This is a genomic window from Rhizobium sp. CBN3, assembly GCF_030518245.1.
In the GTDB taxonomy this organism is placed as follows: Bacteria; Pseudomonadota; Alphaproteobacteria; order Rhizobiales; family Rhizobiaceae; genus Rhizobium; species Rhizobium aethiopicum_A.
In genome coordinates this window covers 166,618-213,148 of sequence record NZ_JAULSE010000012.1, presented here as the reverse complement: position 1 = coordinate 213,148, position 46,531 = coordinate 166,618, and the positions used below count along the sequence as shown (strand labels likewise).

At 61.9% G+C, this 46,531-nt stretch carries 33 protein-coding genes and 1 tRNA gene; 11 read left to right on the top strand and 23 right to left on the bottom strand.

Translation table 11 applies throughout. The annotated features are described in order from the left end of the window. The 3 genes from QWJ46_RS19680 to QWJ46_RS19670 all read right to left on the bottom strand — a co-directional run. A partial coding sequence (locus QWJ46_RS19680; RefSeq protein ID WP_302753061.1) for a M10 family metallopeptidase occupies positions 1-2,136 on the bottom strand: 2,136 nt, incomplete at its 3' end. A gap of 766 nt (positions 2,137-2,902) precedes the next feature. Then, positions 2,903-2,979 (bottom strand) — tRNA-His (locus QWJ46_RS19675). A gap of 130 nt (positions 2,980-3,109) precedes the next feature. Beyond that, a complete protein-coding gene (locus QWJ46_RS19670) occupies positions 3,110-3,559 on the bottom strand; it encodes a phasin (RefSeq protein ID WP_302753059.1) in 450 nt (149 codons plus the stop codon). 213 nt (positions 3,560-3,772) lie between these two features. Here QWJ46_RS19670 and QWJ46_RS19665 point away from each other — a divergent pair, with 213 nt between their 5' ends. Then, positions 3,773-7,570, top strand: coding sequence for a PAS domain-containing sensor histidine kinase (locus QWJ46_RS19665; protein WP_302753057.1), 3,798 nt, complete (start codon positions 3,773-3,775; stop codon positions 7,568-7,570). A 255-nt stretch (positions 7,571-7,825) separates the two neighbouring features. Here QWJ46_RS19665 and QWJ46_RS19660 read toward each other — a convergent pair whose 3' ends face one another. Continuing rightward, positions 7,826-9,778 carry an acetoacetate--CoA ligase gene (locus tag QWJ46_RS19660; protein WP_302753055.1) on the bottom strand — a complete coding sequence of 651 codons (1,953 nt, stop codon included), beginning with the start codon at positions 9,776-9,778 and terminating at the stop codon, positions 7,826-7,828. Positions 9,779-10,025: 247 nt separating this feature from the next. On the opposite strand from QWJ46_RS19660, the gene QWJ46_RS19655 reads away from it, so the two are divergent. Continuing rightward, positions 10,026-11,918 (top strand): AsmA family protein, encoded by a 1,893-nt coding sequence (locus tag QWJ46_RS19655; RefSeq protein WP_302753053.1) that lies wholly within the window; start codon positions 10,026-10,028, stop codon positions 11,916-11,918. A gap of 29 nt (positions 11,919-11,947) precedes the next feature. Here QWJ46_RS19655 and QWJ46_RS19650 read toward each other — a convergent pair whose 3' ends face one another. The 5 genes from QWJ46_RS19650 to QWJ46_RS19630 form a co-directional block, all read right to left on the bottom strand. Beyond that, positions 11,948-12,766 (bottom strand): ABC transporter permease, encoded by an 819-nt coding sequence (locus QWJ46_RS19650; RefSeq protein ID WP_184459781.1) that lies wholly within the window; start codon positions 12,764-12,766, stop codon positions 11,948-11,950. A 3-nt stretch (positions 12,767-12,769) separates the two neighbouring features. Further along, on the bottom strand, positions 12,770-13,681 hold the full coding sequence (locus QWJ46_RS19645; protein ID WP_302753052.1) for an ABC transporter permease subunit: 912 nt from the start codon (positions 13,679-13,681) through the stop codon (positions 12,770-12,772). A 4-nt stretch (positions 13,682-13,685) separates the two neighbouring features. Next, positions 13,686-14,828, bottom strand: a complete 1,143-nt coding sequence (locus QWJ46_RS19640; protein ID WP_302753071.1) for an ABC transporter ATP-binding protein — start codon at positions 14,826-14,828, stop codon at positions 13,686-13,688. Between the two features lie 90 nt (positions 14,829-14,918). After that, positions 14,919-16,016 carry a polyamine ABC transporter substrate-binding protein gene (locus tag QWJ46_RS19635; RefSeq protein ID WP_302753051.1) on the bottom strand — a complete coding sequence of 366 codons (1,098 nt, stop codon included), beginning with the start codon at positions 16,014-16,016 and terminating at the stop codon, positions 14,919-14,921. A 126-nt stretch (positions 16,017-16,142) separates the two neighbouring features. Next, positions 16,143-17,552 carry a short-chain fatty acyl-CoA regulator family protein gene (locus tag QWJ46_RS19630; protein ID WP_302753050.1) on the bottom strand — a complete coding sequence of 470 codons (1,410 nt, stop codon included), beginning with the start codon at positions 17,550-17,552 and terminating at the stop codon, positions 16,143-16,145. A 191-nt stretch (positions 17,553-17,743) separates the two neighbouring features. Here QWJ46_RS19630 and aceA point away from each other — a divergent pair, with 191 nt between their 5' ends. Next, complete coding sequence (gene aceA / locus QWJ46_RS19625) at positions 17,744-19,033, top strand: isocitrate lyase (protein WP_302753049.1); 1,290 nt, start codon at positions 17,744-17,746, stop codon at positions 19,031-19,033. A gap of 19 nt (positions 19,034-19,052) precedes the next feature. Continuing rightward, positions 19,053-19,289 (top strand): hypothetical protein, encoded by a 237-nt coding sequence (locus tag QWJ46_RS19620; protein WP_064800722.1) that lies wholly within the window; start codon positions 19,053-19,055, stop codon positions 19,287-19,289. A 105-nt stretch (positions 19,290-19,394) separates the two neighbouring features. Here the strand turns inward: QWJ46_RS19620 and QWJ46_RS19615 are convergent, their stop codons facing one another. Further along, positions 19,395-20,264 carry a LysR family transcriptional regulator gene (locus QWJ46_RS19615; protein ID WP_302753047.1) on the bottom strand — a complete coding sequence of 290 codons (870 nt, stop codon included), beginning with the start codon at positions 20,262-20,264 and terminating at the stop codon, positions 19,395-19,397. A gap of 90 nt (positions 20,265-20,354) precedes the next feature. Between QWJ46_RS19615 and QWJ46_RS19610 the strand changes: the two genes are divergently transcribed. Beyond that, positions 20,355-20,609: a hypothetical protein gene (locus QWJ46_RS19610; protein ID WP_302753046.1), complete on the top strand. Its 255-nt coding sequence runs from the start codon at positions 20,355-20,357 to the stop codon at positions 20,607-20,609. Here QWJ46_RS19610 and QWJ46_RS19605 read toward each other — a convergent pair. The 4 genes from QWJ46_RS19605 to QWJ46_RS19590 all read right to left on the bottom strand — a co-directional run bounded on the left by QWJ46_RS19605 (position 20,582) and on the right by QWJ46_RS19590 (position 26,975). Further along, a complete protein-coding gene (locus tag QWJ46_RS19605) occupies positions 20,582-22,429 on the bottom strand; it encodes a methyl-accepting chemotaxis protein (protein ID WP_302753045.1) in 1,848 nt (615 codons plus the stop codon). The genes QWJ46_RS19610 and QWJ46_RS19605 overlap by 28 nt on opposite strands. A gap of 230 nt (positions 22,430-22,659) precedes the next feature. Further along, positions 22,660-25,191, bottom strand: a complete 2,532-nt coding sequence (locus QWJ46_RS19600; RefSeq protein WP_302753044.1) for a methyl-accepting chemotaxis protein — start codon at positions 25,189-25,191, stop codon at positions 22,660-22,662. A gap of 313 nt (positions 25,192-25,504) precedes the next feature. Next, the gene (locus QWJ46_RS19595; RefSeq protein WP_184457349.1) at positions 25,505-25,648 is read right to left on the bottom strand and encodes a hypothetical protein; all 144 of its coding nucleotides are present in this window, start codon (positions 25,646-25,648) and stop codon (positions 25,505-25,507) included. Positions 25,649-25,793: 145 nt separating this feature from the next. Then, the gene (locus QWJ46_RS19590; protein WP_184457345.1) at positions 25,794-26,975 is read right to left on the bottom strand and encodes an NAD(P)/FAD-dependent oxidoreductase; all 1,182 of its coding nucleotides are present in this window, start codon (positions 26,973-26,975) and stop codon (positions 25,794-25,796) included. 125 nt (positions 26,976-27,100) lie between these two features. On the opposite strand from QWJ46_RS19590, the gene QWJ46_RS19585 reads away from it, so the two are divergent. From QWJ46_RS19585 to edd, 5 genes are all read left to right on the top strand, one after another. Further along, positions 27,101-28,537 carry a glutamine synthetase family protein gene (locus tag QWJ46_RS19585; protein ID WP_302753042.1) on the top strand — a complete coding sequence of 479 codons (1,437 nt, stop codon included), beginning with the start codon at positions 27,101-27,103 and terminating at the stop codon, positions 28,535-28,537. Positions 28,538-28,543: 6 nt separating this feature from the next. Further along, entirely contained in the window at positions 28,544-29,839 is a 1,296-nt protein-coding gene (locus tag QWJ46_RS19580) for an FAD-binding oxidoreductase (RefSeq protein WP_302753041.1), read from the top strand. Between the two features lie 134 nt (positions 29,840-29,973). Then, positions 29,974-31,449, top strand: a complete 1,476-nt coding sequence (gene zwf / locus QWJ46_RS19575; protein WP_184457340.1) for a glucose-6-phosphate dehydrogenase — start codon at positions 29,974-29,976, stop codon at positions 31,447-31,449. Positions 31,450-31,459: 10 nt separating this feature from the next. Continuing rightward, on the top strand, positions 31,460-32,158 hold the full coding sequence (gene pgl, locus QWJ46_RS19570; RefSeq protein ID WP_302753039.1) for a 6-phosphogluconolactonase: 699 nt from the start codon (positions 31,460-31,462) through the stop codon (positions 32,156-32,158). Between the two features lie 95 nt (positions 32,159-32,253). Next, positions 32,254-34,074: a phosphogluconate dehydratase gene (gene edd, locus QWJ46_RS19565; RefSeq protein WP_302753037.1), complete on the top strand. Its 1,821-nt coding sequence runs from the start codon at positions 32,254-32,256 to the stop codon at positions 34,072-34,074. An 85-nt stretch (positions 34,075-34,159) separates the two neighbouring features. Here the strand turns inward: edd and QWJ46_RS19560 are convergent, their stop codons facing one another. From QWJ46_RS19560 to QWJ46_RS19535, 6 genes are all read right to left on the bottom strand, one after another. Further along, on the bottom strand, positions 34,160-34,513 hold the full coding sequence (locus tag QWJ46_RS19560; RefSeq protein WP_020920408.1) for a hypothetical protein: 354 nt from the start codon (positions 34,511-34,513) through the stop codon (positions 34,160-34,162). 175 nt (positions 34,514-34,688) lie between these two features. Then, positions 34,689-35,777 carry an ABC transporter ATP-binding protein gene (locus tag QWJ46_RS19555; RefSeq protein WP_302753036.1) on the bottom strand — a complete coding sequence of 363 codons (1,089 nt, stop codon included), beginning with the start codon at positions 35,775-35,777 and terminating at the stop codon, positions 34,689-34,691. 21 nt (positions 35,778-35,798) lie between these two features. Beyond that, positions 35,799-37,451: an alpha-glucosidase gene (locus QWJ46_RS19550; protein ID WP_184457332.1), complete on the bottom strand. Its 1,653-nt coding sequence runs from the start codon at positions 37,449-37,451 to the stop codon at positions 35,799-35,801. 33 nt (positions 37,452-37,484) lie between these two features. Next, positions 37,485-38,648, bottom strand: coding sequence for a carbohydrate ABC transporter permease (locus QWJ46_RS19545; protein WP_184457330.1), 1,164 nt, complete (start codon positions 38,646-38,648; stop codon positions 37,485-37,487). Position 38,649: 1 nt separating this feature from the next. Next, positions 38,650-39,663 carry a carbohydrate ABC transporter permease gene (locus QWJ46_RS19540; protein ID WP_302753034.1) on the bottom strand — a complete coding sequence of 338 codons (1,014 nt, stop codon included), beginning with the start codon at positions 39,661-39,663 and terminating at the stop codon, positions 38,650-38,652. Positions 39,664-39,848: 185 nt separating this feature from the next. Next, on the bottom strand, positions 39,849-41,210 hold the full coding sequence (locus QWJ46_RS19535) for an ABC transporter substrate-binding protein (RefSeq protein ID WP_184457326.1): 1,362 nt from the start codon (positions 41,208-41,210) through the stop codon (positions 39,849-39,851). Between the two features lie 297 nt (positions 41,211-41,507). On the opposite strand from QWJ46_RS19535, the gene QWJ46_RS19530 reads away from it, so the two are divergent. Further along, positions 41,508-42,536, top strand: coding sequence for a LacI family DNA-binding transcriptional regulator (locus QWJ46_RS19530; RefSeq protein WP_302753032.1), 1,029 nt, complete (start codon positions 41,508-41,510; stop codon positions 42,534-42,536). Here QWJ46_RS19530 and folD read toward each other — a convergent pair whose 3' ends face one another. The 3 genes from folD to QWJ46_RS19515 all read right to left on the bottom strand — a co-directional run bounded on the left by folD (position 42,537) and on the right by QWJ46_RS19515 (position 46,332). After that, a complete protein-coding gene (gene folD, locus QWJ46_RS19525; RefSeq protein ID WP_302753031.1) occupies positions 42,537-43,436 on the bottom strand; it encodes a bifunctional methylenetetrahydrofolate dehydrogenase/methenyltetrahydrofolate cyclohydrolase FolD in 900 nt (299 codons plus the stop codon). It lies immediately after the preceding gene. 120 nt (positions 43,437-43,556) lie between these two features. Beyond that, positions 43,557-45,320 carry a succinoglycan biosynthesis protein exop gene (locus QWJ46_RS19520; protein ID WP_302753030.1) on the bottom strand — a complete coding sequence of 588 codons (1,764 nt, stop codon included), beginning with the start codon at positions 45,318-45,320 and terminating at the stop codon, positions 43,557-43,559. Between the two features lie 172 nt (positions 45,321-45,492). Beyond that, a complete protein-coding gene (locus tag QWJ46_RS19515) occupies positions 45,493-46,332 on the bottom strand; it encodes a WecB/TagA/CpsF family glycosyltransferase (protein ID WP_302753029.1) in 840 nt (279 codons plus the stop codon). Between the last annotated feature and the right edge of the window lie 199 nt (positions 46,333-46,531).

Here is a 46,531-nt window from a genome sequence, read left to right as displayed (position 1 = left end):
GACCACATAAATGTCGTTGCCGGCGCCGCCGTTCAGCGTGTCGTTGCCGATTCCGCCGTCAAGCGTGTCGTTGCCGGCGCCGCCGGTGATCGTGTTGACGAGCGTATTGCCGGTGCCGATGAAGCTGGCGGATCCGGTATATTGCAGGTTCTCGACATTGGTGCCGAGCGTATAGCTTGAAAGCGCCGTCTTGATCAGATCGGTGCCTGCATTCAGCCCTTCGGTGACCACGTCGCCAAGGTTATCGACAATATAGGTGTCGTTGCCCGCTCCGCCGATCAAGCTGTCCGCACCGGCCTTCCCGTCCAGGATGTCGGCACCTGCCCCGCCATTGATCGTGTTGGTGAAGCTATTGCCTGTCCCGATAAAAGTTCCCGTGCCGATATAGGTGAGGTTCTCAACATCGGTCCCAAGCGTATAGCTTGCCAAGGTCGTGCGAACCGTGTCGGTCCCTGCATTGGCCCCTTCGGTGACCACGTCGAAAGCATTGTCGACGATATAGGTGTCGTCGCCCGCACCGCCGATCAAGGTGTCCGCACCGACCCCACCATTCAACGTGTCGTTGCCAGCGCCGCCGGTGATCGTGTTGGCGAGCGCGTTGCCGGTGCCGGTGAAGCTGGCGGATCCCGTATAGGTCAGATTCTCGACGTTGTTGCTGAGGGTATAGCTTGAAATCGCCGTCTGGACTGTGTCCGTGCCCTTGTTCGCGCTCTCAATCACCAAATCGAGACTAGCGTCGACCACATAGAGGTCGTTGCCGGCACCGCCGATCAGCGTGTCGTTGCCGGCGCCGCCATCCAGCGTGTCGTTGCCGGAGCCGCCGGTGATCGTGTTGGCGAGGCCGCTTCCAGTGCCGGTAAAAGCGCCGGTGCCGATGAAGGTCAGGTTTTCGACATTGGCAATATTGGTCAAGGCATAAGAAGAAAGTGCCGTCTTGATCAGATCGGTCCCTTCATTCAGCCCTTCGGTGACCACGTCGGCTAGGACATCAACAATATAGGTGTCGTTGCCCGTTCCGCCGATCAATGTGTCGTTGCCGGAAAGGCCGTTAAGGGTGTCATTGCCGGCGTTGCCCCAGAGGGTATTGTCCGCCTCGTTGCCTGTGATCGAATCATTGCCGGAGCCGGCCTTAACGTTCTCAATCAACGACGCCGTATTGCCTTCATGAAGAAGGGCGTTGAAAATGTTGCCGCGGGCATAGCCGTTATTCGGACCTCCACCCAGGTAGGACAACTGTCCTTGAGAAAAAACCGAGTACCCGCCTGCTCGCAAGTCGATCTTGAGGGCGGTGGTATAAGCGCTCAAATCATAAGTATCGATACCGCCGCCATCCCAGATCGTAGCGAAGATGCGGTTGGCAGCGGGCGTGATGGCTGCGACGCCGTTGACATAGGTGATGCCCTGGTTCGGGTTCCACTTATAGACTGTATCGCCGCTATTCGTGGTGTAGTCGGCACCATACATTTCCTGCAGGGCGGCGATGTCGAGCATCATGAAGGTTTGTGGCGCGCCATCATGCTCGTACTTGGCCCCGCTCTCATTATCTCCAATAAATGTGTGGTAGGTCATGATCGTGTATTCAAGCGAGTCGTAGGCACTCGGAACGACCGTTACCCCTTGGTGAGCATGTTTCAGTCCGAGAGCGTGACCCAGCTCGTGCGCCAAGGTTTGGCCCGCATAGTTGCCGAACCTGGGGAAGCGATAATCATCTTCGGTGCCAGCATATCCCGTCCCGAACCAGATATCCCCACCCCGCCCGTCAACAGCTGGTAAATAGGCCCCTGCCGTATCCAGATAGGGGTCCGAGGTTTGAGCGAACCGCACGGTTGCTGTACCCGCGCTTCCGGCCTCGAAGTTGGCGTTCGTGAACCCCTCGACGGAAAAGCCGTCATTTGCCGCACTCCCGTAGGACTGCTCCATAAAGAACAAGGCGAGAGACTTCTGCTGCGATGATATTGGAGTGAAGGAATAGTATTTTTCATAGTATATATCGAAGCCATCATCGGCATACGACGACGAGGTCGTGGGAAACGCATAGGTTATCGTTCCGTCCCAGGCAGTGCCGCTGAAGAGCCCGTCAACTTTCTGATCCCCAGTCGAAATGACGCTCTTCGTCGAAGTAATGAGGTCCGTCATAAAATCCCCGTTTGCCTATTCCATTTCGGCCGCGCCTAACGCCGATTTCCTCTGCTTCATTTGGGGAGGAAATTCAACTAAAAGCTTTATTTCTGTTCAAGAAGGTTTGTGATCTTGGCGACCAGCGCTTATGAAGCGCTTTTTCCGCAACCTCTAACAAAGGCAAGAAGACATATTCCAGGATCCTGCGCTCTGCCGTCCGAACCTTCGCAATTGCTCGCATGACGGCACTTAAATTGAAGTTACGGTCATCTGCTGAAATTTAGTAAGTCTCCAGACTCATCGGGAAAACGAGGTCCGGATTTTTCGGCACCCCCGAACGTTGTCTCCGCCTGTCTTGCCGCGGGTCGGCTTCGCGGTTCCGATCTTTCGCAATTTTACTTGCGTGAGCGGATCGTTCCCTATCGAGTGGCGGATGTCGCAATTGCGGAGCTCGCTGCTATTGTATGCCGCACATGTAGCTCACCCCGCGGTATGGCACCATACGGACGGGTTGTGCTTCTCAAATGTTCGAGCTTGTGTGGCAAATAAGCAGCAAACTCGCTGTCGGAAGCGTAGGTTTCTTCAGGGCAACCCTCAAAGCCACGGGATGCTGCTTGTCAGAAGGCACGCCTCGTCTGCCGTTCGATGGGTGAAAGTCCGCGCTCTTCGCAAGACAATCAGCCTCGGCCAGGATCATTTACAGATACAGTCAAACGTCTGGACGTTTCGGTCGAAATAAGGCAGCCAGAACGATCTGTCTGATAGGGAGCTAACGTGGGGGAGATGGTACGGTTGGGGGGTCTCGAACCTCCGACCTCAGGTGCCACAAACCTGCGCTCTAACCAACTGAGCTACAACCGCATAAATCACGTTTGACGCGACGGGGGTCACATACGAGGACTTGACGATGAATTCAAGCCCCATTCCTCGTCAATATACAAAAAGGCTGGACGCGAGGTCCAGCCTTTTGTTTCCGGCAGGTCAAACCCGATCAGGCGACCTTGAAGGATGCAATGGCCTTTTCGGCGGCTTCCTTGGAGGGCTTTGCGAGCTTTTCGGCAACCTGCTTGGTGGTTTCCTGCATCGACTTCGCCTGATCGACGGCGAGTTCGGCCTGCTTGCGCAGGAACGAGGTCTGCAGCTCGACGAATTCGGCGACGGACTTGACGCCGAGCAGTGCTTCCATGTGCGAGAGCGAGGTTTCGGCGTTGACGCGCAGTACGTCGATCGCCTTCAGGCCGATCTCGACGGTGCCGGCCTGGGCCGTCTGGACGGTGGCTTCGAGCGTCTTGCCGGCTTCTTCGCCAGCGGTCTTCAGCTTGGCATAGGCGTCTTTCGACTGCTGGGCGCCCTTTTCAGCGAATTCGCGGAAGGATTCAGCCAGCTTGGAGGGATCGAAAGAAGCGATTGAAAAAACGTCATCGGTCTTTATGGTAGCCATGGGTCGCATTCCTTTGGGCTAAGGCAGTTGCTGCCTGTGATCATCGAATGACGTCTATATAGAACATATAATTGTGCATTGCAACATAAATTGTGCGACGCACAAGTCGTTAACCCTTTCGGCTGAAAGCACCCCGCTGTTCTGGACCGGCATGCGACCTGCAGTTATTAATAAGCCGTTAATTTAGAAGGCCGACAGCGACAAGGTTTGATCATGCCCGCAGTCCAATACCCGTTCATCGATATCGCCGTGCATGCGCGGGTGCGGGAACGCTTTTCACGCGGCGAGGCAATGGTGCTGTTTTCGGCCGATCTTGCCCGACTGCTCTGGGCAAACGGCGCAGGTGCGGAGCTTTTCGGCCATTCGGCGGTCTACGACCTGCTCGACCAGGGAGCCGATCGCACCGACATCACCTTTCGGCAGCTGGAAACGGCGGCGCGTCAGCTCGCCGATGTCGGCGACAGCCGCAGCCTGATGATCCGCGTCGCCAAGGGCTTTCAGCGCGTGCAGGTGCAGGCGGCGGCCGAACTGATCCGGCTTTCATCGGGCGAGAAAGCCATTCTGTTTTCCGTGCCGGTGTCAGCAAGGCCGCTGACGGCGGGCGCTGCGGCGGCCCAGATGCTGCAGGGACTCGATGATCCCGACACGCATATGGCCGTAATCGGCGCCAATGGCGAGGTCATCGCGGCCTCGCCGGGCTTTGCCTCGCTCGCCATATCAGGCGAGACCGCAAAGGCCTTGATCAACCTTGCCGGCGCGCACCCCGACCGCCTGGTAAAGCGCCCGGTCGCCACCGGCAGGGGCTATCTTCCGGCCGCGGTCGGCAGGCTCAGCGACGAGCCGGCGCTCAATTTGCTTTTTGCCGTGGAAACCGCGATCGGTCATCTCGATCCGACCGACGCGCCCGTGCTCGACGCAGTCGATGCACCGCCGCAGGCGGCTGACGCGCCGGCGGGGGAAGAGGGCACGTCGTCATCCGAACTTCCTCCGCAAGGGGCGGCTGCGGCGACCGGCTTCGGCGCGATCGTCGATGCGGTCTCGGGGATCGAAGAGGTCGAGGAGACGCTGGAGGAGATCGCCGACGACCGGGAACATCCGGCCGAGGCAATTGCCACAACAGCAGAGGCGGCGGTTGCCGACGAGAATCCGGCCGCAGACGAAGCCCCGGAGAACGATGACGGCGCGACCGAGAGCCGCATGGATGAGGTCGACCAGCCCCCGGCGCCCCCCGTCGACGACGCAAGCAATTCCGCCGACGAGACAGCGGAAGCGACCGTGATGGCGGAGACACCCGCTGAAGCCGGCCAAATGCCGGTCGATGAAGCGCCGGAAGCCGTCCGCAAAGAGCCAGCCATCGCAACCACCGCAGCTATTGATGCGCCCCCTGCCCCGTCGCTTGCGCCCGAGCCCGGTTTTGTCTTCAGGCCGAACAGCCGCGCCACCCGCTTCGTCTGGAAGATCGATGCGGAAGGCCGGTTCAACGAAGTCAGCCACGAATTTGCCGAGGCCGTCGGTCCGCATGCATCGGCCATCACCGGAGCCGCCTTCAGCGATATCGCCGCTCTCTTCAATCTCGATCCCGACGGCAGGATTTCCGAGGCCCTTGCGCGCCGCGACACGTGGTCCGGCAAGACGATCCTCTGGCCTGTCGAAGGCACCAGCCTGGTCGTTCCGGTCGATCTCGCCGCACTGCCGACCTATACCCGCAACCGCGACTTCGACGGGTTCCGCGGCTTCGGCGTCGTCAGGCTTTCCGATGCGCAGGAGGATCCGCTGGCGCTCGGCCTGACGCTCGGCCCGAACGGCGTCGGCCATGATGCGGCAGGCCTCGGTCCCGCGGCCGACGCTGTCACCGAACCGGCACACGACATCGACGCCGCGCCCGAAGCGGCCCCGGCGGAAACGATCGCGGTGGACGCGATCGAGGACCACCCGCAGACCGAAGAGACGCCTTTCGAAGCGACCGGAGAAGAGGCCGGCTTCGCGCCGCCCGCCCGGGAGAGCGCCGCCGAAGAGATCCAGGAGAGCACCGGTGAAGCGCCGGCGGCCGATGCCGCAGACGAACCCCCGGCGCTTCGCATCGTGGAAACGCCCAATCGCCGTTCCACCGACAAGGTCGTGCAGCTTCACAGCACAGGCGCCGCATTGACGGCCGCCGAACAGGCGAACTTCCGCGAAATCGCCAAGCGCCTGGAAGCCTTCGGTGCCCGCAGGGAAGAGCCCGACGCCCCGCCGACGGGCACTACTGCTACGGAATCAGCATCCTTCGAAGAAAGAGCGGAAGCCATCACCGGCGAAACGCCCGCCGCCGATACGGCCGACGCCGCTTCGGTCGAGCAGACGGCGCCGCAGGAGGCAATCTTCGAGAACGCGGTCGACCCGCTGCGCGAAGACGCCGCTGAAGAACCCGACGCCATCGCCGAGGACGAGGCGACGGAAGGGCTTGAGGAGACGGTCAGCCAGATCGAGGTTCTCACAAGTTTCATCCCGCCGCGCGTGAAGATGGTTGACGGGCTTTCGGCCGGTACGGTCGACCAATTGCCCGTCGCGGTGCTTATCCATGTCGGCGATGCGCTGATCCATGCAAATCCCGAATTCATGCGGCTGACGGGCTACCACTCGCTCGACGCGCTGCGTGAGGTCGGCGGTATCGAAGCCCTGCTGCAGCGCCGCGAACTTGAGGAAAAGGCAGCCGGTTCCGGCACCATGATGCTCGTCAAGGCCGACGACACGCTGACGCCGGTGACTGCGCGGCTGCAATCGGTGCGCTGGCAAGATACCAATGCTCTGATGCTGGCGTTGATGCCGGTGGAAGGCAAGGAAGATGGCCGCGGCGACGGCAATCGGGCCGAAGCGCGTCCGGAGCGGATGGTCGAGAAGGTCGCCAAGCTTCAGGTCGAGGTCGAGGAATTGCGCTCGATCTTGGAAACGGCGACCGACGGCGTCGTCGTCATCGGCATCGAGGGCGATATCCGTTCGATGAACCGGTCGGCGAGCGCGCTGTTCAATTACGACGAGCAGGAGACGCGCGGCAAACCCTTCGTCATGCTGTTTGCCCATGAGAGCCAGAAAGCCGTCCTCGACTATCTGAACGGCCTTGCTGGCCACGGCGTGGCAAGCGTGCTGAACGACGGGCGCGAAGTGATCGGCCGCGAAGCCGGCGGCGGCTTCGTGCCGCTGTTCATGACGATGGGCCGGCTCACTTCCTCGAACGGCTATTGTGCCGTCATCCGCGATATCACCCAGTGGAAACGCACCGAGGATGAGCTGCGCAACGCCAAGGGCGCGGCCGAAACCGCCAACGCCCACAAGACCGATTTCCTCGCGCGCGTCAGCCATGAAATCCGCACCCCGCTCAACGCCATCATCGGCTTTTCCGACATGATGGCCGGCGAACGCTTCGGTCCGATCGGCCATCCCCGTTACATCGAATATGCCAACGATATCGGCCGCTCCGGCCGGCATGTCCTCGATATCGTCAACGATCTCCTCGACATTTCGAAGATCGAGGCGGGCGAGATGGATCTCGACTTCGCCGCCGTTGGCCTCAACGAGGCGGTCTCGGAGGCCGTCGCCCTCGTCCAGCCGCAGGCAAACGGCCAGCGCGTCATCATCCGCACGGCGCTGTCGCATTCGGTGCCCGAGGTCGTAGCGGATCTGCGCTCGATCAAGCAGATCGCGCTCAACATCCTGTCGAACGCCATCCGCTTTACCCCGTCGGGCGGACAGATCGTCGTTTCCACCTCCTACGAGGCGAATGGCAGCGTGGTGTTGAGGGTCCGCGATACCGGCATCGGCATGACGCGCGCCGAACTCGACCATGCGATGAAGCCGTTCCGCCAGGTCTCCTCGACACAGTCACGCCATCGCGGCGACGGCACTGGGCTCGGCCTGCCGCTGACCAAGGCGATGGTGGATGCCAACCGGGCGACATTCTCGATCAATTCGGCGCCGAACGAAGGCACGCTCGTCGAGATCACCTTCCCGTCGCAGCGCGTGCTTGCTGGTTGATCTCTATCGACGGGGCGGAGCCACCAGAACGCTGCGCGGCAGCAAAAAAAAGGCAGCCAGAGGCTGCCTTCAAATGGGTGCTGTTCAACAAGAGCTCAGTCGATCAACGTCATGTTTCGTAAGCCCGGAGGCTTCAGGCCGCCTCGTTCATGTGCGGCCCCCAAGTTGTTTCACCTTTGACAAAGGTTTCTTAACGAAAGGTTTCGAGGACAAGGGATTGCTGAATGGTGAAAGCTTGTGGTTTACGATTGCTTATCAGTCCCTCAGTTCGCTCAAATCAGCGAAGAGCCGCAGCGCTTCGGGATTGGCGAGCGCCTCCTGGTTTTTCACCGGCCTGCCGTGCACGACCTCGCGCACCGCAAGCTCGACGATCTTGCCGGATTTGGTGCGGGGTATATCGGCTACCGCGATGATCTTTGCCGGCACGTGGCGCGGCGAGGCGCCGGTGCGAATACGCGTCTTGATCGCCTTGATGAGATCCTCGGTCAGCGTCACACCAGGCGCAAGGCGGACGAAGAGGATGACACGCACATCGTCATCCCACTCCTGGCCGATGCACAGCGCCTCGGCCACCTCGTCCATCTGTTCCACCTGATTGTAGATCTCGGCCGTGCCGATGCGCACACCGCCGGGGTTGAGCGTCGCATCCGAACGGCCATGGATGACGAGACCGCCATGCTCGGTCCATTCGGCAAAATCGCCGTGGCACCAGACATTGTCGAATCGGTCGAAATAGGCGGCGCGATATTTGGCGCCGTCAGGATCGTTCCAGAACATGACAGGCATGGAGGGGAAGGCCTTGGTGCAGACGAGTTCGCCCTTCTCGCCGCGCACCGGCTTGCCGTCGTCGTCCCAGACGTCGACCGCAAGACCGAGACCAGGACCCTGGATCTCGCCGCGCCAGACCGGCTGCAGCGGATTGCCGAGCACGAAACAGGAAACGATATCGGTGCCGCCGGAGATCGAGGCGAGTTGAACGTCCTCCTTGATACCCTCATAGACGAAGGTGAAACCCTCGGGTGACAGCGGCGAACCGGTGGAGGTCATCAGCCGGAGGCTGGAGAGATCGTGGCTTTTGCGCGGCGTCAGCCCGCCCTTGCGCACCGCATCGATATATTTTGCCGAGGTGCCGAAAATCGCGAATTTTTCCGCCTCGGCATAGTCGAACAACACATTGCCGTCAGGTGCAAAGGGCGAGCCGTCGAACAGGCAGAGCGTGGCGCCGCTGGCGAGCCCGCTGACCAGCCAGTTCCACATCATCCAGCCGCAGGTGGTGAAGTAGAAGAGCTTCTCGCCCGCCTGCAGGCCGCAATGCAGCCGGTGCTCCTTGAGATGCTGCAGCAGCGTGCCGCCGGCCGAATGCACGATGCATTTGGGCACACCGGTCGTGCCCGAGGAAAAGAGGATGTAGAGCGGATGGCCGAAGGCAAGCGGCGTAAAGGCGATCTCCTTGGCCTCATAGGGCGCAATGAAGGCTTCCAGCGTCGAAGCCCCGGGTGTTTTGTTCGCCACCGCCTCGGCATCGCCGGCATAGTGGACGACGATCGTGGGGACAGCGAGGCTTTTCGCCACCGCGGCAACCTTGGGGCCGACATCCTGCAGCTTGCCGGAATACCAATAGGCGTCGCAGGCGATGAAAAGCCGGGGGCCGATCTGGCCGAAGCGATCGAGCACGCCCTGCTCGCCGAAATCGGGAGAGCAGGATGACCAAATGGCGCCGATCGAGGCAGCGGCGAGCATGGCGGCGACGGTCTCCGGCATGTTTGGCATCATGGCGGCGATGCGGTCGCCCTTGCCGATGCCGCCTGCCCTGAAGGCCTGCTGCAGCCTCGAGACCAGCGCGCGCAGCCGATCCCACGACCAACGGTCTTCGGCCTTGTCCTCGCCGCGGAAGATGATGGCGTCGGCCTCGCCGCGGCCGGGCAGCAGGTTTTCGGCAAAATTCAGCGTCGTGTCGGGAAAGAAGCGGGCGCCGAGCATGCTGTCGCCGTCGACGAGCACCTCTGCGCCGCGCTCTCCCTTCACGCCGCAGAAATCCCAAACCGTCGACCAGAATTTCTCCCGCTCGGCGACCGACCATGCATGCAGATCGTCGAAACCCGAAAGCGAAAGCCCGAACTCGGCGTCGCAGCGCTCGATGAAGGCATGGATCGGGCTTTTTGCGACCGCCTCGGCCGAGGGCACCCAAAGTGGCTTATTGTCCTGCATTCATTCCTCCTCCCCAATGCCGTCTTTATATCATGCTGCATTGCATTATAAAGTGCGCAACGGTCCGATCCCAAACCTAAACTGCTGGCATAAACCGGATTCATGCGACGCGGTTCGGCTCTTCGTTTTATGATGTCACTGTCCCGGAACCGCTGCACGCTTCCGGGCGACATGCATTGGATTTGCATAGGCCGGATATTTCATATATCGGGCGAAATCAGCGCTTAACCGGTAATCGGCGGAAATCATGGCTACGTCTAGACATCGCAGGTGGCGCAGGAAGATCGGGCCCGTTTCGCGCTGGCTTCCGGCCTTTGCCCGCATGTCGACACTGCTTCTGCTCATTGCGCTTGCACTGTTCGTGGCCCTCAGGGTCGCGGCGCCCTATCTCATCACGACGGGTTTCGTGCGCTCCGGCATCGAGGATGCGCTGTCGAAATGGACGGGCTACCATGCCGAGATCAAGGGCACTCCGGTTCTCGAATTCTGGCCGACGCCGCGCATCACGCTGAACCAGGTCACCATCCGCCAGCCGCGCGAAAGCGGCGACAAGCTGCTTGGCAGCATTGAAAGCCTGTCGGCCGATTTCAGCCTCATCGATGCGCTGAGAGGCCGGACGAGTTTCCACGAATTCCGTCTGCTGCGGCCCAACCTGGCGCTGACGCGTGACGAGAACGGCCTGATCGACTGGAGTTACGCCGGCCAGCTTGCGCGCGCGATCAGCGGTGTGCGCTACGAAAACGGGGCTGAGGTGCTCGACCCCGCTCTCGATGCCGAGATCGGTGCGGTGACCGTCGAGGACGGCACGCTTGCCGTCACCGACGTCAAGAGCGCCAAGACTTACAATTTCGACAGCGTCACGGCCGACATCGGCTGGCCACGGCTCTCGGGCGCGATCTCGGCTGTCGTGATCGCGCGTATCAACGGCGTGGATCTGAAGGTGGATTTCGCCTCGCGCCAGCCGCTGCTTGCCTTTGCCGGCAAGAGCGCCGAGACGCGGACATCGCTGACGTCAAACCTGCTGACGGCCCGTTTTCAGGGGATCGCCAGCATCACCAGCCTTTCGTCGCTTTCCGGCAATATCGCCGTCAGCATTCCCGATGTGCCGGCGTTTCTGACATGGTCGGGCAGATCGCTCCCTGGCGTCGGCACGCTGAAGAGCGCCTCGCTGGAATCCGACATCATGTCGTCGGGCAGCGGGCTGCGTTTCAACGATCTCAGCCTGTCGCTGAACGAGGCGAGCGCTACCGGCGTGATGGACCTTTCGACTAGGGCCGGCAGACGGCCGAAAATCGGCGGAACGCTCGCCTTCGACCAGATGAACCTGAAGCCGTTCCTCGACGCTTTCGCGCTGAGACTGGCGGCCGGCGAGGCGGAGGAAATCTCCACCGGCATCGGCGAACCGCTGCAGTTGCTCGATGTCGACGTCAGGCTTTCGGCGCGGCGCGCCGAGATGGGCCGCTTCGAGCTTTCCGATGTCGGCGCCAGCATGATCGTCACCGGCGGCGAGGCGAAATTCGATATCGGCGACAGCGGCTTCGAAGGCGGCGAAATGACGGCGCATCTGGAGGCGACGCGGCGTGACTTCGACGGCGGCGGCAAACTGCAGCTGTCGATCCGCGATGCCGACTTCGCCGGCCTTGCCGAGCGTCTGCAGCTCAAAGGGCCGCTGCCGCTTGCGACGGGATCGCTCGATCTCGACCTGCAGTCGTCGAAGGCGATCTGGACGGCCGGTCTTGCCGACGTCACCGGCAAACTGCATTTCTGGACGAGGGAAGGCACGATTCCCGGCGTCGACACCGGCGCGCTCAGGACGCAGGCCGCCGAAAAGCCGTTCTTTCCGCTGAGTGCCGCAGCTGGCGGCGCCTTCGCCTTCAACCAATTGGACCTTCAAGCCGATTTCGCCAACGGCTCTGCCGAAATCCATGACGCCCATGTCGTCGGGCCGACGCAGACGCTGGCGCTTTCCGGCGTGATTACCTATCAGTCGAACGGGCTGGCGCTTTCCGGTTCGCTGGAGGCGACCGATCCGGCCAAGGCGGCAGAGCTGCCGCTTCTGCCGTTCTTCGTCGGCGGCTCTTGGCCGAACCCGGTGATCTCGCCGGTTCCGCTTTTTGGCGGCACGCCCCACGCCCAATAAAGAGCCCTGCGTCCAATAGGGCATGCCGCTCAGGCGCCGGCGGCAGCCGCCCGCTCGTCGCGCTCGCGCTGCACTTCTCGCCGCTTGGTGATCACGGATGCACAGATAACACCGACCGCGACGATGGCGATCAGGATCGTGCAGATCGCGTTGATCTCGGGCGTCACCCCAAGGCGCACCTGGCTATAGATCTTCATCGGCAGCGTGGTTGCGCCGGGGCCGGAGGTAAAGCTTGCAATCACGAGGTCGTCGAGCGACAGCGTGAAAGCCAAGATCCAACCCGAAAACACCGCGGGCGAGATGATCGGCAGCGTGATCTCGAAGAAGGTCCGCACCGGCGGCGCCCCCAGATCCTGGGCGGCTTCCTCGATCGACTGATCGAAACTCAAGAGCCGTGATTGCACGACGACGGCGACGAAGCACATGGTCAGCGTCGTATGCGCCAGCGTGATCGTCCAGAAGCCTCGGTCGAAGCCTATCGCCACAAAGAGCAGCAGCAGCGACAGACCGGTGATGACTTCGGGCATGACGAGCGGCGCATAGACCATGCCGGAAAAAAGCATGCGGCCGCGGAAGCGGGTATAGCGCACCAGCGTCAGCGCCGCCATCGTGCCGAGGATGGTCGCGAAGGTGGCCGACAGCAGACCGACACGGATCGTCACCCAGGCGGCATCGAGCAGGGCCTGGTTCGAGAGCAGCGACACATACCATTTGGTGGAGAAGCCGCCCCAGACGGTCACGAGTTTCGATTCGTTGAAGGAAAAGACCACCAGCAGCACGATCGGCAGATAAAGGAAGGCAAAGCCGAGCACGACGGAGATGACATTGAAACGGGTCCATCTCAGCATGGCTTATTTCCCCCGCTCTTCGGCCTTGGCCTGCGCATTCTGGAAGAAGACGATCGGGATCACCAGGATCATCAGCAGGATGGTTGCGACCGCCGAGGAGACCGGCCAGTCTCTGTTGGCGTTGAATTCGTTCCAGAGCGTCTTGCCGATCATCAGCGTCTGCGAACCGCCGAGAAGATCCGGAATGACGAACTCGCCAACGGCAGGGATGAAGACCAGCATGCAGCCGGCAATCACGCCGGGGATCGACAGCGGGAAGGTGACGCGCCAGAAGGCCCGGATCGGCGTGCAGCCGAGATCCTGCGCTGCCTCGATCAGCGTGCCGTCCATCTTTTCGAGCGCCGAATAGAGCGGCAGCACCATGAAGGGCAGATAGGAATAGATGATGCCGATGTAGACGGCGGTGGTGGTATTAAGAATGATCAACGGGCTGTCGATCACATGCAGCGACAGGAGAAGCTGGTTCAGCAGCCCTTCGGGTTTCAGGATGGCGATCCAGGCGTAGACGCGGATCAGGAAGCTCGTCCAGAACGGCAGGATGACGAGCATCAAAAGCGTCGGGCGGATGCGCCGCGGGGCCTGCGCCATGCCATAGGCGATCGGATAGGCGATCAGCAGCATCAGGAAGGTCGAGACCGCCGCAATGATGACGCTCGAGAGATAAGCGTTGAAGTAGAGCGGGTCGTCTATGAGGTAGCTATAATTGTCGAAGGAGAAAGTCGCGACCTTGCTCCAGAAACCACTCCAGCCATCGGCAAAGGAGAAGACCGGATCATAGGGCGGAATGGCGATCGCCGTCGTCGACAGGGAAATGCGAAAGACGATGAAGAACGGCGCCAGAAAGAAGAGCAGCAGCCAGGCATAGGGGATGATGATGACGAGGCGGTTGTAAAGGCGCGATGCCAGCGTTTCCATGATCTCAATCCTTCAGCAGCACGCCGCCATTCTCATCGAAGGAGACCCAGACCTCCTGATCATAGGTGAAAGGGTCTTCGACGGAACGCTGCGCGTTGAGGGAAGAGGCTCTGACGAATTTGCCGCCCGGCAGCTTAATGTGGAAGACGGTCATGTCGCCGAGATAGGCGATATCCCAGATCTCGCCCTTGGCGGCATTGACCGAGGCGTTCGCGGGGGCCGTGCGCGTCACGCGAATCTTTTCCGGGCGGATAGCAAAACCGACCGTGGTGCCGGTCGCCGGCGCCTCCGTGGCGCCAGTCCGGATCGTCAGGCCGCTTTCGACTGATATCTCGACCGCCCCGCTTCCTGACGTCGTCACCTTGCCGTCGAAGATATTCACGTCGCCGATGAAGTCCGCGACGAAGCGGCAATTCGGCGCCTCGTAGATTTCGCCCGGCGTTGCCACCTGCACGACCTGGCCGTGGCTCATGACCGCGATGCGGTCGGCCATGGTCATGGCCTCTTCCTGATCATGGGTGACCACAACGAAGGTGAGGCCGAGCGTCTGCTGCAGGTCCATCAGTTCGAACTGGGTTTCCTCGCGCAGCTTCTTGTCGAGCGCGCCGAGCGGTTCATCGAGCAGCAGCACTTTCGGGCGTTTGGCGAGCGAGCGGGCGAGCGCGACGCGCTGGCGCTGGCCGCCGGAGAGCTGGTTCGGTTTGCGTGAGGCAAACTGCTCGAGCTTTACGAGCTTCAGCATCTGCGTCACACGCTCGACCATTTCGTCCTTCGGCATGCCGTCCTGCTTGAGGCCGAAGGCGATATTCTTCTCGACGGTCATATGCGGAAAAAGCGCGTAGGACTGGAACATCATATTGACCGGCCGCTTGTAGGGCGGCGTGCCGGCGAGGTCGGTGCCATCGAGGATGATTTCGCCCGAGCTCGGCTGCTCGAAGCCGGCGAGCATGCGTAGAAGCGTCGACTTGCCGCAGCCGGAGGCGCCGAGCAGAGCAAAGAACTCGCGATGATAAATGTTCAGTGACAGATCATCGACAGCGGTGAAATTGCCGAAACGCTTGGTGATGTTCTTGAAGGCTATGAAAGGTTTTGCAGAAGGATCGGTCCAGGGTGCGAAGGCGCGGCGGATATTGCCCAAAGATTTCATCATATTCCCCGAGAATAAGTTTTCAGCCGGCCTCCACCCCGGGCCGGTAATTGAAAGGCCCGGACGTTTCCGTCCGGGCCTGGCACCAACCTACTGGCCGGTCACGACCTTCGTCCAGATCCGCGTCGCCGTGCGTTGGGTCTTCGGATCCCACGGCTTGACCGTGAACAGGTTCTTCATCACCTCGTCGGTCGGATAGACGGCCGGATCTTCCAGCACTTCCTTGCTGACGAACTGCTGCGAGGCCTTGTTGCCGTTGGCATAGAAGGTGTGGTCGCTCGCCTTGGCGATGACCTCGGGCTTCATCAGGTAGTTCAGGAATTCGTGCGCCTCGGCCACATGCTTGGCATCGGCCGGGATTGCCATCATGTCGAACCACATCTGGGCGCCCTGCACGGGGATCGAATAGTTGACCTCGACGCCGTTCTTGGCCTCGGCCGCGCGGTCGCGGGCCTGCAGCATGTCGCCGGAATAGCCGAAGGCGATGCAGATATCGCCATTGGCAAGGGCGTTGATATATTCGGAGGAGTGGAACTTGCGGATATAGGGGCGCACCGCCGTCAGCAATTCCTCGACCTTCTTGAAATCTTCGGGCTTGGTCGAGTTCGGATCGAGGCCGAGATAACGCAGCGCCGTGGTCATCACGTCCTTCGGCGTGTCGAGCACGTAGATGCCGCAATCCTTGAACTTCTCGGCCACCTTCGGGTCGAAGATCACTTCGAGACCTGGCTTGGCATCAGGCCCGAGGATTTCTGCGACCTTCTTGACGTTATAGCCGATCCCGTCGGTACCCCACATGTAGTCGACAGCGTATTGGTTGCCCGGATCGTAGGCAGCGGTGCGCTCCTGGATCACATCCCACATGTTGGAAAGGTTCGGCAGCCTGGATTTGTCGAGTTTCTGGAAGACGCCCGCCTGGATCTGACGCTGCAGGAAGTCGGCCGTGGGAACGACGACGTCATAACCGGTGCCGCCGGCAAGCAGCTTGGTTTCGACGGTCTCATTGGAATCGAAAGTGTCGTAGACGACCTTGATGCCGGTTTCCTTGGTGAAATCGGCAAGGATGCTGTCGTCGATATAATCCGACCAGTTGTAGACGTTAACGACGCGTTCCTGCGCAACGGCCGGCGCGGCGGCGAGAAGCGCGGCAATGGCTGCGGCCGTCACGGTTGCGATGGTTGACCTCATGATTTCTCCTGTTTGTTCGAAGAGCCCGCATCCCGCGAACATCTTTTCCCTCTGGTTTTGTCCGCAGACTAAGAAGGAATTTCTAAGCCCACAAGCGCAAAAACTGCGCCTTCAATCATTTCACAATCACTGGAAGTCGAAGGCGCTGAGACCCGCCACCATCTCGTCGAGCCCGAGCGGCCGCGTTACCGGCGGCTCGGCGCGGGAAAGGCAGCCGCGCCGCTCGCAAAGACGACAGGCCGGGCCGATCGCAACCGGATCGAGCGCCGCCGCCTGCCCGTAGACCACGCCGTCTGCAAGGGCGGCATCGCAGCCGACCAGAATCGCGGTGCGTCTGATCCTTTCGCCGAACTCGACGCTCGGCCCCTCCAGGGTGCGCGCGACGGTCAGGAAGGATGCGCCATCCGGCATGACCACCGTCTCGGCGAGAATCTGGCCCGGCTGCAGGAAGGCGGCGTGGATATTGAGCTTCGGACAGCCGCCGCCGAAACGGGCCTGCGGAAAGCCCTGGGCGCCGGCTCGCCGCAGCCGGTGGCCGGCCGCATCGATCTCGACCAGGAAGAAGGGGATGGCTGCCGCCCCGGGTCGCTGCAGCATCGTCAGACGCATTGCCGCATGCCCGAAGGAGACGCCGAAACGCGCGCGAAGAATATCAATGTCGTAGCGCGTCGCCTTGGCCGCCGACAGGAAGGCCTCGTAGGGCATTGCCAGCGCCAGGGCCGCAATGCGGGCAAGCTCGAAGCGGGCGATGCGGCGCGCCTCGGCGGAAGAAAGCTGGAGATCGTCGAGCTCGGCATCGATGGCCGGCAGCAAGGCAAGGTTCGCGACCTCGACTGAGATTTCGTGCGCACGATCGGCCGGCGACAGCCGTTCCGAAATGAAAAGCCGCATCGAATGACGATCGAAACGGCGGCGCAGATCCGGCATGACGTGCACGGGCAAGACGCGCACCGCAATGCCGCGTTCGGCGCGCAGCCAGTCTTTCAGCCCCGCCGCAAGATCGAGGCCGCCGGGCATCGTCGCAGCAAAGGCTTCCGCCGCGGTCTCGATCCGTCCGAAATAACCCGATCGGCGCTCCAGCGTCTCGCGCAGTTCGTCCAGCGGCAGCCGGCCGGCGGCAACGGGCGCATGCCCTTCGGCCGCCATCAGCGCCGTCAGATCGGACAGGCGAGCGGCCTGTTCCCGGTAAGCGCGATAGAGCTTGATCATGCCGCTCGCGGCATTCGGCGCCGCTTCGGCCACCTCCACCAATTCCTGGTCGCCGGGCAATTCACCTGAAAGCAGCGGGTCGGCGAAGACCTCCTTCAGCTGCCCGAGGCTGCCGCCGGTCTGTCCCCGCAACTCCTCCAGATCGATCCGGTAGACGGCCGCAAGCTTCAGAAGCAGTTGCACCGTCAACGGCCGCTGGTTGCGCTCGATGAGGTTCAGGTAGGAAGGCGAAATCTCCAGCGCCTCGGCCATGGCGGTCTGCGTCAGCGCCAGCGCATTGCGGATGCGCCGCAGTTTAGGGCCTGCGAAGATCTTCCGTTCCGCCATGTCACACCTTTGACAAAGACCAAGGGCGTTTAATTTACAAAATTTTACAAATTCACAGCGCCCCTCTGTCAATCCTCATCATCTTAACCTCTTTTCGGTCCTAAAATCAAAGGTTTTCCTCGCCATACCGGCGCAAATTGTCAATCTTGTCATTCATCCACCCAATGACGATTTTCAGTGAGGAGAGCCGCATGACCGATTTTTACAAGCTTGTCCGAAATGCACCAGCAGGCCGCTTCGACGGTATCGAACGGCCCTATTCCGCCGCTGACGTGGAGCGGCTGAGAGGCTCGGTGGCGCTCAGCCATACGCTCGCCGAAATGGGGGCGGATCGCTTGTGGCAGCTCATTCATCAGGAAGACTTCGTCAATGCGCTCGGCGCTCTCTCCGGCAACCAGGCGATGCAGATGGTGCGCGCCGGGCTGAAGGCGATCTATCTCTCCGGCTGGCAGGTGGCGGCCGACGCCAATACCGCATCGTCGATGTATCCCGACCAGTCGCTTTATCCCGCCAATGCCGGGCCGGAACTCGCCAAGCGCATCAATCGCACGCTGCAGCGCGCCGATCAGATCGAGACCGCAGAGGGCAACGGCCTTTCCGTCGAGACCTGGTTTGCACCGATCGTTGCCGATGCGGAAGCCGGTTTCGGTGGGCCGCTCAACGCCTTCGAGATCATGAAGGCCTATATCGAGGCGGGTGCGGCAGGCGTCCATTTCGAGGACCAACTCGCTTCGGAGAAGAAATGCGGCCATCTCGGCGGCAAGGTGCTGATCCCGACGGCCGCCCATATCCGCAATCTCGACGCCGCCCGGCTTGCTGCCGACGTCATGGGCGTGGCGACCCTGGTCATCGCCCGCACCGATGCGGAAGCAGCAAAACTGCTGACGTCTGACATCGATGAGCGCGACCAGCCCTTCGTCGACTATGATGCCGGGCGCACAGTCGAAGGCTTCTATCAGGTCAGAAACGGCATCGAGCCCTGCATCGCTCGTGCCGTCGCCTATGCGCCGCATTGCGACCTGATCTGGTGCGAGACCTCGAAGCCGGATCTGGAGCAGGCGCGCCGTTTTGCCGAGGGTGTGCACAGGGTCCATCCGGGCAAGCTGCTTGCCTATAATTGCTCGCCATCGTTCAACTGGAAGAAGAACCTCGACGAGGCGACGATCGCCAAGTTCCAGCGCGAGCTCGGCGCGATGGGCTACAAGTTCCAGTTCATCACGCTCGCCGGCTTCCACCAGCTGAACTATGGCATGTACGAGCTGGCGAGCGGCTACAAGCAGCGGCAGATGTCGGCCTATTCCGAGCTGCAGCAGGCCGAATTCGCCGCAGAGGCGAACGGCTATACCGCCACCAAGCATCAACGCGAGGTCGGCACCGGCTATTTCGACGCCGTGTCGCTCGCCATCACCGGCGGCCGGTCTTCGACCACGGCGATGCACGATTCAACCGAACATGCGCAGTTCAAGCCGGCTGCGGAATAACCAAAAGGAGGATAAGATCATGGCATCCATCGCACGCGTTCGCGAACGGGCCGAAGAGCAGGCATCGAGCATGAGCGAGGATCAGCAGACGACGATCCGAATGCTCGCCAACGACCTGCATCGGCTGAACCAATCCGTCATGAAGGCCGTCGAGGCCGGCGTTTCGGTCGAACTGGTGCGCTCGGCCCGTCACCACGGCGGCGACGGCAACTGGGGCGACCTGTTGATCCCGGTCGTCGTCACCAACCGGCACTGACGAAATAGGCGGCAGCCCGGGCACGTCGCTCGGATTGCGCTCGATCACAGCGTCCGCGCCGCGAAAGAATGCGCGCGGGCGCCTCTCAGTCTTCCGCCGTCGGCCTCAGCCACGGCTCGGGCGCTTGCCGGCGAAGAGATCGGCATAGCTGCGGATGAGCTTGGTCATACGGTCGGCGACTGTCCGGATCTCCGGGCGATGGCGGTCCTCGGCATTCATGACGATCCATTGGCGGTGGCGTAGTTCCGGCAATTCGCCGCCCTGGCGCTGCAAATCGGGATGGAGATCGCCGACGAAACAAGGAAGCACTGTCTTGCCGGCGCCGGCGCGCACCAGATCCGGCAGCGAACGCGGACGGTTGACGGTGGCGATGATTCCGGCCGCAGCGTGACTATGCGGCCAGCGCAGATAGGCCGAGATCGCCTCCTCCTCGCCGACCGCTATCCAGCGCTCGTCCGGCTCGGTGGCGTTGCGCCTGCTATAGACCGCATAGGCCACCTCCCCGAGCTGGCGGGCGGCAAGATTGCCCTCCTCCGGCTCGAAGGCGCGAATGCCGATATCGCTCTCGCGATAGGCAAGGCTTGCCCGCGCCTCGCCGATGGTAAGCGAAATGGCGAAGGCATCGCCCGGCATGCGGATTGCGGCGAAATTCTCCGTCAACAGCCAGGCGACCCAGGTGCCGGCGGTGATCCTGACGGTCGTGCCGCCCTCACCCAATTGCCGCCAGGCTTCGACCTTGCGGGCGGCGGCTTCCATCTCTTGAAGGTGATCGAGCAGCGCCTGGCCATCCCGCGTCAGCCGATAACCTGTCTGGCTGCGGGAAAACAGGGTGCGGCCGACCTCCTGTTCGAGATCGAGCATGCGCCGGCCGATGGTCGCGGGGCTAAGACCGCTTGCGGAACTCGCCCCCGTCAGGCCGCCAAGGCGGGCCACCTGCAGGAAAAGCTGATAGGAATCCCAATTCGCGTTTTTCATCAGTGAAAAACATAGCGTGGATTTCTCTGTTTATGAAGAGAAATTCGATGCTTAAATCAAGAGATGTCTTTGAGTAGGAAAGGACATCCCATGATCGACATGATCACCATCGCAGGCGTGCATGGATTTCGCCACCATCGCCCGCCGAGCAACAGCAAGGCGGATGAGGATCGATTCTATGACGAGTTCGGAGACAGCGGCACCATTCGCTTCGCCGCCTGGCTGACCTCGCTCGACCTCATGCTCAAGCGCGCAGTGTCAAAAGGAAGGCGCCGCAAAGCTGCGGCGCAGTCTTGCGGCAGTCGCGGCCGGGTTCCTCAGGCGACTTTCCTTGCGCCGCGGTGAGCGGCGGCGGACTCGGCGCCGATGCGGAAGCGTTCGATCAGCGCCATCAGCGTATCGGCCTCGCCGGCAAGCAGGCGGCTTGCCTGCGTGGTCTCGGCAACCATCGACGCGTTCTTCTGGGTCATCTGATCCATGGCGTTGACGGAGCCGTTGACCTCCTGCAGCGCGGCTGACTGATCGCGGCTCGCGGTGGCGATGGTCTCGACATGACCGCTGATCGCGATGATCTCCTGGCTGATCGAGGCAAGAACGCTGCCGGTCTTCTGGACCAACTCGGAGCCCGCCGTCACCTCACGGCTCGACGTCTCGATCAGCGACTTGATCTCGCGCGCCGCATCGGCCGAGCGCTGGGCGAGCTCGCGGACCTCCTGGGCGACGACGGCAAAGCCCTTGCCGGCCTCGCCGGCCCGCGCCGCCTCGATGCCGGCATTCAGCGCCAGAAGATTGGTCTGGAAGGCTATGTCGTCGATCACCTCGATAATCTGCTCGATACGCTGCGAGGCTCCTTCAATACGCTCCATAGCGGCGACGGCATCGCCGACCACGGTGCCGGAATTGTCGGCCGTCTTCTTGGTCGCGGCGACGACGCTGTTGGCTTCGCGGGCACGCTCGGCGGAGGAGCGAACCGTCACGGTAATCTCCTCAACCGCGGCGGCGGTCTCCTCCAGGCTCGCCGCCTGCGCCTCGGTGCGCTTCGAAAGCTCGCTGGCCGAGGCCGAAACGGCGCCGCTGTTGCGCTGGATCGTCGAGGCGCTGTCGCGGATGCCGGAGAGCGTATCCTGGAGCCGCAGCAGCGATGCGTTGAAATCGACGCGCAATTGCTCCAACCGGCCGATAAAGGGCGTGCCGATCGTTTGCGAGACATCACCCTGGGACAGGCGCCCGAGGCCGGCTGCAAGCTGGCTGACGGCAAAATCGATCTGGCTGTCGAGCGAGCGTTTGTCGGCGTCGTTGCGGGCGCGTTCGGCGTCACTCAAGGCACGCTGTTCGGCCGCCTGCGCTTCCAGATCGCGCCTGGCGCGGGCGCTGTCGCGGAAGAGCGCTAGGGCCCGGCCGATTTCACCGAACTCATTCTGCTTCTCGGCGCATGGAATATCTCCCTCGAGATTACCCGAGGAGATCGAGTGAATGCTCGCGGTCAGCGCCTGCAGAGGTCGCACCGACAGGCGGATCGTATAATAGGCGAGAACACCGACGAGCAGCATGACAATGAAGCCGACGCCGAGAACCAGCATCTGCAACTCATTCAGGCGTTCGTAATAGACTTCCATCGGGATGCCGATGAAGAGAAGGCCGACATTGGCGTTCGATGCGCTCTTGATCGGGAAATAACCTGTCATGAAGTTGCGGCCGAAAAGTTGCGCCGGACCATAATAGGCCTCGCCCTTGGCGAGAACCGGCTGGGCGGGATGATCGGCTGCGAGCTTGGTGCCGACCGCACGCTCACCGTTTTCCTTCTTGAGATTGGTCGAGATGCGGACATAGTCGCCGCCCTGCTTCTGGAAGATCGTCGCAACGCCGGCGATGGATTGCGCCGTGCGGTCGACCAGCGAATGGTCGGCAAGGGCCGGAATGGCGTCTTCCGTGACGGCTCCAAGCTGATTGTCCTTCAGCTCGATCTTTGCCGCCGGATCGGCAGCGCCGTAGAGGACGGCCATCGCGCGGGTCGCGTCTCTGGCGTCGGAGACGGCCCCGTCCATCACATGGCGGCTCAGATTGTAATAGGTCACGCCGACGATGGCGGCCGTGCTGATCGCCAGCAGAAACAGCGTGATCGCAACGATCTGGCGGATGATAGATGTAGAGAAAAGGCGCAGCATCGAAACCCCCGGCGGCAACGAGGCTAAATTAGAGGAAAAGCGTTAAGGAAAATTTTCCGTAAATCTGGGGTGGCCGAGATATTCACCCCCCGGTTTCGCCGGTATTTCGAACCGGCCTGACGCGAGCGTCTCTAAGTCCTCGAGCCGGCCAATGCGGCCGATCGGGGCTCGAGGGAAATACAAACGGCCCCGGGTACCCGGGGCCGTTCGAATGGATAGACCGTGTCTGATCAAGCGGCGCGGTGGACCTGGGCTTCGGCCGCCTCGCCGTGGATCTTGAACTGCTGGATGAGGTGGCGCAGCGCGTCGGCCTCGTCGGCCAGTTCGCGGCTGGCAGCGGTCGTCTCCTCGACCATGGCGGCGTTCTTCTGCGTCATCTGGTCCATCTGATTGACCGTCGAGTTGACGCTCTGCAGCGCGTTGGACTGGTCGTGGCTGGCGCGGGCGATCATCTCGACATGCTGGCTGATCGTGACGATCTGGGCGCTGATCTTCGCAAGCACCGTGCCGGTTTCCTGGACGAATTGCGAGCCGGAGCTGACCTCGTTGGTCGACTTGTTGATCAGACCCTTGATCTCCTGCGCGGCGGCGGCGGAGCGCTGGGCAAGTTCGCGGACTTCCATGGCGACGACCGCAAAGCCCTTGCCGGCCTCGCCGGCGCGCGCCGCTTCGATGCCGGCGTTGAGCGCCAGCAAATTGGTCTGGAAGGCAATCTCGTCGATGACGCCGATGATCTGCTCGATCTGACGCGAGGCTTCCTCGATGCGGCCCATGGCGTCGATCGCATTGCTGACGACGACGGCGGAATCGTCGGCGCTGCGCTTGGCCTGGCGGACGATCTGGTCGGCATCCTTGGCGCGTTCGGCCGACGAGCGGACCGTGACGGTGATCTGATCGACGGCAGCCGCGGTCTCTTCGAGCGAGGCGGCCTGCTGTTCCGTGCGCTTAGAGAGATCCTCGGCCGACCGGGCCATCTGATTGCCGTTGCCCTGGATCAACTCGACGTTGTCGCGGATCTGGCTCATCGTCGCCTGCAGGCGCAGCATCGAACCGTTGAAATCCTGACGCAGCTGTTCGAGACGGCCGATGAAGGGCGTTTCGATCGTCGTCGAGATATCGCCCTGCGACATGCGCTCGAGGCCGGCCGCAAGCGCGTTGACCGCGAATTCGATCTGGCGGTCCATCTCGCGCTTTTCGGCATCGTTGCGCTGGCGCTCGTGTTCGGCGGCAGCGCGCTCCTCGTCGCTCTGTTCCTCGATGCGGATCTTCGAGATGGCATTTTCCTTGAAGATGCCGAGTGCCCGGGCCATGTCGCCGATTTCGTCGTAGCGCTGCTCGCCAGAGATGCTGGTATCCAGCGCGCCTTCAGCGATGCGGCGCATGGCGCCGGTGATCTGACTGATCGGCCGCTGCAGCGTCAGCACCAGGGCGATGCCGCCGAGGATCGACAGAAGGATGCCGAGGCCGGTGGTCATGACGGAGATGCTGTTTGCCTGGGTGCGCTCGGTGCCGGCCGTCTGCTTCTGCAGTTCGGCGAAATCGGTGAGCTTCTTCCAGATCTCGTCGAGTTCCTGTCGCGCCGCGGCATAGGCCGTCACGCGCTCGCCGATCGTATCGACAATCTTCGAACCGCCGCCGGCAATGGCGTCGAGCGCCGGCTTGATCGCGTCCGATATGCCTTCGGCAAAGCCCATGCCCTTGGCGCTGGTGGTCAGCACCTCCATGTCCTTGCCGAGCGTGCCGGTCTGCTGCTGCAGACGGACGAGATTTTCCTTGCTTGAATTGGCGAGGAAATCGGAAAGGACGATCTGCAGCGCATAGACGGAATTTTCGAGACGCCGCGTATCCTGAAGGACCGAATTGGTCTGGGCGATGCGGCCTTCGAGTTCGGCGAAGCGCTGTGTCGCCTCACGCATCTTCTGCGTCGCGGTCAGCTGCGTATAGGTCGAGGTCTGGCGGAAGCGCGACACGAGACGACCGAGCTCGGTGATGTTTTCCTCCGTCGGACTGGGCATCTCGGCGATCTGCTTGATGCTGTCGATGGTCGCAGCCAGCGAGTCGATGACGTTCTTCTGGTTGGTCGGAACCGAAATGGCGATCAGCCGCTGGGATTTCATGATCTCCGGCAGCTGTTCCTTGATGTAGGCGATCTTTTCCTCAGGCGTCTGCGGCTTGCTGTAACCGCTGGCGACGCCGCCGAGGAAATCGCCGCCCTTCAGCAGACGGTCGGCCGTGCGCAGGGTAATGGTGGCGGCACCTTCGTCGCGCTGAAGCGCAGTCTGCAGTTCATCGGCCTGATAGGAGACCGTGAAGCGGGTGCTGATCAGGCTCTTCTGCGCCGCGTCGATCTGCTCGTGCAGCTTCTGCTCCTGCTCGTGCAGCGTCCAGAGCTTGTCGACGACGCCCGAAATATCCTTGGTGCGGCGCGATGCCTCGGCAAGGCTGTCGCGGCCGGCGGCCTCTTCTCCAACCTGGTCCAGCGTCTGGTCGAGCACGCCCTGCTGGGTCTTCAGATCCGACAGCAGCTTGTCGCGCGCCTGCGGGCTGGTGACGCGCAGGAAATCGTCCATCGAACCGTAGAGATCCTTGAACCCGCTCAGCGACTGCAGCACGCTGTTGGATATTTCCATGCGGCCCTGGAGAAGCCCGGAGGCGTAAAGGCCGGTCAAGCCCACCGCCGAAATGGTGACGACAAAGGGCAGAACGAAGATCAAAACCTTGGTCTTGATCCTGAAACGGGAAAGAATCTTGTCAATCAACATGGCGTTCCGGGCCTTTCATACACTACTCCTCCCGCGGGCAGCCATAAGGGGCGCCAGCCGAGTGCACATCGAATTATTCTATTTCCATCGGGGAACCTGGAGGCCAGGCGGCAGTCATTGCCGGTTCATGTTCCAAGCAGACTTGGAAACGCCCAAATAATCACGGCGATTGTGTCAGATTAGATATTAATTTTCAGATAAGCGGTAATGGTGACTTAAGCCAAGATGGTGGAATAATTGCAAATTATACGCCGCGCGGCCGCAGTGCCGCGATCGGGAGCGGGCAAGTTTGCTTTCAGACGGGCGGGCAGGATCAGATGAGGTGGGCGAGCAGCAGCGCCAGGCTGGCGGCGGTCGCGCCGGCTGCGAGCATCAGGTATCGCAGGGTGGCCGTGCCGGCGTCGGGTTTTGCCTGGGCGATTGCGATGGCGCGGGCGCGTCGTGCGTTTCTGTTCATGCTCGAAACCTCACTCTTGTGACACAACAGTCCAACAAAAAGGCCTGCCGGTAAAGCTTAATTTGGGGAAAGCTTTCAGAGCCGGCAATTGAGACAGGATGGCGCACCTCTCTTAAGAAGTCTTGAATCGTTATGCCGGATGTTTCTATGCGTATTCGCCGGCGGCAAAACCGGAGGCCCATGCCCATTGGAAATTATAGCCGCCGAGCCAGCCGGTGACGTCGACGCATTCACCGACGAAATAAAGGCCGGGAACGGTCTTTGTTTCCATGCTGCGGGAATCGAGCGCCGCCGTGTCGATGCCGCCGAGCGTCACTTCGGCGGTGCGGTAGCCTTCCGAGCCGGACGGTTTGACGATCCAGTTCTGGGCGCTGGCGGCCAGCCGCTGCAGCGCCTTGTCGGGCAGATCGGCCATATTGCCGGCGATCCTTTCCCGCTCGACGAGAAACTGGGCCAGCCGCTTCGGCAGGATATCGCCGAGAGCTGTCTGGGCCGACTGGCGGCCATTCAGCTGCTTTGCCGTCTTCAAATGCGCTGATATCTCGACATCCGGTTCGACCGCAACGACGATTTCATCTCCCTCCCGCCAGTAAGACGAGATCTGCAGGATGGCGGGACCGCTTAAACCCCGATGGGTAAACAGCAGCGCTTCGCGGAAAGCGGTCTTACCATGGCGGATTTCGGCCGGGGCGGAAATGCCAGCGAGCGGGGCGACGGTCTCGAGCAGGCCGGGATCCAGCGTCAGCGGCACGAGACCTGGGCGGGTTTCAAGCACGGCCAGGCCGAACTGCTCGGCGAGGCGATAGGCAAAGCCGGTGGCGCCCATCTTCGGGATCGATTTGCCGCCGGTCGCCACAATGAGAGAGGATGCCTCGAAGACGCCTTCGCCCGTGGAGACGCGGAAGCCAGCCTCCCTCCTGTCGACACCCGATATTTCGGTGCCGAGATGCAGGCCCGCGCCGACCGCGCGCATCTCGTCCAGCAGCATGCGGATGATGTCCTTGGCACTGTCGTCGCAGAAAAGCTGGCCGAGCGCCTTTTCATGCCAGGCAATGCCGTGCCGGTCGACCATGGCGATGAAATCGGCGGGCGTGAAACGGGCAAGCGCCGACTTGCAGAAATGCGGATTGGCGGAAAGGAAATTCTTCGGTTCGGCATGGATATTGGTGAAATTACAGCGGCCGCCGCCCGATATGCGGATCTTTTCGCCAGGCGCCTTCGCGTGGTCGATGACCACGACCGAGCGGCCGCGTTTGCCCGCGCGAATGGCCGCCATCATGCCGGCGGCTCCGGCGCCGATGACGATGACGTCGCTCTTGTGCTGCAAACTCTTTTCCCCGATCCAACCGGCGTCTTCTTTTCCATCAAGGGGCGAAAGTCAACGTTCTCAACCCCTCGCCAATTGGCAAACTCCGGCTATGATGGCGTCACGATCAACCAAACCGGTGTGTCATGTCCCCAAAAAAGACGACGCTGAAGCCTGCCAGAAACGTACCCGCCTCGACCAAAACACCTCCGGACCCCGGATCCCTGCGCGGCGTTGCGAACTGGAAGGAAGCAGCGCAGTGGCTGAGGGCCAGGGGCATCGAAGACATCGAATGCATCACGCCGGACCTTGCCGGCGTTCCGCGCGGCAAGATGATGCCGAGTTCCAAATTCACCTCCAACACCTCGCTGGCCCTGCCTTCGGCGATCTACCGGCATACGATTTCGGGCGAGTATCCGGAGGAGACGGAGAGCTTCCGTTACGAGCCGCGCGACAGCGACCTGAAGCTGATGCCGGATCTTTCGACGCTGTCGGTCGTGCCCTGGGAAACCGACCCGACGGCGCAGGTGATCTGTGACATCGTCGATTCGGACGGGGGCGAAGTGCCCTATACGCCACGCAACGTCTTGAAGCGGATCATGAGCCTCTATCATGATCGCGGCTGGAAACCGATCGTGGCGCCGGAGATCGAGTTCTACCTCGTCGCCAAGAATGACGACCCCGACTATCCGCTGCATCCGCCGAAAGGCCGCTCCGGCCGCTCGATCCTCGGCGGCCAGGGCTATTCGATCGCCGGCATCAACGAATTCGACGAACTGATCGACGACATCTATCATTTCTCGGAGAAGCAGGGGCTGGAGATCGATACGCTGATCCACGAAGAGGGACCGGCGCAACTCGAGATCAACCTGCGCCACGGCAATCCGATCGAGCTTGCCGACCAGGTGTTCCTGTTCAAGCGCACGATCCGCGAAGCGGCGCTGAAGCACGACATCTACGCGACCTTCATGGCCAAGCCGATGCAGGGCCAACCAGGGTCGGCGATGCATATCCACCAGTCGGTGGTCAATGTCGAGACGGGCAGGAACGTCTTCTCCAATGCGGACGGATCGGCGTCGAAGGAATTCTTCCATTTCATCGGCGGGATGCAGAAATTCGTGCCGAGCGCGATGGCGATGCTGGCGCCCTATGTGAATTCCTACCGCCGCCTGCAGCCCGACATGTCCTGCCCGGTCAACAACGCCTGGGGCTACGACAACCGGACGACCGCCTTCCGCGTTCCGGTTTCCGATCCGCAGGCGCGACGGGTGGAAAATCGGCTGCCGAGCTCGGATGCCAATCCCTATCTGGCGCTCGCCGCCTCGCTCGCCGCCGGCCTGCTCGGCATCATGAGGCAGATCGAGCCGACGGCGCCGACCGAGGATTCGGCCAATGAAGGCTCGATCGACCTGCCGCGCGGCCTCCTGGAAGCCGTGGCGCTGATGGAGGACGAGGCCGCCTTCGAAGAGGTGTTCGGCAAGCAGTTCATCGGCCTTTATGCCGGCGTCAAGCGCGGCGAGTTCGAGACCTTCATGCAGGTGATCAGTCCCTGGGAGCGGGAGTTTCTTCTGCTCAACGTGTGAGGGATCATGGCGTCGCAAGAGATGTGGCAAAGCCCGATTGCGCCCGGGCTATCCTGGTATCAGGCAAGCGTCGGGGAGCGGCCCACCTACGCCGCTCTCGACGGCTCGAGGACATGCGACGTCGCCATTGTCGGCGGCGGCTATACCGGCCTGCAGGCCGCCTACAACCTCGCCAAATCAGGCGTTTCGGTGGTGCTGATCGAGGCCTGGCGCTTCGGCGACGGAGCGTCCGGGCGCAATGGCGGCCAGCTCGGCACCGGCCAGCGATGGTGGCCGGAAGAGCTTGAGGAAAAGATCGGCTATCAACGCTCGAAGGCGCTCTTCGATGTCGCCGAGGCGGCCAAGCGCCATCTTCTCGATTTCGCCCAGGAACATCAGATCGAGATCGATTATGTGCCCGGGCAGCTCAACGTCGCGCACAAGGCACGCTACGAACGTGACTATCGCGAGAATGCCGACATCGCCGCTGAGCGTTACGGCTATCCGCATTTGAGCTTCATGGACGTCAAGGAAACGCAGGAGCGGCTCGGCTCGAAGCGTTTCCACTGCGGCGTTCGTGATGTCGGCACCGGCCATATTCATCCGCTGAAGCTGCTCATCGGACTGGCGCAGGTGGCCGCCAATGCCGGCGCTGATATCTTCGAGATGACCCCGGCAAAGGCGATCCGCCAGAGCGGCGGCAAAGTGACGATCGAAACCGAAAAGGGCACGATCACCGCCGAGCGGGCGCTGATCGCCTGCAACGGCCATATCGGCAATCTTGAGCCGGTGACGGCAAGTCATGTCATGCCGATCCGCTCCTTCATCGGCGCCACCGTTCCGCTCGACGCCTATCCCGATGTGCTGCCGGGGGGCGAGGCCGTCGCCGATTCGCGCTTCGTCGTGCGCTACTTCCGCAAATTCGAAGGCCGTCTGCTGTTCGGTGGGCGCGAGGCCTATACCGCGGACAATCCGCGGGACATATCGCAGCATATCCGTCGGCAGATCGCCGAAATCTATCCCGGCCTGAAGAACATCGAGATCACCCATGCCTGGGGCGGCAGCGTCGGCATCACCATGCCTCGCCAGCTTTTCGTGCGGGAGGTGATGCCCGGCGTCACCTCGATCGGCGGTTATTCCGGCCATGGCGTCATGCTGTCAAACTACTGTGGCAAGCTCTATGCGGAAACGGTGCTTGGAAAATCCGGCGATCTCGACCTGTTCAAATCACTCGATATTCCCGCCTTTCCCGGCGGAGCCTGGATGCGGGCGCCGTTGCTTTTCCTCGCCTTGTCGTGGTTTGCGCTTCGCGACAAGTTTTAGTCCGATTGCGGATTTCCTCTTCCGGCAATTCGCTCTAAAACCGGTGCCTGACAGATTCATTGCACTGCACACTGGCTTTTTTAAATCGATTAGATTAAAAGGGCCACCAACCAGCCTGATTGAGAGACAAGCTCATGAGCAGCCAGATCATTCCCGTTGAGCCTTTTGATTACGTCGTCTTCGGCGGCAGCGGCGACCTTGCCGAACGCAAGCTTCTGCCCGCGCTCTATCATCGTCAGATCGAGGGTCAGTTCTCGGAACCGACCCGTATCATCGGCGCCTCGCGCAGCCCGCTTTCGCATGAGGAATATCGCAAGTTCGCCAAGGATGCGCTGACGGAGCACCTGAAGAAAGGCGAATACGACGACGCAGAAGTCGAGAAGTTCTGTGCCCGCCTTTACTACGTTTCGGTCGACGCCCGCACGGACACGGGCTGGGATCAGCTGAAGAAACTGCTCGACGAAAGCAAGGACCGGGTGCGCGCCTTCTATCTGGCGGTAGCACCCGGCATCTTCGGCGACATTTCGCAGAAGATCCACGATCACAAGCTGATCACCAGGTCGACCCGCATCGTCGTCGAAAAGCCGATCGGCCGCGACCTCGCCTCGGCGCTGCAGCTCAACGACACGATCGGCCGCGCCTTCAAGGAAGAGCAGATCTTTCGCATCGACCACTATCTCGGCAAGGAGACGGTGCAGAACCTGATGGCGCTGCGTTTTGCCAATGCGCTTTACGAGCCGCTGTGGAACGCCAACTATATCGATCATGTGCAGATCACCGTGGCGGAATCGGTCGGCCTGGAAGGCCGCGCCGGCTATTACGATACGGCCGGCGCGCTGCGCGACATGGTACAGAACCACATTCTGCAGCTGCTCTGCCTGACGGCGATGGAAGTACCCTCGTCGATGGATTCGGAAGCCGTTCGCGACGAGAAGCTGAAGGTGCTGCGCGCCCTGAAGCCGCTCGATGCCTCCAATGTCGAGCAGGCGACGGTGCGCGGCCAGTATCGCGCCGGCGCTTCGGGCAGCGGCCCGGTCAAGGGTTATCTCGAAGAGCTGGAAGGCGGCGTCTCGAACACCGAGACTTTCGTCGCCATCAAGGCCGAGATCAATAACTGGCGCTGGGCGGGCGTTCCCTTCTATATCAGAACCGGCAAGCGGCTGACCGGACGCATGTCCGAGATCGTCATCACCTTCAAGCCGATCCCGCACGCGATCTTCGATCAGGCGGCCGGACGCATCGTCGCCAACCAGCTGATCATCCGGCTGCAGCCGGATGAGGGCGTCAAGCAGTCGCTGATGATCAAGGATCCGGGTCCGGGCGGCATGCGGCTGCGCAACGTCTCGCTCGACATGAGCTTCGCCCAGGCCTTCAACGTCCGCAATCCAGACGCCTACGAGCGTCTGCTGATGGACGTGATCCGCTCCAACCAGACCCTGTTCATGCGCCGCGACGAAGTCGAAGCCGCATGGAAATGGGTGGACCCGATCCTGAAAGGTTGGGAAACGACCGGCCAACAGGTGCAGGGCTATACGGCCGGCACCTGGGGCCCGAGCCAGGCCATCGCGCTGATCGAGCGCGACGGCCGCACCTGGCATGACGACATCTAGGACGACATCGATGGCATCGACCCTGCATTCCTTCGCCAGTGCCGCAGACCTCGCTGGCAGCCTCGCCGACACGGTCGCCGATACGCTTTCGGCGGCAATCGCCGCTCGCGGTGCGGCGTCCATCGCCGTTTCCGGCGGTTCGACGCCGAAGGCCTTCTTCCAGGCGCTTTCGACGCGCGACATTGCCTGGGACAAGGTAACGATCACGCTGGTGGACGAACGTTTCGTTCCGGCGGATAATGCCCGCTCGAACCATCTGCTGGTCGATGCCAATCTCTTGCAGGACAAGGCGAAGGCGGCGCGTTTCGTGCCGCTTTACCAGCCGGCATCCTCCGTCGCGGGGGCGGCAAGGCTTGCGACGGAAAAGAGCGCCGAAATCGGCATCCCCTTCGATGTCGTCATCCTCGGTATGGGCGGCGACGGCCACACGGCCTCGTTCTTTCCGGGCGGCAGCAATCTTGCCCAGGCGCTCGACGCATCGACGCCGCGCGGCGTCATCCCGATGGAAGCGGAAGGAGCCGGCGAACCGCGCCTGACCTTCACCTTCTCCAGTCTTCAGGATGCCGCACTCCTGGTTCTCCATATCGAGGGCGAAGGCAAAAAAGACGTTCTCGCCAAGGCGGAAGGCAGCGGTGACGAGGCAGAAATGCCGATCCGCGCCGTTCTGCGCCGGGCCACTTCCCCGGTCGAGATCTACTGGGCTCCCTGATCGGCCCCAGACCCGGATCAGAAGACCCGGATCCGGATTTCAGGCCGGAGCCGCCGAAAGGGATAGAGATACAACGAACAAGGCAGGGATTCTCCATGTCCGCTCACGCACGCATTTCTGCGATCACCGATCGCATCGTCGAACGCTCGAAACCGACCCGCGAGCGCTACCTGGAACGCCTGCGCGCCGCCGCTTCCGAGGGCGTGCAGCGTTCGGTGCTCGGCTGCGCCAACCTCGCCCACGGCTTCGCGATCTGTTCCCCCGCCGAAAAGGACGCGCTCGCCGGCGACCGTATCCCCAATCTCGGCATCATCACCGCCTATAACGACATGCTCTCGGCCCACCAGCCGTTCGAGACCTATCCTGGTATCATCCGTGAGGCGGCGGCCGAGGCAGGCGGTGTCGCCCAGGTGGCCGGCGGCGTGCCCGCCATGTGCGACGGCGTCACCCAGGGACAGCCGGGCATGGAGCTGTCGCTGTTCTCGCGTGATCTGATCGCCATGGCCGCGGGCGTCGGCCTGTCGCACAATATGTTCGATGCCGCCCTCTTCCTCGGCGTCTGCGACAAGATCGTGCCGGGCCTCGTCATCGCCGCGCTTTCCTTCGGGCATCTGCCGTCGATCTTCGTTCCGGCGGGGCCGATGACGACGGGCCTGCCGAACGACGAGAAGTCGCGCGTGCGCCAGCTCTTCGCCGAGGGCAAGGTAGGTCGCGCCGAACTTCTGGAGGCGGAATCGAAGTCTTATCACGGCCCCGGCACCTGCACCTTCTACGGCACCGCCAACTCCAACCAGATGCTGATGGAGATCATGGGCTTCCACATGCCGGGCTCCTCCTTCATCAATCCCGGCACACCGCTGCGCGAAGCGCTGACGCGCGAAGCCGCCAAGCGAGCCTTAGCGATCACCGCGCTCGGCAACGAATTCACGCCGGCCGGGGAGATGATCGATGAACGTTCGATCGTCAACGGCGTCGTCGGCCTGCATGCGACCGGCGGCTCGACCAACCACACGCTGCACCTCGTCGCCATGGCGCGGGCAGCCGGGATCCAACTCACCTGGCAGGACATCGCCGAACTCTCGGAAATCGTGCCGCTGCTTGCCCGCGTCTATCCGAACGGTCTTGCCGACGTGAACCATTTCCAGGCGGCCGGCGGCATGGGCTTCCTCATCAAGGAACTGCTGAAGCATGGGCTGGTGCATGACGACGTCAGAACCGTCTTCGGCCAGGGCCTTGAAGCCTATACGGTCGATGCCCGGCTCGGCGAGAACTGCTCGGTGCTGCGCGAACCGTCGCCGGATAAGAGCCACGATCCGAAGGTGCTTTCCAGCATCGAGACGCCGTTTCAGGCGAATGGCGGGCTGAAGATGCTACGCGGCAATCTCGGCAAGGCGGTCATCAAGATCTCGGCCGTCAAGGCGGAGCGCCATATCATCGAGGCGCCGGCGATCGTCTTTCACAGCCAGCAGGAACTGCAGGACGCCTTCAAAGAAGGCAAGCTCAACCGCGATTTCGTCGCCGTCGTGCGCTTCCAGGGTCCGAAGGCGAACGGCATGCCGGAGCTGCACAAGCTGACACCGCCGCTCGGCGTGCTGCAGGACCGTGGCTTCCGCGTGGCGCTCCTGACCGACGGGCGCATGTCCGGCGCATCCGGCAAGGTGCCGGCGGCGATCCATGTCACGCCGGAAGCAGTCGATGGCGGCCCGATCGCCCGCATCCGGGACGGCGACATCATTCGCCTCGACGCGATCAAGGGCACGCTCGAAGTGCTGGTCGACGCAGCCGACATTGCCGAGCGCGAGCCGGTGAGCATCGATCTCTCCGACAATGAATTCGGCATGGGCCGTGAACTCTTCGCGCCGTTCCGGCGTGCCGTCGGCGCTTCCGATCAGGGCGCGAGCGTGCTCTTCCACTGAGCATGATCAGGTGCGGATAAGCAAAAACCCGCGGGGCGCCTGAAGCGTCCCGCGGGTTTTTCTATGACCGGTCCGAAACTGCCCGTCAGGCGCGGATATCGAGGACGTAATCCTTGTGCGCGGGGTGCGTGCTGTAGACGAAGATCTTATTCAGCTCCTTCTGCGTCAGCAGGCGCAGGAAGCGAACCTCGATCGTATTGTTGGCGTTGACCTTCATCAGCAGGCAGCCGACCTTGGTGATGCGGGCATCGGGAATATCCAGATAGAACTGCTTCGGCAGGCTGAACTGGGTCAGGATTGCGAGAGTAGCGCTGCTCATCGAGATACGGACAATATCGCAGCGGCGCGAAGCCGCGTGCATGACGCCCTTTTCCGTATATTCGATGCGCGCGGCATTCATTGTGTCCTCCATTTTGAACCGCGCCTCGCGGTCATACATGAAGGATTCTTCCTTGCTCAGGAAATGAGATCTTGGCTGTGACGGATTGGAAGCGGCCACCTGCTTATCCCCCTCATAAATCGACGAGGAAAAGGTAGCAGCCGATCTTTAACAGAAAGTGAGAATTCGGCTGCCTCCACACAATTTCTGGTATTATCCCCCAAAAAAGGCTGCCTCATTTCCGATAGGTGTGGCCGCTCGCATCAAAGAGATGCAGCTTCTGCCTGTCGGCGGCAAATCGCATCCTCTGGCCCTTATGCACATCGTAGATGCCGGGCAGCTTGACGACGATCGGTTCGCCCGGAACCAGCCCCTCGATATAAAGCAGCGTCACTTCGCCGAGCGCTTCGACGATGGAGACCTCGCCTTCGAAAACATAGTCGGCGCCGTCGGCAATCCTCAGATCCTCGGGACGAACGCCGAAGCTTGCCTGCTTGCCCTTCTCGGAGGCATCGGTCGCCACATCCAATGTCACCGACATGCCGCCGGTCAGCGTCACGGCCGTCTGGCTGCCGGTCCCGGCGATCGTCGCGGGAATGATGTTCATCGCAGGCGAGCCGATGAATTTCGCGACGAAGAGGTTGGCTGGGCGTTCGTAGAGCTCCAGCGGCGCGCCGACCTGCTCGATATTGCCGGCCGACAGGACGACAATGCGGTCGGCGAGCGTCATCGCCTCGACCTGGTCGTGGGTGACGTAGATCATCGTAGTATCGGCCATCTGCTCGTTCAGCCGGGCAATTTCGATACGCGTGGCGACGCGCAGCGCTGCATCGAGGTTGGACAGCGGCTCGTCGAACAGGAAGACCTTGGGATCGCGGCAGATGGCGCGGCCGATCGCCACGCGCTGTCGCTGGCCGCCCGACAGCGCCTTCGGCAGGCGGTCGAGATATTGGGTCAGCTGCAGGCTCTCGGCCGCCGCGCGCACACGGCGGTCGATCTCCTGCTTGCTTTCGCCGGCGATCTTCATGCCGAAGGCCATGTTGTCGAAGACGGTCATGTGCGGATAAAGAGCATAGGACTGGAAGACCATGGCGATGCCGCGCTTGGAGGGCGGCACGTCATTGACGAGATGGCCGTCAATATACATCTCGCCGCCGGTAATCGCCTCGAGGCCGGCGATCATGCGCAGAAGCGTGGACTTGCCGCAGCCGGACGGACCGACGAAGACGATGAATTCGCCCTGCTTGATATCGAGGTCGATACCATGGAGAACATCCACGGAACCGTAGGATTTGCGGATGTCCTTCAGTGTCAGTCCAGTCATTTGTCACTCCCCTCCTGATCCTTAGGCGAGACGGGCGAAGTACGCCCCCCAGGCCGGAATATCGATCTTGTCGCCATAGTTGTTGCTGGTAAAGCCGTGTCCCGTCAACGCCTGCCATTCTCCGGCAGGCAGAGTGACGCTGGTTTCGGCCGCACTCATGTTGAAAATGCAGAGCAGCTTCTCATCGGCGTATTCGCGGGTGAAGACCAGGCTATCGCCCTCTGTCTCCTCGAATTCGATCTCACCCTTGGCAAAGGCCGGATGCAGCTTGCGGAAGGCAATGAAGCGGCGATAGTGCTCCAGCACCGAAGTCTCGTCGCCCTGCTGGACGTTGACCGCGCGCAGAATATGTTCGACCGGCACCGGCAGCCAGGGCTTGACCGTGGAGAAGCCGCCCTGGGCGACGTGGCTGTCCCAGACCATCGGCGTGCGGCAGCCATCACGGCCCTTGAACTCCGGCCAGAACTGAATGCCGTACGGATCTTGGAGATCCTGATAGGCGAGATCGGCTTCCGTCAAAGCAAGTTCCTCGCCCTGATAGAGGCAGACGGAACCGCGCAACGTCATCAGCAGCGAAGCATAGAGCTTGGCGAAAGCGTCGTGATCGGCGACCAGCCCGCCCCAGCGGCTGACGTGACGCATGACGTCGTGATTGGAAAAGGCCCAGCAGGCCCAGCCATCGGGGGCGGCGGCTTCGAAATCCTCCATCACCTCCTCGACGCGCTCCGGGGTCAGCGGATCGGGGGCAAGGAATTCGAAGGCATAACACATATGCATCTTGTCATTGCCGGAGGTATACTCGCCGACGATTTCGAGGCCGCGCTGGCTATCGCCCACCTCGCCGACGGCGGCGATGGCCGGGAACTCTTCGAGCACGGCGCGGAAGCGCTTCAGGAACGCAAGGTTCTCCGGCCGGTTCTTGTCGTAGATATGCTCCTGAAAATTATAGGGATTGACCGCCGGCGCCGTCGACGCGTTGCGGCGTTCGGGTGCGAGCGCCGGATTGTCGCGCAAGAGCGGGTCGTGGAAATAGAAATTGATGGTGTCGAGGCGGAAGCCGTCGACGCCGCGGTTGAGCCAGAAGCGCACGACATCGAGCAGGCGGTCCTGCACTTCCGGGTTATGCAGGTTCATATCCGGCTGCGAGGTCAGGAAATTGTGCAGGTAATATTGCATGCGCGTTGGATCCCACGCCCATGCGGATCCGCCGAAGATCGAGAGCCAGTTGTTCGGCGGCGAGCCATCCGGTTTGGCGTCGGCCCAGACATACCAATCAGCCTTGGCATTGGTCTTGCTGGAACGGCTCTGCACAAACCAGGGGTGCTGGTCCGAGCTGTGCGAGATGACGAGGTCGATCATCACACGGATGCCGAGGCGGTGGGCCTCTGATATCATCGTGTCGAAATCCACCAACGTGCCGAAGATCGAATCGACATTCTCGTAATCGGAAACGTCATAACCGAAATCGCGCATCGGCGACGTGAAGAAGGGCGAGATCCAGATCGCGTCGACGCCGAGGCTTGCCACATGCGGCAGGCGGGCGGTGATGCCCTTGAGGTCGCCGATGCCGTCGCCGTTCGAATCCTGGTAGGAGCGCGGATAGATCTGATAGATCACCGCGCCGCGCCACCAGTCCTTGTCGGCGGTCAAGATCGATTGGGAAGCCACGTTCATGAGATATCCTGTTCGTCACATTTCGGGGGATTGTCAGCCGCCCTTGACCGAGCCCGCCAGCAGACCACGCACCAGATAACGCTGCAGTCCGAAGAAGACGAGCAGCGGCACGACGATAGTCACGAAGGCCGACGCCGTCAAAATCTCCCAATTGCCGCCGCGCGAGCCGAGCAGCGCGTTCAGCCTGCCGGTCAGCACGAGATGATCCTGGTCGGTGCCGAGGAAGACCATGGCGACGAGCAGGTCGTTCCATACCCACAGGAACTGGAAAATGGCGAAGGAGGCGAGTGCCGGGAAGGACAAGGGCAAAACGATGCGAACGAAGATCTCGAAGTCGCTTGCGCCGTCGACGCGGGCGGATTCGATGATCTCCTTCGGCAGGCCGGCAATATAGGCCCGCAGGAGAAAGATGGCGAGCGGCATGCCGAAGGCGGTGTGCGCGAACCAGATACCGGGATAGGTCTTCGACGGCTGGCCGAGCATATTGCCGATCTCGTTGTAGAGGCGAAGCAGCGGGATGAGCGACATCTGCAGCGGCACGACGATGAGGCCGACGACGAGTGCAATCAGCAGCCCGCGGCCGGGAAACTCCATCCAGCTCAGAGCATAGGCGGCAAAAGCGGCAATCAGGATCGGGATGATCGTTGCCGGGATCGTCACCGTCAGCGAATTGATGAAGGACTGGCCGATGCCTTCGCCGGTCAGAACCGTATTGTAGTTCTGCATCGTGAATTCCGGCGGTGCAGAGACGGAGACATAGATGCGCCGCGGCCGCTCATCCGGCGAAAAGGCCGTGTTCTTCATGTAGCGATAGCTGCCGTCGCTGTTGATCTGCAGGCTCTCGCCATCGCCGAGATCGGCGGTCTCGCCGGCTTCGAAAGCAGCCGGCTGCTGCACGCGGTTGCCGAAGGCTTTTACCGAGCGGCCGGTCTGCCCTTCCAGCACATTGCCTGAGATGACGTAAGTCGCGCCTTCCTGCCGCTGCTGGTCCGGCGTGCCCAGGCGGACGGCGATGGTCTGGGTCGAGCCGGCAAAGGCCGTCCACCAGCCGGAGACGACGATCTGGTCCTTGTCGCGCAGCGCGCTGACGAAGATGCCGAGCGTCGGGATCAGCCAGATGATGACGATCAGCAGAACGGCAAGGTGAACGAAGAGACGGGCAGGGCCGATCTTGAAGTAGCTTCCGACAGCGGTCATCTCAATGGCCCTTCAGTTCGCGGTTGGCGCGGCGCACGTTCCAGATCATGATCGGCGTGACGGCGAGCATGATGATGATGGCGATGACGGCACTTCGGCCGGAATCGCCGCCGCCGCGGAACAGCCAGTTGAACATCAGGTTTGCGAGCACCATCGTCTGCCACTGGCCGTTGGTCATGGTCAGCACGATGTCGAAGACCTTGAGGACGAGGATGGTGATCGTCGTCCAGACGACGGCGATGGTGCCCCAGACCTGCGGCACCATGATGCGCCAGAAGATCTGCCAGCCATTGGCGCCGTCGATGACGGCGGCCTCGATCGTCTCTTCCGGGATGCCGCGCAGCGCTGCCGACAGGATGACCATGGCGAAACCGGTCTGGATCCAGATCAGGATGACCATCAGGAAGAAATTGTTCCAGAAGGGAACCGAGATCCAGACTTCGGGCGTGCCGCCGAAGAGTTGGACGATGGCGTTCAACAGGCCGATCTGGACGTCGTTGCCGCCGCGATATTCATAGATGAATTTCCAGATGACCGAGGCGCCGACGAAGGAAATCGCCATCGGCATGAAGACGATGCTCTTGGCGATATTGCCCCACCAGATGCGGTCGGTCATCACCGCGATGACCAGGCCGAAGAAGGTGCAGGCGGCCGGCACGACGGCGAGCCAGAGGATGTTGTTAAAGATCGACTGGCGGAATTCGCGGTCGCCGATCGCCCATTTGTAGTTGGCCACGCCGACGAATTGCTGGCCGGTGCGGTCGTAGAAGGAGAGAATGAAGGTGGCGACGACGGGGTAGACGAGATAGACGAAAAGCAGGAAGAGCGCCGGGCCGAGAAACAGCCATGGCCGGATGAGCGCACGGCGATTGAGGTTGCGCGAGGCCGCGCGGATGTCGCCGTCCTTCACCGGCAGAGCGAAATCCAGGATCTTGTTCGAAAAATAGAAATAGGCCGAGCACGCGACAACGGCGGCGACCACGACGCCCAAAGCGGACACTATCTGCAACAGCATTCCGTCCCTCCCCTGCTTCCCCTGATCTTATTCCGGCCGGTTTTCATTCTGACGGGTCAAGGCCGGTCATCGTCAATATGTTTGCATTGCCCAATCACAATATATCCCGCGATGGCCGGGCTCTTTGCGAGCCCGGCCAGTCACGCAAGCCATGTCGCCGGCAAGCCGGCGACATATCTGAACGATTACTTGATGCCGTCCCAGGCGCTCTGGATTTCGCCGGCAGCCTCTTCGGCAGACTTGCCGCCGACGAAATCGACCATGCCCGTCCAGAAGGCGCCGGCGCCGATCTTGCCCGGCATCAGGTCGGAACCGTCAAAGCGGAAGGTGGTGGCGGAGGTCAGGATCTCGCCTTCCTTCTTCATCTGCGGATTGGCATAGGCATCGGTGCTGACGCCCTTATACGGCGTCAGGAAGCTCGACTGCGCCATCCAGACCTCGTGCGCGATCGGGGTCTTCAGGAAGTCGATGAAGGCACGGGCCGCCTTCGAATCCTTGGTGATCGAGACGAGCGTGCCGGCGCCGAGAACCGGCTTGCCGAGGTCGGCATGCGAGGCGTAGGTCGGCATGTAGAAGAAGTCGGCATCCTGGCCGAGCTTCGTGCCTTCAGGGAAGAAGGACGGGATGAACGAGGCCTGATGGTGCATGTAGCACTTCGGCGGAACGGCGAAGAGGCCCTTCGGGCTGTCGCGGAAGTCGGTTGAGGCCACCGCGGCGACACCGCCATCGACATATTTCTCGTTCTTGGCAAACTTGCCGAACTCGTCGATCGCGGCAACGACGGCCGGATCTGTGAACTTCAGCTCGTTGGTCGTCCACTTGTCGTAGGCTTCCGGGGGCTGCATGCGCAGCATGATGTCCTCGACCCAGTCGGTCGCCGGCCAGCCGGTGGCGCCGCCGGACCCGAGACCGATGCACCAGGGAACGCCGCCGTCCTTGACGATCTGGTCGGTCAGGGCATGCAGCTCTTCCATTGTCGTCGGGATCTTGTAGCCGGCTTCCTCGAAGTTCTCCGGAACGTACCAGACGAGCGACTTGACGTCGGCCTTATAAGGGAAGGCATAGAAGGCTTCCTTGCCGTCCTTGCCCTTGTAGGTGCCGTAACCGACCCAGCTGTCGCCGGCACCGTAATTGTCCTTGATCCACTTGGAATTGTCGTCGCCAAGCGGCGTCAGGAAGCCCTTGCCGGCGAGATCGGCCAGAAGGCCCGGCTGCGGCAGAACGGCAATGTTCGGCGGCGAGCCTGCCTGCGTGTCGATGACGATCTGCTGTTCGTAATTTTCCGAAGAAGAGTATTTCGCATCGACGCCGGTCGCTTCGGTGAAATAGGCGAGAACGCTCCTGAAGAACGCCTCGTCCTCGCCGCGCCACGGCCCGAAGATCGTCAGCGGCTGCCCCTTCAGATCGGCGTGCGCGGCCTTGAATTCGTCATAGCTCTTCCAGTTGAACTTGGAATCCTGTCCCGGGGCAAACTTCAGATCGGCCGCGGACGCAGCACCGGCAAACAGCGCCGCAACGGCAACGCCCATCAAAAATGACTTTTTCATGTGATCAACCTCCCATCACAATCCCGACCGCGCCGAATTCCCATGTAAAAGAAATTTCAAAGCGCTTTGACACCCAACTCATTTCACTTTCGGTGGAACGGAGTCAAGTCATTTCACGAAAATCCCCTATCATCCGGGGAATATCGCGGCGCAGCAGCGCCTACCGCGGAAATATGGAGCGATTTTTCTTGAGTCAAGCGCGCGAGATGATACATAATTAAAAGCGCTTTGGACGCCATTTGGAGGCGGGAGGCCTTTTAAAGCGGCCGACGGGCGGGCCGGGAGGAAGCATAGCAGGTGAATCTCAAACAGCTATCGGAATTGCTTGGGCTTTCGCAGACGACGGTAAGCCGGGCGCTCAACGGTTATCCCGAGGTCAACGAAGCCACCCGGGAGCGCGTGCTTCAGGCCGTCAAGGAAACCGGGTACCGGCCGAACAAGGCTGCCCAGCGGCTTGCCACCGGCAAGGCAGGCTCGATCGGCCTCGTCATGCCGACGGCGCCTGGCCATCAATCCGACGTGCATTTCGGCGAATTTCTGGCCGGGCTCGGCGAGGAGGCCGTGCGTCACGATTTCCATTTCGTCATCATGCCGTCCGATCCGGATGACGAGGTGGCGGCGCTCCGGCGGCTTGCGATCAGCGGCAACGTCGACGCGCTGTTCATCGCCTATATGCGCGGTCACGACCCGCGGCTCGCCATGCTGAAATCGCTTTCCATGCCCTATGTCGTGCACGGCCGCTCCTTCGGCGCGGAGCCGGATTATCCCTATCTCGACATCGATAATGAAGGGGCCTTCTACGACGCGACGCGGCTCTTGCTGCAGCTCGGCCATACGCGTTTTGCCTTGATGAACGGGCCGATGCATCTCGATTTCGCCATCCGCAGAAGGAACGGCGTCATCTCAGCCCTTGCCGAACGCGGCCTCACGCTCGAGGAGGATTGCATAAGCCACGCGCTGATGACGGACGAACAGGGCCTGCTGGCGATGGAACGGTTCCTGCAACTGCCAGAACGGCCGACGGCGATCCTCTGCTCCAGCACGGTGATGGCGCTCGGGGCGATCCGCGCCGTCAACCAGGCCGGATTGCGGCTCGGCGAGGATATTTCGCTGATCGCCCATGACGACGTGCTGCCGCTCCTGAAGCCGGAAAACTTCTCGGTGCCGCTGACGACGACACGCTCCTCGCTGCGGGCGGCGGGTGTGCGCATCGCCCAGCGGCTGATCGGCACGGTGAAACAGGCCGGCCCCTTCCCCGACCAGGAGCTCTGGAAAACCGAGCTGATCGTCAGGGCCTCGACCGGCCCTGCCCCGCAGCAAGCATAATCAGAACTGCGGCGGCGTCTGCCCTGCAGCGCGATGAGCGGCGATGACGGTGTTGGCCATCAGCATGGCGATGGTCATCGGCCCGACGCCGCCCGGAACCGGGGTAATGGTGCTGGCGACCTCGGAGACTTCGCGGAAGGCTACGTCGCCGACGAGCCGGGTCTTGCCCTCGCCCTTCTCAGGAGCCGGCACGCGGTTGATGCCGACGTCGATGACCGTCGCCCCTGGCTTCACCCAATCGGCCTTGACCATTTCCGGCCGGCCGACGGCAGCGACCAGAATATCGGCATTGCGGCAGACTTCGGCGAGGTTCTTGGTTCTGGAGTGAGCCATCGTCACCGTCGCATTGGCATTGAGCAGCAATTGCGCCATCGGCTTGCCGAACAGGTTGGAACGGCCGATGACGACAGCATTGAGCCCGGAGAGATCCTCGCCATGAGTGCGGCGGACGAAGACCATGGCGCCGGCCGGCGTGCAGGAGACCAGACCGGTCTTCAGGTCGCCGGTGGCAAGCTTGCCGGCATTGACGACGCTGAGGCCGTCGACATCCTTTTCCGGCAGGATCGACTGGATGATCGGTTCGCTGTCGAGCGGCTTCGGCAAGGGTAATTGCACCAGGATGCCGTGGATCGACGGATCGGCGTTGAGGGTGGCGACGAGGCCTGCCAGTTCCTCCTGCGTCGTCTCGGCCGGCAGCGTGTGCTGCACGGATTTGAAACCGCATTCCTTGGCCATGCGGCTCTTGGAGCCGACATAGGCGTGGCTTGCCGGATCGTCGCCGACGATGATGACGGCAAGGCCGGTGGTGACGCCGCTGCTCTTTTCCAGCGCTGCCGTCGCACTCTTGACCGTCTGAATTACCGATGCAGCTACGTTCTTGCCGTCGATTACTGTCGTCACGCGTCTCTCCGCCCTGTTTCGCGTCAATCTATGAATAGTTGACGAGCGTCAAATGCCCGCTAACGCCCTATCCTGTCGGAAAGCGGCAAGGCAATATCAAATTTGCAAGGAAATGTTCGTTCAGCGCCGCGGTTGCCGCGTTTCCATCACGTGAACACGAAGCCGGTCGCGCAGGCCCGAGATTTCGGAGCGCAGCAGCTCGATCTCGTCGACCGCCGCCGGGGCCGGCACGGGCGATGGCGGCGGAGAAGCAACGGGCGGAGACGCCGGCAAATCGCTTGCCGGAGCCGCGACGGATTTGCGCAAGGACAGCAGGAAAGCCAAGGAAAGACCGATCGCCAGGCCTGTGGCGGCGCCGGCCAGCGCGCGGCCGGTCAGACCGTCCGTTGCCGATATCGCCGATGCCAGCGGCGGCTTCAGCATGGTCATATGACCGTCGTCGGCTGTCGCCGATGCGGACGCCGCCTCTTCCAGCCGCGAGCGCGCAGCATTCGCCTTCTCGCGCAGCTCGATCAGCCGCGACAGATCGACGCCGGTATCCCGGCTCTGGGCGATCAGCGTGTTGCGGCGGTCGTTCAGGCCCTTGCGCGCATCGACCGCAGCCTTGGCGGCGGCATTGGCGAGCTGGGCGAGCCGGGCAAGCTCCTTGACCATATTCGCCTTGAGGCCATCGGTTTCGGCCTGTTGCTGCAGCAGGCGCGGATGGCGGGGCCCGAGTTCGGCGGAAAGCTGGGCAAGCGCCGTCCTGGCGACGGCATATTTGTCGCGCCAGTCCTGCAACGCCGGCGAAATCATATCGGAGGAGAGCGAACCATCGAGCACATCGGCAAGTTTTGCGGCCTTGAGCTGGTCGGCCTTCGCCTTGGCGGCAAGGATGCTCTCCTCGGCCTCTTTCAGATCGGCATCGAGCCGGTCGATCTGGCGGCGAAGATCGATCGCCACCTTGACGTTGCCTTCGCCGCTCTTTGCCGTGAAGGCGGCAAGCTCCGCCTGAGCCTCGTCATAGGCCTTGCGCAAAACCGCGTCGGTTTCGGCGTTGCCGCCTCGTGCGTCTCCGCCCGCTGCTTCGGCAAGCCTTGCGGCGATGCGCGTGGATTTGGCGCCGTCGCCGGTTGTCACCCGCACCCGGATTGTGCCGGCGGCGGCATCGGGCACAATCTCGACCGCATGTTTCAGCGCCGCCTCGGCGCGCGAGGCCGGATCGGCGGCAGCACCGCTTGCGGAGAGAAGATCGAGCACAACGGCGAACGCATTGGCGCCCGTGCCGACGAATTCGGGATCGCGATCGAGCTTCAGGGTGGTGACCATCGACGCAACCGCGCGTGCCGACAGCAGTCCCTTCGCCGCAGCCTGCGTGAAAGCAGCGCGGCTTGCCGTATCCGTTTTCACGGCAAGGGTCGTTTCGGCGCGGTAGAGGGCGGGCGCAGCCGGCATCAGCATCGGCAGACCGGCGCCCAGGATCGTTGCGGCAGCAACCGTTACCGCAAAGCCGGCCTTGCCCACGCGGCGTTGCAGTGCTGCCGGCCGGGGCTCGACCGGTTCCTGATGAATTGCGGCCAACGGTTCGACAAAAATCGCCGGCTCCCCAGGGGGAGCCACCGGCTCCTCATATCGCGCTGGTTCCGGCGGAAGACGATGACCGACATCATTGGCAGCCCGGAGACGGTTGCCGAGAATGGTTTCGATGCGGTCGACGAGCGGCGCCTCGGGCACCGCCTTCATGCGCTGCTCTTCCAGCACACGGCCGATGGCGCGCAGCAGGTCGGCTTCGGGCGGGGCGATATCCGGTCCGTTCGATCGGGACTGCCGATAGGGATCGTCATCGGCGCGCGGCCTTGCGGCTGCGCGATCGAGAAAACTGCTTCTGGCCCTGCTATCGTACATTTGCGCCACATCTCATGCACATGATGGCCGAGTTCACTCATCCGCAGGCAAGCAGATGATTAAGCCACTCTAAATTTTCATGGCAAAGAAATGGTTAACCGCAGCTGTCAAGAATTGCGGTCCGTTGCCTCGACGGCGCTGCTTGCGCGTCAACCGCGCGGGCACTGCAGGCTCAGCTCGCCTTCTTGCGATCGGCCGGCGGCTGCCCGACGCTGCGGGACTCTTCCGGATGGCTGAGAATTCTTTCGCGCCGGCGGAAGCGGTAGCGCAGGACATGAAAGAGGAAGACCGGAATGCCGACGATGTAGCGCCGCCAGAGGCGCGCGGGCTCCTGTATCAGGCGATAGGCCCATTCCAGACGCATCATCCGCACGGTCTTCGGTGCCCGCGGCACGGCGCCGGAAACGAAGTCGAAGAGCGCGCCCACCGTCAGCACCAGGCGCGCATGGTCGGCACGGATATTATCGTGAACCCATTTCTCCTGCAGCGGCGTCCCCATGCCGACGATCAGAATATCGAGTTTCTGGCGCTCGATCTCCTCGATGACATCCGTGGAGTCGACCTTGTCGAAAAAACCGTCGGAAATAACGACAAATTCATGCCAGGGCGTGTGCTTGTGGAAATTTTCTGCCGCCGCCTCGACGACCGAGCGCTTGCCGCCGATAAGGCCGATGCGGCGCGGGGCCTCCATGAAGGTGAGGAAGGCCGGGACGAAATCCGTGCCGTTCAAATTGGCGGGAAACGGCGCGCCATGGGAGATCTGCGAAGCGATGTTGAGGCCGATGCCATCAGGCAGCACCAGATTGTGCGACATGATGCGGTAATATTCATCGTCCCGCAGCGCCGTCAGCATGTTATGGGCGTTGACGAAGCAAACGACGGTCTGACCGACGGGAATGGAGGCGAGCTCGTTGATGAAAACGAGGGCATCGTCCCAGCCGAGATCGCAGACCGGCAGATCGAAGATCGTCCGCCGCGACGCAAGCACCGCGAAGTTTGCAATCAAGTTCATTCCTACCTCCTGCCGAGGGTGCGTCATGCGCCCGAAATCCCGGAAAACAAGCCCATATTTCCGCACCCCGGAGGTCTCGAAAGGACCGGTCGCGTCACGCATGGAACGACGTCGCCCCGGTCGCGGAAACGGCGCATGCCAAGCTGTGCCACCTGATATAACAGGACGGTTTCAAACAACCCTTAGGAAAATTCCTTGG

Bases quoted from the DNA above. Each gene is read 5' to 3' on its own strand.
- QWJ46_RS19555 (WP_302753036.1), bottom strand. From the start codon at position 35,777: ATGACTGGACTGACACTGAAGGACATCCGCAAATCCTACGGTTCCGTG.
- QWJ46_RS19635 (WP_302753051.1), bottom strand. From the start codon at position 16,016: ATGAGGTCAACCATCGCAACCGTGACGGCCGCAGCCATTGCCGCGCTT.
- zwf (WP_184457340.1), top strand. From the start codon at position 29,974: ATGAGCAGCCAGATCATTCCCGTTGAGCCTTTTGATTACGTCGTCTTC.
- QWJ46_RS19535 (WP_184457326.1), bottom strand. From the start codon at position 41,210: ATGAAAAAGTCATTTTTGATGGGCGTTGCCGTTGCGGCGCTGTTTGCC.
- aceA (WP_302753049.1), top strand. From the start codon at position 17,744: ATGACCGATTTTTACAAGCTTGTCCGAAATGCACCAGCAGGCCGCTTC.
- QWJ46_RS19655 (WP_302753053.1), top strand. From the start codon at position 10,026: ATGGCTACGTCTAGACATCGCAGGTGGCGCAGGAAGATCGGGCCCGTT.
- QWJ46_RS19645 (WP_302753052.1), bottom strand. From the start codon at position 13,681: ATGGAAACGCTGGCATCGCGCCTTTACAACCGCCTCGTCATCATCATC.
- QWJ46_RS19585 (WP_302753042.1), top strand. From the start codon at position 27,101: ATGTCCCCAAAAAAGACGACGCTGAAGCCTGCCAGAAACGTACCCGCC.
- QWJ46_RS19540 (WP_302753034.1), bottom strand. From the start codon at position 39,663: ATGCTGTTGCAGATAGTGTCCGCTTTGGGCGTCGTGGTCGCCGCCGTT.
- QWJ46_RS19520 (WP_302753030.1), bottom strand. From the start codon at position 45,320: ATGTACGATAGCAGGGCCAGAAGCAGTTTTCTCGATCGCGCAGCCGCA.
- QWJ46_RS19600 (WP_302753044.1), bottom strand. From the start codon at position 25,191: ATGTTGATTGACAAGATTCTTTCCCGTTTCAGGATCAAGACCAAGGTT.
- QWJ46_RS19515 (WP_302753029.1), bottom strand. From the start codon at position 46,332: ATGAACTTGATTGCAAACTTCGCGGTGCTTGCGTCGCGGCGGACGATC.
- QWJ46_RS19545 (WP_184457330.1), bottom strand. From the start codon at position 38,648: ATGACCGCTGTCGGAAGCTACTTCAAGATCGGCCCTGCCCGTCTCTTC.
- QWJ46_RS19665 (WP_302753057.1), top strand. From the start codon at position 3,773: ATGCCCGCAGTCCAATACCCGTTCATCGATATCGCCGTGCATGCGCGG.
- QWJ46_RS19595 (WP_184457349.1), bottom strand. From the start codon at position 25,648: ATGAACAGAAACGCACGACGCGCCCGCGCCATCGCAATCGCCCAGGCA.
- edd (WP_302753037.1), top strand. From the start codon at position 32,254: ATGTCCGCTCACGCACGCATTTCTGCGATCACCGATCGCATCGTCGAA.
- QWJ46_RS19605 (WP_302753045.1), bottom strand. From the start codon at position 22,429: ATGCTGCGCCTTTTCTCTACATCTATCATCCGCCAGATCGTTGCGATC.
- QWJ46_RS19615 (WP_302753047.1), bottom strand. From the start codon at position 20,264: ATGAAAAACGCGAATTGGGATTCCTATCAGCTTTTCCTGCAGGTGGCC.
- QWJ46_RS19560 (WP_020920408.1), bottom strand. From the start codon at position 34,513: ATGTATGACCGCGAGGCGCGGTTCAAAATGGAGGACACAATGAATGCC.
- QWJ46_RS19620 (WP_064800722.1), top strand. From the start codon at position 19,053: ATGGCATCCATCGCACGCGTTCGCGAACGGGCCGAAGAGCAGGCATCG.
- QWJ46_RS19640 (WP_302753071.1), bottom strand. From the start codon at position 14,828: ATGAAATCTTTGGGCAATATCCGCCGCGCCTTCGCACCCTGGACCGAT.
- QWJ46_RS19550 (WP_184457332.1), bottom strand. From the start codon at position 37,451: ATGAACGTGGCTTCCCAATCGATCTTGACCGCCGACAAGGACTGGTGG.
- QWJ46_RS19670 (WP_302753059.1), bottom strand. From the start codon at position 3,559: ATGGCTACCATAAAGACCGATGACGTTTTTTCAATCGCTTCTTTCGAT.
- QWJ46_RS19610 (WP_302753046.1), top strand. From the start codon at position 20,355: ATGATCGACATGATCACCATCGCAGGCGTGCATGGATTTCGCCACCAT.
- pgl (WP_302753039.1), top strand. From the start codon at position 31,460: ATGGCATCGACCCTGCATTCCTTCGCCAGTGCCGCAGACCTCGCTGGC.
- QWJ46_RS19650 (WP_184459781.1), bottom strand. From the start codon at position 12,766: ATGCTGAGATGGACCCGTTTCAATGTCATCTCCGTCGTGCTCGGCTTT.
- QWJ46_RS19580 (WP_302753041.1), top strand. From the start codon at position 28,544: ATGGCGTCGCAAGAGATGTGGCAAAGCCCGATTGCGCCCGGGCTATCC.
- QWJ46_RS19630 (WP_302753050.1), bottom strand. From the start codon at position 17,552: ATGGCGGAACGGAAGATCTTCGCAGGCCCTAAACTGCGGCGCATCCGC.
- QWJ46_RS19660 (WP_302753055.1), bottom strand. From the start codon at position 9,778: ATGCAGGACAATAAGCCACTTTGGGTGCCCTCGGCCGAGGCGGTCGCA.